This is a genomic window from Marinobacter sp. (genome assembly GCF_965229985.1).
In the GTDB taxonomy this organism is placed as follows: domain Bacteria; phylum Pseudomonadota; class Gammaproteobacteria; order Pseudomonadales; family Oleiphilaceae; genus Marinobacter.
Genome location: NZ_OZ245935.1, coordinates 3,328,396 through 3,386,066 on the forward strand (window position 1 = coordinate 3,328,396; position 57,671 = coordinate 3,386,066).

At 58.0% G+C, this 57,671-nt stretch carries 48 protein-coding genes, 1 pseudogene and 1 riboswitch (2 of these 50 only partly in view); of the genes and pseudogenes, 29 read left to right on the plus strand and 20 right to left on the minus strand.

The window, feature by feature from the left end; translation table 11 throughout:
• The 4 genes from ACO06L_RS15150 to dctP all read right to left on the minus strand — a co-directional run.
• Positions 1-108: the start of a methyl-accepting chemotaxis protein gene (locus tag ACO06L_RS15150; RefSeq protein WP_202346380.1), read on the minus strand. 1,467 nt of this gene lie to the left of the window's left edge; only the first 108 of its 1,575 coding nucleotides appear in the window; the start codon lies at positions 106-108; the stop codon falls past the left edge of the window.
• Positions 109-293: 185 nt separating this feature from the next.
• Entirely contained in the window at positions 294-1,604 is a 1,311-nt protein-coding gene (locus ACO06L_RS15155; RefSeq protein ID WP_202346381.1) for a TRAP transporter large permease, read from the minus strand.
• A complete protein-coding gene (locus ACO06L_RS15160; RefSeq protein ID WP_053113628.1) occupies positions 1,601-2,149 on the minus strand; it encodes a TRAP transporter small permease subunit in 549 nt (182 codons plus the stop codon). The genes ACO06L_RS15155 and ACO06L_RS15160 overlap by 4 nt, the downstream gene beginning before the upstream one ends.
• An 85-nt stretch (positions 2,150-2,234) precedes the next feature.
• Positions 2,235-3,281 (minus strand): TRAP transporter substrate-binding protein DctP, encoded by a 1,047-nt coding sequence (dctP, locus tag ACO06L_RS15165; protein ID WP_202346382.1) that lies wholly within the window; start codon positions 3,279-3,281, stop codon positions 2,235-2,237.
• A gap of 434 nt (positions 3,282-3,715) precedes the next feature.
• On the opposite strand from dctP, the gene ACO06L_RS15170 reads away from it, so the two are divergent.
• The 5 genes from ACO06L_RS15170 to ACO06L_RS15190 all read left to right on the plus strand — a co-directional run bounded on the left by ACO06L_RS15170 (position 3,716) and on the right by ACO06L_RS15190 (position 9,149).
• A complete protein-coding gene (locus ACO06L_RS15170; protein WP_202346383.1) occupies positions 3,716-4,156 on the plus strand; it encodes a PaaI family thioesterase in 441 nt (146 codons plus the stop codon).
• A 71-nt stretch (positions 4,157-4,227) separates the two neighbouring features.
• On the plus strand, positions 4,228-5,430 hold the full coding sequence (locus ACO06L_RS15175) for an acyl-CoA dehydrogenase family protein (RefSeq protein ID WP_202346384.1): 1,203 nt from the start codon (positions 4,228-4,230) through the stop codon (positions 5,428-5,430).
• Between the two features lie 37 nt (positions 5,431-5,467).
• Positions 5,468-6,235, plus strand: a complete 768-nt coding sequence (locus ACO06L_RS15180; RefSeq protein WP_202346385.1) for an SDR family NAD(P)-dependent oxidoreductase — start codon at positions 5,468-5,470, stop codon at positions 6,233-6,235.
• 154 nt (positions 6,236-6,389) lie between these two features.
• Positions 6,390-7,454, plus strand: coding sequence for a phosphotransferase (locus ACO06L_RS15185; RefSeq protein ID WP_202346386.1), 1,065 nt, complete (start codon positions 6,390-6,392; stop codon positions 7,452-7,454).
• A gap of 30 nt (positions 7,455-7,484) precedes the next feature.
• Positions 7,485-9,149, plus strand: a complete 1,665-nt coding sequence (locus tag ACO06L_RS15190) for a long-chain fatty acid--CoA ligase (protein WP_202346387.1) — start codon at positions 7,485-7,487, stop codon at positions 9,147-9,149.
• A gap of 20 nt (positions 9,150-9,169) precedes the next feature.
• Here the strand turns inward: ACO06L_RS15190 and ACO06L_RS15195 are convergent, their stop codons facing one another.
• The 3 genes from ACO06L_RS15195 to ACO06L_RS15205 form a co-directional block, all read right to left on the minus strand.
• On the minus strand, positions 9,170-9,580 hold the full coding sequence (locus ACO06L_RS15195; RefSeq protein ID WP_082905145.1) for a helix-turn-helix domain-containing protein: 411 nt from the start codon (positions 9,578-9,580) through the stop codon (positions 9,170-9,172).
• A 357-nt stretch (positions 9,581-9,937) separates the two neighbouring features.
• Positions 9,938-11,074 (minus strand): acyl-CoA dehydrogenase family protein, encoded by a 1,137-nt coding sequence (locus ACO06L_RS15200; RefSeq protein WP_202346389.1) that lies wholly within the window; start codon positions 11,072-11,074, stop codon positions 9,938-9,940.
• Positions 11,075-11,084: 10 nt separating this feature from the next.
• Complete coding sequence (locus ACO06L_RS15205; protein WP_064229259.1) at positions 11,085-12,281, minus strand: acyl-CoA dehydrogenase family protein; 1,197 nt, start codon at positions 12,279-12,281, stop codon at positions 11,085-11,087.
• A gap of 250 nt (positions 12,282-12,531) precedes the next feature.
• Between ACO06L_RS15205 and ACO06L_RS15210 the strand changes: the two genes are divergently transcribed.
• The 4 genes from ACO06L_RS15210 (at position 12,532) to oadA (ending at position 17,358) form a co-directional block, all read left to right on the plus strand.
• On the plus strand, positions 12,532-12,906 hold the full coding sequence (locus ACO06L_RS15210; protein ID WP_202346390.1) for a hypothetical protein: 375 nt from the start codon (positions 12,532-12,534) through the stop codon (positions 12,904-12,906).
• Between the two features lie 72 nt (positions 12,907-12,978).
• On the plus strand, positions 12,979-13,578 hold the full coding sequence (locus ACO06L_RS15215; RefSeq protein WP_202346391.1) for a hypothetical protein: 600 nt from the start codon (positions 12,979-12,981) through the stop codon (positions 13,576-13,578).
• Positions 13,579-14,115: 537 nt separating this feature from the next.
• Positions 14,116-15,537 (plus strand): acetyl-CoA carboxylase biotin carboxylase subunit, encoded by a 1,422-nt coding sequence (locus ACO06L_RS15220; protein ID WP_202346392.1) that lies wholly within the window; start codon positions 14,116-14,118, stop codon positions 15,535-15,537.
• A 21-nt stretch (positions 15,538-15,558) separates the two neighbouring features.
• Positions 15,559-17,358: a sodium-extruding oxaloacetate decarboxylase subunit alpha gene (oadA, locus tag ACO06L_RS15225; protein WP_202346393.1), complete on the plus strand. Its 1,800-nt coding sequence runs from the start codon at positions 15,559-15,561 to the stop codon at positions 17,356-17,358.
• Between the two features lie 74 nt (positions 17,359-17,432).
• Here the strand turns inward: oadA and ACO06L_RS15230 are convergent, their stop codons facing one another.
• Complete coding sequence (locus tag ACO06L_RS15230; RefSeq protein ID WP_202346394.1) at positions 17,433-18,602, minus strand: acyl-CoA dehydrogenase; 1,170 nt, start codon at positions 18,600-18,602, stop codon at positions 17,433-17,435.
• A 192-nt stretch (positions 18,603-18,794) separates the two neighbouring features.
• Between ACO06L_RS15230 and ACO06L_RS15235 the strand changes: the two genes are divergently transcribed.
• Positions 18,795-20,144 carry a hypothetical protein gene (locus ACO06L_RS15235; RefSeq protein WP_202346570.1) on the plus strand — a complete coding sequence of 450 codons (1,350 nt, stop codon included), beginning with the start codon at positions 18,795-18,797 and terminating at the stop codon, positions 20,142-20,144.
• Here the strand turns inward: ACO06L_RS15235 and ACO06L_RS15240 are convergent.
• Positions 20,138-21,067 carry a 2-hydroxyacid dehydrogenase gene (locus ACO06L_RS15240; RefSeq protein ID WP_202346395.1) on the minus strand — a complete coding sequence of 310 codons (930 nt, stop codon included), beginning with the start codon at positions 21,065-21,067 and terminating at the stop codon, positions 20,138-20,140. The two genes, ACO06L_RS15235 and ACO06L_RS15240, sit on opposite strands and share 7 nt — an antisense overlap.
• A gap of 276 nt (positions 21,068-21,343) precedes the next feature.
• Here ACO06L_RS15240 and ACO06L_RS15245 point away from each other — a divergent pair, with 276 nt between their 5' ends.
• The 5 genes from ACO06L_RS15245 to ACO06L_RS15265 all read left to right on the plus strand — a co-directional run bounded on the left by ACO06L_RS15245 (position 21,344) and on the right by ACO06L_RS15265 (position 28,405).
• Positions 21,344-22,168 (plus strand): IclR family transcriptional regulator, encoded by an 825-nt coding sequence (locus ACO06L_RS15245; RefSeq protein WP_014579059.1) that lies wholly within the window; start codon positions 21,344-21,346, stop codon positions 22,166-22,168.
• A gap of 167 nt (positions 22,169-22,335) precedes the next feature.
• Entirely contained in the window at positions 22,336-24,429 is a 2,094-nt protein-coding gene (locus tag ACO06L_RS15250; protein WP_202346396.1) for a 3-hydroxyacyl-CoA dehydrogenase NAD-binding domain-containing protein, read from the plus strand.
• 186 nt (positions 24,430-24,615) lie between these two features.
• Positions 24,616-25,800, plus strand: coding sequence for an acetyl-CoA C-acyltransferase (locus ACO06L_RS15255; RefSeq protein ID WP_104270451.1), 1,185 nt, complete (start codon positions 24,616-24,618; stop codon positions 25,798-25,800).
• A 72-nt stretch (positions 25,801-25,872) separates the two neighbouring features.
• Positions 25,873-26,979 (plus strand): zinc-binding dehydrogenase, encoded by a 1,107-nt coding sequence (locus ACO06L_RS15260; RefSeq protein WP_064229251.1) that lies wholly within the window; start codon positions 25,873-25,875, stop codon positions 26,977-26,979.
• A gap of 10 nt (positions 26,980-26,989) precedes the next feature.
• Entirely contained in the window at positions 26,990-28,405 is a 1,416-nt protein-coding gene (locus tag ACO06L_RS15265; protein ID WP_202346397.1) for an aldehyde dehydrogenase family protein, read from the plus strand.
• Positions 28,406-28,567: 162 nt separating this feature from the next.
• On the opposite strand, the gene ACO06L_RS15270 is transcribed toward ACO06L_RS15265, so the two are convergent.
• Positions 28,568-29,149: a QsdR family transcriptional regulator gene (locus ACO06L_RS15270; RefSeq protein ID WP_202346398.1), complete on the minus strand. Its 582-nt coding sequence runs from the start codon at positions 29,147-29,149 to the stop codon at positions 28,568-28,570.
• Positions 29,150-29,309: 160 nt separating this feature from the next.
• On the opposite strand from ACO06L_RS15270, the gene ACO06L_RS15275 reads away from it, so the two are divergent.
• From ACO06L_RS15275 to msrB, 3 genes are all read left to right on the plus strand, one after another.
• Positions 29,310-30,011: a response regulator transcription factor gene (locus ACO06L_RS15275; RefSeq protein WP_064230064.1), complete on the plus strand. Its 702-nt coding sequence runs from the start codon at positions 29,310-29,312 to the stop codon at positions 30,009-30,011.
• Positions 30,012-30,013: 2 nt separating this feature from the next.
• A complete protein-coding gene (locus ACO06L_RS15280; RefSeq protein ID WP_202346399.1) occupies positions 30,014-31,513 on the plus strand; it encodes a sensor histidine kinase in 1,500 nt (499 codons plus the stop codon).
• A gap of 79 nt (positions 31,514-31,592) precedes the next feature.
• The gene (gene msrB / locus ACO06L_RS15285; RefSeq protein WP_202346400.1) at positions 31,593-32,825 is read left to right on the plus strand and encodes a peptide-methionine (R)-S-oxide reductase MsrB; all 1,233 of its coding nucleotides are present in this window, start codon (positions 31,593-31,595) and stop codon (positions 32,823-32,825) included.
• Positions 32,826-32,892: 67 nt separating this feature from the next.
• Here the strand turns inward: msrB and ACO06L_RS15290 are convergent, their stop codons facing one another.
• Both ACO06L_RS15290 and ACO06L_RS15295 read right to left on the minus strand, forming a co-directional pair.
• The gene (locus tag ACO06L_RS15290) at positions 32,893-33,621 is read right to left on the minus strand and encodes a 3'-5' exonuclease (protein WP_202346401.1); all 729 of its coding nucleotides are present in this window, start codon (positions 33,619-33,621) and stop codon (positions 32,893-32,895) included.
• Complete coding sequence (locus ACO06L_RS15295; RefSeq protein WP_064229245.1) at positions 33,614-35,488, minus strand: putative nucleotidyltransferase substrate binding domain-containing protein; 1,875 nt, start codon at positions 35,486-35,488, stop codon at positions 33,614-33,616. The genes ACO06L_RS15290 and ACO06L_RS15295 overlap by 8 nt, the downstream gene beginning before the upstream one ends.
• Positions 35,489-35,610: 122 nt before the next feature.
• Positions 35,611-35,833, plus strand: a riboswitch (cobalamin riboswitch).
• 135 nt (positions 35,834-35,968) lie between these two features.
• Between ACO06L_RS15295 and ACO06L_RS15300 the strand changes: the two genes are divergently transcribed.
• The 5 genes and pseudogenes from ACO06L_RS15300 to ACO06L_RS15320 form a co-directional block, all read left to right on the plus strand.
• Complete coding sequence (locus tag ACO06L_RS15300; RefSeq protein WP_202346402.1) at positions 35,969-37,807, plus strand: TonB-dependent receptor plug domain-containing protein; 1,839 nt, start codon at positions 35,969-35,971, stop codon at positions 37,805-37,807.
• A 30-nt stretch (positions 37,808-37,837) separates the two neighbouring features.
• Entirely contained in the window at positions 37,838-38,722 is an 885-nt protein-coding gene (locus ACO06L_RS15305) for a cobalamin-binding protein (protein WP_202346403.1), read from the plus strand.
• On the plus strand, positions 38,709-39,683 hold the full coding sequence (locus ACO06L_RS15310; protein ID WP_202346404.1) for a FecCD family ABC transporter permease: 975 nt from the start codon (positions 38,709-38,711) through the stop codon (positions 39,681-39,683). Before ACO06L_RS15305 ends, ACO06L_RS15310 begins: the two co-directional genes overlap by 14 nt.
• Positions 39,683-40,447, plus strand: a complete 765-nt coding sequence (locus tag ACO06L_RS15315; protein ID WP_202346405.1) for an ABC transporter ATP-binding protein — start codon at positions 39,683-39,685, stop codon at positions 40,445-40,447. The genes ACO06L_RS15310 and ACO06L_RS15315 overlap by 1 nt, the downstream gene beginning before the upstream one ends.
• A gap of 85 nt (positions 40,448-40,532) precedes the next feature.
• Positions 40,533-40,682 (plus strand): annotated as a pseudogene (locus tag ACO06L_RS15320) (transposase); the annotation flags it as partial.
• A 136-nt stretch (positions 40,683-40,818) separates the two neighbouring features.
• Here the strand turns inward: ACO06L_RS15320 and ACO06L_RS15325 are convergent.
• The 3 genes from ACO06L_RS15325 to ACO06L_RS15335 form a co-directional block, all read right to left on the minus strand.
• On the minus strand, positions 40,819-46,020 hold the full coding sequence (locus ACO06L_RS15325; RefSeq protein WP_202346406.1) for a DNA repair ATPase: 5,202 nt from the start codon (positions 46,018-46,020) through the stop codon (positions 40,819-40,821).
• Positions 46,021-46,095: 75 nt separating this feature from the next.
• Positions 46,096-47,991, minus strand: a complete 1,896-nt coding sequence (locus ACO06L_RS15330; protein WP_202346407.1) for a flotillin family protein — start codon at positions 47,989-47,991, stop codon at positions 46,096-46,098.
• Positions 47,992-48,015: 24 nt separating this feature from the next.
• Positions 48,016-48,645: a hypothetical protein gene (locus tag ACO06L_RS15335; RefSeq protein WP_202346408.1), complete on the minus strand. Its 630-nt coding sequence runs from the start codon at positions 48,643-48,645 to the stop codon at positions 48,016-48,018.
• Between the two features lie 210 nt (positions 48,646-48,855).
• Between ACO06L_RS15335 and ACO06L_RS15340 the strand changes: the two genes are divergently transcribed.
• The 4 genes from ACO06L_RS15340 to ACO06L_RS15355 all read left to right on the plus strand — a co-directional run bounded on the left by ACO06L_RS15340 (position 48,856) and on the right by ACO06L_RS15355 (position 51,728).
• Positions 48,856-49,149, plus strand: coding sequence for a DUF6471 domain-containing protein (locus tag ACO06L_RS15340; RefSeq protein WP_202346409.1), 294 nt, complete (start codon positions 48,856-48,858; stop codon positions 49,147-49,149).
• A gap of 43 nt (positions 49,150-49,192) precedes the next feature.
• Positions 49,193-50,350, plus strand: coding sequence for a toxic anion resistance protein (locus tag ACO06L_RS15345; protein ID WP_202346410.1), 1,158 nt, complete (start codon positions 49,193-49,195; stop codon positions 50,348-50,350).
• A 102-nt stretch (positions 50,351-50,452) separates the two neighbouring features.
• Positions 50,453-50,803, plus strand: coding sequence for a RidA family protein (locus ACO06L_RS15350; RefSeq protein WP_202346411.1), 351 nt, complete (start codon positions 50,453-50,455; stop codon positions 50,801-50,803).
• Positions 50,804-50,879: 76 nt separating this feature from the next.
• Positions 50,880-51,728 (plus strand): sulfurtransferase, encoded by an 849-nt coding sequence (locus ACO06L_RS15355; protein WP_202346412.1) that lies wholly within the window; start codon positions 50,880-50,882, stop codon positions 51,726-51,728.
• A 28-nt stretch (positions 51,729-51,756) separates the two neighbouring features.
• Here ACO06L_RS15355 and ACO06L_RS15360 read toward each other — a convergent pair whose 3' ends face one another.
• Together ACO06L_RS15360 and ACO06L_RS15365 are read right to left on the minus strand one after the other, a co-directional pair.
• Positions 51,757-52,281 (minus strand): cytochrome b, encoded by a 525-nt coding sequence (locus ACO06L_RS15360; RefSeq protein ID WP_202346413.1) that lies wholly within the window; start codon positions 52,279-52,281, stop codon positions 51,757-51,759.
• A 64-nt stretch (positions 52,282-52,345) separates the two neighbouring features.
• Positions 52,346-52,702, minus strand: a complete 357-nt coding sequence (locus ACO06L_RS15365; RefSeq protein WP_202346414.1) for a hypothetical protein — start codon at positions 52,700-52,702, stop codon at positions 52,346-52,348.
• A gap of 228 nt (positions 52,703-52,930) precedes the next feature.
• Here ACO06L_RS15365 and ACO06L_RS15370 point away from each other — a divergent pair, with 228 nt between their 5' ends.
• Both ACO06L_RS15370 and ACO06L_RS15375 read left to right on the plus strand, forming a co-directional pair.
• Positions 52,931-53,656 carry a response regulator gene (locus ACO06L_RS15370; RefSeq protein WP_202346415.1) on the plus strand — a complete coding sequence of 242 codons (726 nt, stop codon included), beginning with the start codon at positions 52,931-52,933 and terminating at the stop codon, positions 53,654-53,656.
• A complete protein-coding gene (locus ACO06L_RS15375; RefSeq protein WP_202346416.1) occupies positions 53,653-55,065 on the plus strand; it encodes a sensor histidine kinase in 1,413 nt (470 codons plus the stop codon). Before ACO06L_RS15370 ends, ACO06L_RS15375 begins: the two co-directional genes overlap by 4 nt.
• Here ACO06L_RS15375 and ACO06L_RS15380 read toward each other — a convergent pair.
• The 3 genes in view from ACO06L_RS15380 to ACO06L_RS15390 are tightly spaced (at most 9 nt apart) and all read right to left on the minus strand, a layout consistent with a single transcriptional unit that may run on beyond the window.
• A complete protein-coding gene (locus ACO06L_RS15380) occupies positions 55,062-56,810 on the minus strand; it encodes an ArnT family glycosyltransferase (RefSeq protein ID WP_202346417.1) in 1,749 nt (582 codons plus the stop codon). The two genes, ACO06L_RS15375 and ACO06L_RS15380, sit on opposite strands and share 4 nt — an antisense overlap.
• Before the next feature lie 9 nt (positions 56,811-56,819).
• Positions 56,820-57,488: a TVP38/TMEM64 family protein gene (locus ACO06L_RS15385; protein ID WP_202346418.1), complete on the minus strand. Its 669-nt coding sequence runs from the start codon at positions 57,486-57,488 to the stop codon at positions 56,820-56,822.
• Between the two features lies 1 nt (position 57,489).
• Positions 57,490-57,671 carry the 3' end of a glycosyltransferase family 2 protein gene (locus ACO06L_RS15390; protein WP_202346419.1) on the minus strand. It continues 586 nt past the right edge of the window, so only the last 182 of its 768 coding nucleotides appear in the window; its start codon lies beyond the right edge, outside the window; the stop codon is at positions 57,490-57,492.

Below are 57,671 nucleotides of genomic sequence, written 5' to 3' on the forward strand. Positions count from 1 at the left end.
CTGGATACTGATTACCGCAATAATTACGGCCAGCAACACAAGAAATGCAAAACTCCCTGCAAGTTTTTTTCCCACAGGAAGGTTGTTCATAGTGCTGGTCAACGACATGGAAGGAATTCCTGTACCGATTAATAGAAGTATTCGCGATGTTTTTGTCTTTTGTAATTAGTGAGTTATGTAACGGCTTCAGGTTTTGCAACTTGAATCTTTAATTAAGACCACGCTTGCCGATGCCGCAAGTCAAAACGGTACAGGAGGGAAATTAAGGTGATGTTAAGTGCCTGGCTGCCGGTTCAGAAAAACAGATCCGGCAACCAGGTGGCAATCTCCGGGAAGATCATGATCAGGATGATGCCGATGATCTCCACAATCACGAAGGGAATGATCGACTTGTAGATATCTTTCATGGTGATCGACGGCGGCACGATGCCCTTCAGGTAGAACAGGTTGAAGCCGAAGGGTGGCGTCATGTAGCCGATTTCCATGTTGATCACGAACAGGATGCCGAACCAGATCGGATCGAAACCCAGGGATTCCACGATCGGCATGAACACCGGCAGGGTGATCAGCATGATACCCACCGGATCCAGCACCATGGCCAGCAGGAACACGATCACCATCATGGCGATGATGATGCCCCAGGGCCCACCGGGCACCATGTTCATCAGGCCCTCGATCAGTTCCTGTGCGCCCATGCTTTGGTACGCAGCGCTGAAGGCATGGGCCGCAAACAGGATCCACATGATCATGCCGGTGAGCTTGAAGGTGCGGATCGCAGCTTCCTTCAGAATGCTCCACTTGAACTGCCGATACACGGCGGCGGAAATCAGGGCGCCGAGAACACCCATGGCAGCGGCTTCAGTCGGGGTGGTAATACCGCCGATGATGGAGCCCAGTACCATGACCACCACGCCAATCGGCAGGAGCACGGCTCGCAGAGCCCGGAATTTCTCCGGCCAGGTGCCTCGTTCTTCTCTTGGCAGCGCCGGTGCCAGCTCCGGTTGCAGGTGGCAGCGCACCAGGATGTAGATGGCCGTCAGTACCATCAGCAGGATGCCGGGCATGATGCCCGCGGCGAACATCTGGCCGACAGACACGCCGGTGATCAGGGCGTAGAGGATCATCAGGATGCTGGGCGGAATCAGGATGCCCCAGCCACCGCCGGTATTGATTACGCCCAGGGCCATGCTCTTGTCGTAGCCACGCTCGAGCATGGATGGCAGGGCTATGGTTCCCATGGCAACCACTGCAGCGCCACTGATGCCGACCATGGCGGCAAACACCGCACAGATGCCAAGGGTGCCGAGGGCAAGGCCGCCTCTGAGGCCGCCGCACCACAGGTGCATCATCCGGTAAAGATCCCGGGCCACCCCGGTGCGCTCCAGAATCATGGCCATGAACACGAACAGAGGGATGGCGACCAGGGTAAAGCTTTCCATGGTGCCCCAGATCTGGGAGGCCACCATGTAGAAGGAATCAAAGCCCCAGGTGAAATACAGGAACACCACCGAGACGCCACCGAGAACAAACGCCAGCGGCAGCCCCAGCAGCAGGAAAAACAGCAGCGAACCGAAGAACAGGAGAGTCAGGGCTTCAATGCTCACAGCTGATCTCCTTCAGATTCGGACTCTTGAGGCGTGTAGTAATCGAGGTTGAAAGCCACGGCGATGTCTTCGAGCAGTTTGACCAACCCTTGCAGAACCAGCAGCGCGGTGCCGATGGGTATGGCCAGCTTCACCGGCCAGATAGGCGGATTCCAGGCCGAGTAGGAAGTCTCCCAACTGGACATGGATTCCTGGGCCATGTCGATCCCGAACCACAGCAGGGCGAGCGTGAAAATGAAAAAGACCACGGAGGTAACAATGTCCAGAGCCGCGCGTTTCCGTGGTTTCAGATGCGAATGCAGCAGGTCCACGTTGACGTGGCCGCGGTGGGCCATGATGTAGCCACCGGACATTATGGCGTAGATGCCGAAAAGCATCTGGGTCAGTTCGTTGGTCCAGACCGTGGGAGAATTGAGCAGATAGCGGAACCCGACTTCAAGAAGCAGGAACACGAACATTGCGAAAATCAGGAGGGCAACCCACCGGCCGATGAAATCGTTGAGACGGGTAACCCCTCTCATGAATGCGGCGATCATCACACTCATGGCATTCTCCCACGGGATGCTGGATTGGTTCGGGGAAAGAAAGGCCGGAGTCGAAGACCCCGGCCCCGGTCAGAGCACTGGCTGATCAGAGATAGCCGAGGTCGGCCAGGTAACCTTTCAGCATATCGAGTGCCTTCTTGGCATTCTCACTGCGCTTGCCTTCCTCATCCCACATGGCCTGGGCGGTGGCGACCAGTTTGTTCTGGACTTCATCCGGGAGGACATTCACTTGCACGCCCTGTTCCTCAATGGCCTTGGCCAGGGTGATGCGCTCCTTGTACTGGTATTCGTTGGTGCGGATCCAGAACTGCTCGTTGAGGGCATCCTTGACGATCTTCTGCATGTCTTCCGGCAGCTTGTTCAGAGCCTTCTGGCTGACGATGATGACGTCGGTGCCGGCGATGTTCAGGGCAGGCTGCACATGGTACTTGGCCACTTCATACAGGCCCATGCTGTAGGCACCCTGGGCCGCACCCCAGTGGGCGCCGTCCACGATGCCGGAATCCAGGGCTGAGTAGAGTTCACTGCCCGGAATATAAGAGGCAGCGGCTCCGGCTTCGGTCAAGAAGGTTTGCAGGGCGCCGGAGGAGCGGATCTTCAGGCTGTTGAAGTCCTCCACGCTTTCAATCGGCTCCTTGACCACCATTTCAGTGGGATAGACCTTGTCTGTGGCCCAGTAAACGTCATGCTCTGCCGCTTCGTCCCGGAGCATCTGTTCGAACCCCAGGTTCTGGTGGAAGTAGGCGGCCTCCCAAACGTTGCGGAAGGCAAACGGCAGGCCAGAAGCAATGCCGGCGAGGGAGATCTTGTCCTGGGCATAGGCCGGGGAAATGGTGCCCATTTCCAGGATGCCACGGCTTACCGCGTTGAAAGTGTCAGTGGCCTTGAACAGCGCGCCGGCCTCGTAAAGCTGCAGTTTCAGACGGCCATCAGTTCGCTCTTCCAGAACCCGTTTGATCCGGCCAAGGCTGTCTGTGTAGGAGCTGCTGGAACCGGGCCAGTGGGACTGCACCTTCCAGGTAAAAGTGTCCTGTGCAGCGGCGGGCGCCGCGGAAAGCGCAGCGGTAATACCGAGGGTAAGGGCTGACGCATACACCGTCAGAGTCTTGCGAGCAGTAGCAAAGAGTTTCATGAGCGTGCCTCGTTCATTGTTGTAGTGGCTTTGCTTTGTGTTTCACTGTGCAGAACTCGTAACTGCAGGGTGAATTTTATTCTCTGAATCTATCACAACATTGGGGCTTTGCAATAGGATGTTTGTCGTTCGGATTTGCAGTCGGGCTACCTGTAAGGGTAGTTCATCAGACTGGTTTCCACCCACCCCTGGAAGTGAGGTATCAGCGTCTGAAGCCTGCTCGTTGAAGGCGTCCAGCGGCGATGAAAAATAAAAGCTTAGGCCTGCTACTCGTTGTCTTTTTCATTTTTCGGCGTTCTTGATGAATCATGTTTTACTAGATGAAACGAGCTTTCAAATATATTGACTCAAAACCGTAAGGCGTGACAAATTACAAAAACAACAGGACCACAAAGACAACACGAGGCCCCCGGCCCACCTGGAAACAATGTCTGATGAGTGAGGAAAACCGCCACATTACCCATGGCCAGGACCTGCCTGGCTTCCACAGCCTGCTTGGCTACCGCCAGGCGTCCTGGGAAGAAAACGAAGCGGTCATCGAGCTTGAGCTTCGGCCCGGGCATCTGAATCTGGGCGGCGTTATCCATGGCGGTGTACTGACGTCCCTGCTGGACATTGCCATGGCGCAAGCGGGCACTTACTGCCCGTATCCGGGCCGGATGCGCAAGGCCATTACCCTGTCTCTCACCACCACGTTTACCGGCCAGTGTTCCGAAGGTGTGATCCGGGTAACCGGACGCAAACGCGCCGGGGGAAGCCGGATATTCAACAGCACGGGCGAAGTACATGACGATCAGGGCAATCTTCTGGCCATTGCTGAGGCCACGTTCCGTATTCGCTCCGGCAGCGAAAAGCCGGAGGGCGTGCCGATCTGAATGGAGTGATCTGAACAGGTGATTGCCGGTCTGATGGCGGTCACGAAACAAAACAACAAGAGGAAACGGCAATGTTCGAGCTGTCTGACCGGGCGAAACAGCTGCAGTCTGAGTTAAACGATTTCATGGCTGCCCATATTTATCCGAACGAAGAGACTCATCATCGACAGATCGAAGACGCCGAGGACCGTTGGGCGCCGGTGCCCATTATTGAAGAACTGAAGCAGAAGGCCAGAGCTGCCGGCCTGTGGAACCTGTTTCTGCCTGATAGCGAATTCGGCGCAGGCCTCAGCAACTTCGAGTACGCCCATCTCTGCGAAATAATGGGCCGCTCTGCCATGGCCCCCGAGGTGTTCAACTGCTCGGCACCGGATACCGGCAACATGGAAACCATTGCCCGCTATGGCAATGAGCAGCAGCAGGAACAATGGCTGAAGCCGCTCCTGGATGGTGAGATACGCTCCTGCTTCTCCATGACCGAGCCGGACGTGGCCTCTTCCGACGCCACCAACATCGCCTGCGAGATCCGCCGCGAGGGCGATGAGTATGTGGTTAACGGTCGCAAGTGGTGGTCCTCCGGCGCCATGACCCGGAATTCAAAAATCGCCATTGTCATGGGCAAGACCGATCCGGACGCCGAGAAACACAAGCAGCAGTCCATGATCCTGGTGCCCCTGGACGCTCCCGGCGTGAAGATGATCCGCCCGCTGCACGTGTTTGGCTATGACCACGCCCCCCACGGCCATGCCGAAATCCATTACGACAATGTACGGGTGCCTGCCAGCAATATGCTGCTGGGCGAGGGCCGTGGTTTCGAGATTGCCCAGGGCCGCCTCGGGCCAGGTCGAATCCATCACTGTATGCGCACCATTGGCGTGGCGGAACGGGCGCTGGAGCTCATGTGCAAGCGCGCCAACGCCCGGGAGGCCTTTGGCCGGAAGCTCTCGGACTTCGACTCCATCCGCAAGGACATCGCCCGCAGCCGCATGGAGATCGAACAGGCCCGCCTGATGACTCTCAAAGCCGCGCACATGATGGACACCGTTGGCAACAAGGTAGCCCGCCAGGAAATCGCCATGATCAAGGTGATTGCGCCGAGTATGGCCCTGAAGGTGATTGACCGGGCTATCCAGGTGCACGGCGGTGCAGGGGTTTCCCAGGACACTTTCCTGGCCGAGGCCTGGGCCAAGGTGCGGACACTTCGCCTGGCAGACGGGCCAGATGAAGTGCACATGGATTCCATTGCCAAAATGGAGCTTCGGCAGTATCGCTGAATCGAGAACCTCTGAAACAGTGCGCGAGGACCTAACGATGAACAATCCACTGTTTGATATGACTAGCAAGGTTGCAGTGATTACCGGCTCCACCAAAGGCATCGGCCGCTCTATTGCCGAAGAAATGGCCAGGTGTGGTGCGAAAGTCGTGATCTCCAGCCGCAAGGCCGAAGCCTGTGAGCAGGTGGCTGCGGAATTAAAAGCGCAGGGCTTCGAGGCCATGGCCGTTCCCTGTCACGTCGGCAGAAAAGAAGACCTGAAGAACCTGGTGAACAAAACCAACGAAGCCTGGGGCAGCATCGACGTACTCGTGTGCAACGCCGCCACCAACCCGGTCTACGGACCCACGGCCGAGATGACCGACGACGCCTGGGACAAGATCATGGACACCAACGTCAAGGGCACCTTCTGGCTCACAAACATGGTGCTGCCCCAGATGGCCGAGAAAGGCGAAGGCGCCGTGGTCCTGCTCTCCAGCATTGCGGGTCTGCGAGGCAATACCGTGATTGGCACCTACGGTGTATCCAAGGCCGCCGAAGCCGCCCTGGCTCGCAACCTGGCGGTGGAGTGGGGCCCAAAAGGTATCCGGATCAACAGCATTGCTCCTGGCCTGATCAAAACCGACTTTGCCAAAGCGCTCTGGGACGACCCGGTCCGTGCGAAGCAAGCGGAAGACAAAACTCCGCTACGTAGAATTGGTGATCCGGTGGATATCGCTGGTTTGGCCGTGTTTCTGTCTACCAAAGCCAGTGCCTACATCACCGGACAGGTTATCGTCGCTGACGGCGGGGAGACTATTTGCTGAGGTTTGACATATGCAATGGGGGGCACGACAGGTGGGGGTGCCTTTGTTCCGGGAAAAAGAACTCGCTGCGCTCAGACACCTTTGTTCCCTGCACAAAGGCACCCCCACCCGTCGGCCAGCGAATTTCAGAGATGACTGAAGGCTTAAAACAAAAATGAGTACGACCCTAGAATTGGTGGATGTTCTGCCAGCCCACAAATTTGATGAAGCCGGCCTCTTGAACTGGCTTCGGGAAGCTATACCGGGTTTCGGTACAACGCTGAACGTCAAACAGTTCCAGGGTGGACAGTCCAACCCGACCTTTTTATTGACTGCCGACAGCGGTCAATACGTGCTGCGCAAAAAGCCGCCGGGGAAAACCTTGCCGTCAGCTCACATGGTCGAGCGGGAATACAAAGTCATGCGAGCTCTGAAGGAACACACCCGGGTGCCGGTGCCGAACGTCCGGGCACTGTGTGAGGAAGACGACATGATTGGTACGGCGTTCTACGTGATGGATTTTATGGACGGGCGAATCATCACTCACTCGGCGCTTCGGGACCTGAGCCGTGACGACCGGCTGCCCGCGTATCATTCGGCCATCGATACCCTCGCAGCGCTGCATTCGGTCGATGTTAATGCTGTCGGCCTGGGAGATTACGGACGTCCGGAAGGCTACGTGGCCCGCCAGGTCTCCCGTTGGAGCAAACAGTACCTAGCCTCAAAAACCGATGACCTGCCAGCCATGGACAAACTGATGGCCTGGTTGCCGGAACATCTGCCAGGGAAGGATGAAACCGCCATTGCCCACGGCGACTACCGCTTCGGCAACCTGATGCTTGCGCCGGATCGTCCCGAGGTGATCGCCATTCTGGACTGGGAGCTTTCTACTCTGGGCCATCCGCTGGCGGACCTTGCCTATTTCTGCCTGCCCTTCTACCTGCCTGCCGATATGGAGGGCATGCGCGGATTACAGGGTGAAAACCTTGAGGCGCTGGGTCTTCCGGAAGAGCAGGCCATTATCCGTCGCTACTGCGAGAAGACAGGCCGGGAAGGCATTGAGGACTGGCATGTGTTCCTGGCGTTCTCGTTGTTCCGCCTGGCGGCCATTTTGCAGGGGGTCTACAAGCGGGCCCTGGATGGCAATGCCGCCAATGCCAACGCCCTTGAGGTTGGCAAGCGGGCGAGCCTGCTGGCCGACACCGGCTGGAAGATTGCCTGCGAAGGCGCGAAGTCCTGAGATATCAGATTTACCGTGGAGAATAACAAGATGTTTGATCGTCATTACAAGGTCTGGCCTAAAGAACTGCCGAAAACCATGACCCTCCCGAAAACCAGCGTTTACACCAACCTGGAGATTTCGGCGCGGCGCTACCCGGACCACACCGCCATTATCTTTTACGACGCACCCATTACCTATCGGCGCCTCAACGAAGAGGTGGAAACCATGGCGGGCTACCTGCAGGCGCAGGGCGTAAAGAAGGGCGATCGGGTGCTGCTGTATATGCAGAACTCACCCCAGTACGTGATCTCCTATTACGCCATTCTGCGGGCCGATGCGGTGGTGATTCCGGTCAACCCGATGAACCGGTCTGCAGAGCTCGAGCATTTCATTGCCGATACCGGTGCCTCGGTTTGCCTGGCCGGCCAGGAACTGGCGGGTTTTATTGCACCGATGATTGGCGACAGCAATCTTGAACAGGTGGTGGTGGCTTCCTACAGCACCTACATCGATCCCGAGACAGATCTGGACCTGCCTGCTGAAGTGGCGGCACCAGCGTGGTCACAGGAAATGCCGGGAGTGGTTAGCTGGGAGGCAGCCATGGCCGCCGGACATACGCCAGGACCTCACACGGCCACCCCGGACGATCTGGCGGTGATTCCCTACAGTTCCGGCACCACCGGTGCACCGAAGGGCTGCATGCACACCCATCGGTCGGTAATGGCCACGGCCATCCACCGGATATTCTGGAACCTGACCACGCCAGATAGCGTGCAGCTCTCGACACTGCCATTCTTCCATGTAACCGGAATGACCGGTTCCATGAATGGCCCCATCGCGGCAGGCGCGGCCTCGGTGATCATGACTCGCTGGGACCGGACCACCGCCTCAAGACTGATTGAGCGCTACAAAGTCACTGGTTGGACCAACATCGTCACCATGGCGGTGGATTTTCTGTCCAACCCGGATATCGGCAAGTACGACCTGAGCAGCCTCAATATGATTGGCGGCGGCGGTGCGACCATGCCCTCTGCCGTGGCTGAAAAGCTCAAGCGGATGACCGGGCTGGACTACATCGAGGGCTACGGCCTTTCGGAAACCATGGCGGCCACTCACATCAACCCCAACGCCCATCCCAAGTCCCAGTGTCTGGGCATTCCGGTATTCGATGTCGACAGCCGGATCATTGATGTCGATACGCTGGAGGAGAAAGGCCCGGGGGAGACCGGGGAGATTGTTTCCTGTGGGCCCCAGGTTACCCAGGGGTACTGGAATCGGCCGTCAGAAACCGAGGCGGCGTTTGTAGAAATCGACGGCAAACGATTCTTCCGGACCGGGGATCTGGGCTATTACGACGAGGACGGCTATTTCTTCATGGTCGACCGGGTCAAGCGCATGATCAACGCCTCCGGCTACAAGGTCTGGCCATCAGAAGTCGAAGGACTGATGTACCGACACCCTGCGATCCACGAAGTCTGTATTATTTCCGCGCCGGATCCCAAACGGGGAGAGACGGTCAAGGCCTGCATTGTTTTGACACCGGAGGCCGAGGGCCAGACCACGGCCGAAGACATCGTCGCCTGGTGCAAGGAACAGATGGCTACCTATAAGGTGCCGACCATTGTTGAGTTCGTGGATCAATTGCCGAAGTCGCCCACGGGCAAACTGATGTGGCGGGCATTGCAGGAGGAAGAGTGGAAGGGCAAGAGCTGACCGTTCTGGTCGTATCCCAGTCAGCTTGAGGGTTGTTTCTCATCACTTTCAGTTGCATCGGAGCCGTTGTTATCGGCCGGCAAAGGGTCCCGGTTAACATACACCGACCCCATGGGATGAGAAGCCCGGCGTTGAAGTAGTTGCGCAAACTCCAGCAGCAGCTGCCTATCCTGCTCCAGCAGCGAAATGAAGGTTGCGTTCAAAGCGACCTGCTCAGAATCCAGTTGTTTCTTCTCGGCGACTGAGAAAATGTCGGTGAGTGAGAGGCTTAACGCTTGTGCAAGGCGATAGAGCAACTCGAGGCTTGGTCTTGCCTGGTCTCGTTCGATGCGGGAAAGGTTGCCGACATGAGAGTCGCAACGCTCTGCCAGATCAGCAAGCGTCATTCCCCGCTCTTTTCTTAAACGCCTGATTGCCTGACCTAAACTCATCGTGTGCCTCGGTTTCCAAGACGATGATATTACAGACAAAATTCCCAACAGACAAAGTTTCTAAATGCACATTAAATAGCTCCAAAATAAGCTTTCAAGGCATTAATTCTAGCCTGCTCGGACTCAATGAGTGGTCATTTATTATCCTATTCCTATCGCCCCAGGTTGTAACCTGTTTTCCTCGTCGCTATCGGTTTCAGGTATGGGGCGGGCGAAATAGAAGCCCTGCCCGACGATGGGTCAGGCAGGGATTTCGGTGAGAAGATTCCATTCTGCTTTCTATTCAGGGGCCCATTCGAGCATCCGATTGTTGTTATTTTGGGCCTCTGGATTCTTGTATAGCGGCCGGACCCGCTTTCACTGCAACAACTCTGCATATTGCTCCAGATGGAAGTCATCATCGCCGAGCTGATGATTGATCATCACCAGGCGCTTGGCGTAGTGGGCAAAGTTGTATTCCCAGGTCATGCCGATGCCGCCGTGGGACTGGATACCCTGCTCGGAAATGAACTGGCCACTGCGGCCGATGACATTCTTGGCGGCAGCCAGGATTCGCCGGCGATCGTCGCTCTGGGGTTCGTCGGCAACGCTCGCCGCCAGGATCGCCATGGAGCGGGCCTGTTCCAGCTCTGACATCATGTCCACCATCCGGTGCTGGAGCACCTGGAATTTGCCGATGGGCACGCCGAACTGCTTGCGCTGCTTCAGGTATTCCAGAGTCAGGTCACAGGCCACTTCCATGGCGCCTACCGCCTCACCGCACAGTGCGGAGATAGCGCGCCCGGTCTGGTATTCAATGATTTCTGCAGCCTTGCCTTCCTCGCCGAGCAGGGCGTCTGCGCCCAGTTGGAGGTTGTTCAGGAACAGGTCACAGCCCTTGGAGCCATCAATCGTCGGGTAGGTACGGCGTTCCACGCCCTTCGCGTCTGCGGGTACCAGGAACAGGCTGATGCCTTCGGCATCGCGGCTGTCGCCAGAGGTGCGGGCAGACACCACCAGGACATCGGCGCAATGGCCACCGATCACCACAGCCTTTCGTCCGTTCAGGGTATAGCCTTCACCGGATTTCTCCGCGCGGGTTTCTACGTCGTTCAGGTTGTAGAAACTCTGGGGTTCTTGCAGACCCACGGCTGCCCGTACCTCGCCGCTGGCGATACCGCCAAGCCACTGCTCCTGCTGCTCGCTGCTGCCGGCCTGACTGATCAGCCCGCCGCCCAGAACAACGGATTGCAGGTAGGGCTCAATACACAGGCCTCGACCCAGTTCGGTCATCACGCTTTGCACTTCAACGCCGCTGCCGCCAAAGCCCCCCAGTTCTTCCGGGAAGGGCACGGCGGTGAGGCCCAGCTCACTCAGCTGTTTCCAGAAGTCGGCACTGAAACCCAGCTCCGATTCGCTGTATTCCAGGCGTTTTTCGAAACTGTATTCACCGCGAACCAGGCGGGCCACGGTGTCCTGCAGCATCTGCTGCTCTTCGTTCAGTCGGAAATCCATGGTCGCCTCCTTAAAGCCCGAGAATCATTTTCGACACGATGTTTTTCTGGATCTCGTTGGATCCGCCGAAAATCGACAACTTGCGGTTATTGAAGTACTGGGGAGTCACCGGTGCAGCGTTCTCGTCAGAAAGGAAGTCGCCGTCGTAATCCAGATCCATCTCCTCTTCCACAAACGGAATGGCATAGGGGCCAAGGGCACGGCGAGCCAGGTCGTTGATGGTCTGGCGAATTTCGGTGCCGCGGACTTTCAGCATGGAGCTTTCCGCCCCCGGCATGCCGCCACCTTCCACGGACGCGATAATGCGCAGGTTACTGATTCCAGCCGCCATCAGATCGATTTCAACCCGGGCGATGCGCTGGCTGAAGGAGGCATCCTCGATCAGCGGGCGACCATTCTTGATCCGGCGGGTCGCCAGTTCTTTCAGGTGCTGCAGGGCGGCCTTGGAGATGCCAATGCCGGCCAGGCCGGTGCGTTCGTAGGTCAGCAGGTACTTGGCGTAGGTCCAGCCCTTGTCTTCCTCGCCCACCAGGTTCTCAACCGGGACTTTCACGTCTTCGAAGAACACCTCATTCACTTCATGCTCGCCATCCAGGGTGATGATGGGGCGCACGGTAATGCCCGGTGTGTCCATGTCGATCAGCAGGAAGGAAATGCCCTCCTGGGCTTTCACTTCGGTATTGGTGCGCACCAGGCAGAAGATCATGTTGGCGTGCTGGCCCAGGGTGGTCCAGGTTTTCTGGCCATTAACGATGTAATGGTCGCCGTCGCGAACGGCGCGGGTCTTGAGTGACGCCAGGTCGGAACCGGCGCCGGGCTCGGAATAACCCTGGCACCACCAATCTTCGCCACTGAGGATTCTTGGCAGGTATCTCTGTTTCTGCTCTTCGGTGCCAAACTTGATAATCACCGGCGCCACCATGTTGACGCCGAAAGGTACGGAGCGGGGCGCCCCATAGCGGGAGGACTCTTCATCCCAGATATGTTTCTGAACCGGGGTCCAGTTCACACCGCCATATTCTTCCGGCCAGTGGGTGGCGTACCAGCCCTGTTCACTAAGGATTTTCTGCCAGCGCTGGTGGTCTTCCTTGGACAGCCGGCGGAACCCCTTAACCTTGGCGGCGATATCCGCCGGCAATTTCTCATCCAAGAACGCGCGGACTTCATCACGGAAGGCGAGCTCCTCAGTGGTGTAATTCAAGTTCATGAACAACCTCTCTTGCTGGAAAGCGAAAACATATACCGCATAGCAGAATATTCCCATAATCGAAGATAAGAGCGGTATATGTCAATAAAAATGCAAAAGCGTGTACCGCTAGGCGAAACAAAATGTTTGGAGAGGGAGTGCGCACAAGCTTTGCCGACAAGTGGCTTTCCCGGAGCATGCTCCGGGAACCGTGCATTACATTGCACAGTTTTAACCCGGGTTTGAGCTTGCATTGGATCCAAAAGGCTATATGTTTGTAGAAGACGAGCCGTTCAGCCAACAACCGCAGACACCGTATATGCCGAGTTGTTCCATCAACAGAAGCACCCTGCAATTCAGCCTCATGGCAGTGCTGATTACAGGTCTGTTCGTGGTTTTTCTCAACGGCTCGTCACACCCGGCACTGGATCCCCAGTTAGACGATCACCTGACCCCCACGCTCATTTCAGTTGATGGGACAGGCGAACCCTCGTCGCCGGATGCGACCGTTTCGATCACATCGCCCCTTCTGTTTCCCGCAGGGGATTTCCGGGCCTTCTTCTCGGCCAGCCTCGATTTTATTCAGCCACCGCTCCGGCTACTGAGCTATCCGGTATTGCCTCAGGGCCCGCCCAGCCTCGTTTAACTCTGACTATTACGGATTTGTCCCTGTACGCAGAGGGCACTCCAACCTGAATTCAGATTCACGAGGTCTACCATGAATAGTGTATTCAACGCATTGCCAGTACAGGATCTGGCGCGGACCGGCGCGTTACCAACCGCAAAGCCCCTGTCCCATATAGGAAGCGAGGATTCCGCCGTACACCTTCTGACGGATTTCTCCGAGCAGAGACTGTCCGTCTTGAGTTCCGATATGTCCGTCTCTGAGGCGAGGCTGTGGATGAAACTTGCCGATACTTCTTTCAAAGTGGTGGAAAACCAGGCGGGGGATTGTCTGGGAATTCTGGCCATCGAAGATGTGAATGGCGAGAAGGCCATGAGTGTCGCCAATCGACAGGGTGTGCCCCTCAAAGACGTTCGAGTGCGGGAAATCATGCGCCCGATAAGCGAGCTGCCGGCGATCCATTATCGCGATTTGAGAGCGGCAACTGTGGGAGACCTGGTCAGTACGTTCCGTGAAGTCCACGAAGGGTATCTGCTTGTACTGGATGACGATCGGCACCAGCCTTCCCGTTCCTATCTGAGGGGGCTGGTTTGTGCTGAAGAGTTGTTGCAGCGGCTGGACCTGACTATCGACTTGGAGCACCGGGCAACCAAGTTCTACGAGATTGTCCATGTGGTAAAAGGCGGCTTCTAGCCGAGTCGATGTCTTCGGCGCTGTTGAGGCGCCGAAGACTTTATTGATCGAAAAAGACGATGTTTCCTGCCCAAAAAACCGTATTGAACCGATGCGGTATTCACGTGACACTCTCTACGACTTTCGTCACATCAAAGGACGCCCATGCAGGACGCCCGAAAAGATTGCCGGAACCAAGTGCTGAGCCTTTTTATTTTTATGGCATTGGCCCTTGGTTCACTGCCTACCTATGCCGCAGACACTGCGTCATCCCCACTGTTGTGTGATTCGGCTTCTTGTCTGCTATTGCCGGATGCTACGAGCGACGGTGGTCAGGAGGGAGGGCTTTCCCACGGTGACCACTCACGGCATTTCAAGCTGCCTCCGAAGGCTACCCTTTCTGAGATTCAGGGCTTCCGGGGCTCGGTGCATTGCGCGAGCTTCCCGGTGTTGCCGCAGGCGCCACCTTCCGCCTGAAATCGCCAAAGCCGAAGGGCGCGCCAACCCTTCGTACTAACCTTTTGAATCAAACGACTTCCATCACCTGGAGGATTTTCCATGGCTATACGGAAGCTGCTGATCGCCAATCGCGGAGAGATTGCGGTCAGGATTGCCCGGGCCTGCAGTGAACTGGGTGTTCGCTCAGTCGCCATTTATTCGGAGGCTGACGAGTATTCCCTGCACGTCAACAAAGCCGATGAAGCCTATCAGATCAGCAAGGACCCCCTGTCGGGATACCTGAACCCCCATCACATTGTGAACATGGCGGTAGAAACCGGCTGCGATGCGCTGCATCCGGGCTATGGTTTTCTGTCGGAGAACGCCGAACTGGCTGCCATTTGTGAGCAGCGCGGCATTACCTTTGTGGGACCATCAGCGGATGCTATTGCATCTATGGGCGACAAGACCCAGGCCCGCCAAACCGCCGTTGCGGCCGGCGTTCCGGTAACCCCCGGCTCGGAAGGCAACCTGGAAGATGTTGAGGATGCCGTCGCTCAGGCCGCTGATATAGGCTACCCGGTGATGCTGAAGGCCACTTCTGGTGGTGGCGGGCGTGGTATACGCCGGTGCGATAACGAAAAGGAGCTGAGACAGAACTATGAACGGGTGATTTCCGAGGCCACCAAAGCCTTTGGCAGTGCCGAGGTGTTCCTGGAGAAATGCATCATCGAGCCCCGTCACATCGAGGTCCAGATTCTTGCCGATACCCACGGCAACGTTGTCCATCTGTATGAGCGGGATTGCTCTATCCAGCGCCGAAACCAGAAGCTGATTGAGCTGGCGCCATCGCCGCAGCTGGAGGAAAGGCAGCGCGAATATATCGGCGATCTGGCCAAGCGGGTGGCCAGGCAGTGTGGTTATGTAAATGCCGGTACCGTCGAGTTCCTGCTGGACCACGATGGCAGCTTTTACTTCATGGAAATGAACACCCGGGTTCAGGTGGAACACACCATCACCGAGGAGATCACCGGGGTGGATATCATCAAGGCGCAGATACGGATCGCTGCCGGCGAACCGCTGGGCCTCAAGCAGGAAGTTATTTCCTACCGGGGCTTTGCTGCCCAGTTCCGTATCAACGCCGAAGATCCGAAGAACGGCTTTCTGCCAAGTTTCGGCCGCATCAGCCGCTACTATTCTGCCGGCGGTCCGGGCGTGCGCACCGATGCTAATATGTATACCGGTTACGAAATTCCCCCGTACTACGACTCCATGTGCGCCAAGCTGATTGTCTGGGCCATGGACTGGGAGGAGCTGATTGCCCGCTCCCGGCGTGCTCTCGGGGATATGGGCATTTACGGCGTTCAGACCACCATCCCCTATTACAAGCAGATTCTCGAGCACCCGGATTTTCAGGCCGCTGACTTCAATACCGGCTTCGTGGAACGCAATCCCCAATTGCTTGAGTACAGCAGCAAAACCCGCCCGGAATCCATCGCCACAGCCATTGCCGCTGCCATTGCGGCGCAGGCGGGCCTGTAAAAGAACATCGGAGAGATCCCAATGACCAAGCGCAAGATTCATATAACCGACGTTATCCTCAGGGACGCCCATCAGTCTTTGATCGCCACCCGGATGCGCACAGAAGACATGCTTCCAGCCTGCGAGTGGCTGGACCAGGCCGGCTACTGGTCCCTGGAGTGCTGGGGGGGTGCTACGTTTGACGCCTGTGTGCGTTTCCTGAAGGAAGATCCCTGGGAACGTCTGCGGACCCTGAGAAAGGCCCTGCCGAACACCCGCCTGCAGATGTTGCTGCGTGGCCAGAACCTGCTGGGCTATCGTCATTATGGTGATGACGTGGTTGAGGCATTCGTGGCCAAGGCTGCCGAGAATGGCATGGATGTGTTCCGCATTTTTGATGCCCTGAACGATGTCCGCAATCTCGAGACCAGCATCAAGGCGGTCAAGAAGGCCGGGAAGCATGCACAGGGCACCATCTGCTACACCGTGAGCCCGGTGCATGGCACCGATGCCTATCTGGAGCAGGCCAAGGCCATGGCCGACATGGGCGCGGACAGTATCGCGATCAAGGATATGGCAGGGTTGCTGACGCCGGCGGTAACCGCTGAGCTGGTCGGTAAACTGAAGCAGACACTTAATCTGCCCGTTTTCCTGCATTCCCACGCCACCTCGGGCATGGCGCCGATGTGCCAGTGGGCGGCCATGGAAGCAGGCGTTGACCATATTGATACCGCGCTGTCGGCCTTTGCCGGCGGTACCAGCCATCCGCCCACGGAGTCACTGGTGGCGGCGCTACACGATGCCGGTCTGGAGACAGGGCTGAACCTGGAGCTGCTCGACAAGGCCACACGCCATTTCCGGGAAGTGCGCAAGAAGTATCACCAGTTCGAGAGCGCCTATAACGGCGTTGATACCTCTGTGCTGTTGTCCCAGGTGCCGGGTGGCATGATGTCCAACCTGGCCAACCAGCTGAAGGAACAGGGTGCCCTTGATCGCATCCAGGACGTCTTCGAGGAAATTCCGCGGGTTCGCAAGGATCTCGGTTACCCGCCGCTGGTAACACCCACCTCCCAGATCGTTGGTACCCAGGCGGTGATCAACGTACTGGCAGGCAAGCGTTACGAGTCCATCACCAACGAAGTGAAGAAATACCTCCAGGGCTGGTACGGCAAGGCGCCGGCTTCGGTTGATAAATCGCTTCAGCAGCGCGCCGTCGGCAAGGAGGACCTGATTGAAGAGCGTCCGGCTAACCTGATCCCCCGTGAACTCGACGAGCTGCGCAAACAGGTGGGCGATCTGGCCACCAGCGAAGAGGATGTGCTTACCTACGCCATGTTCCCGGATCAGGCCAAAGCGTATCTTGAGCAGCGGCGTGACGGCACGCTGCAGCCGGAGCCCCTGGAGCCGATTCCCACCGGTTCATCCGGCGGCGCTGTCTCCAGCAAGTTCAAGATCACTGTTCACGGTGAGAGCTACGATATTCACGTTACCGGCGCGAATCCCTCCGGTGAAAACGAGCGTCGTTTCTACATGACCGTCGATGGCGTGCCTGAAGAAATTCATCTGGCTTCGCTGGGTGAAGATGGCGAGGGTGCCCGTTCCAGCGGTGGCCGTGCAACCGCCACCAAGGAGGGTCATGTGACCACCAGCATGCCAGGCAACATCGTTGATGTGCTGGTTAAGGAAGGCGACGAGGTTCAGGCCGGCGATCCGGTGCTGATTATTGAAGCCATGAAAATGGAGACTGAAGTCAAGGCGACTACCGCCGGGAAGGTTGCCGGCGTCTTTATCGCCAAGGGTGATCGAGTAGTGCCCGGAGCGGTACTGGTCGAGATTGAGTAAGTTCGCCAGACCTTGAAGCAAAGGGCCCCTCATTGTGAGGGGCCCTTTGCGTTTGGGGGATTAACCAGGCGAGATTAGCTGAAAGCCGGAATACCGGTCTGGCCCCGCCCCAGAATCAGGGCGTGGACATCGTGCGTACCTTCATAGGTATTCACAGCTTCGAGGTTCATCACGTGGCGGATCACGTGATACTCGTCGGAAATGCCGTTGCCGCCGTGCATGTCCCGGGCAACCCGGGCGATGTCCAGGGCTTTGCCGCAGTTGTTGCGCTTGAGCAGCGAAATGGCATCCGGCGTTGCCGTGCCGGCATCCATCATGCGGCCCAGTTGCAGAACCGACTGAAGGCCGATGGTGATCTCGGTCTGCATATCTACCAGCTTTTTCTGGATCAGCTGGTTGGCGGCCAGGGGCTTGCCAAACTGCTTGCGCTCCAGGGTGTAGTTGCGGGCCGCGTGCCAGCAGAATTCAGCGGCGCCCAGAGACCCCCAACTGATGCCGAAGCGGGCCTTGTTGAGGCAGCTGAACGGACCTTTCAGCCCTTCCACCTCAAGATGGTTTTCGTCCGGAACGAACACCTCGTCCATAAAGATTGAGCCGGTTTCCGATGCGCGCAGGGAGAATTTGCCCTGGATCTTTGGCGTGTCCAGACCTTTGGCGCCCTCGCGCTCAATCACAAAGCCGTTCACCTTTCCGTCCAGTTTGGCCCAGACCACGAAGACGTCGGCAATCGGAGAGTTGGTGATCCAGGTTTTTGAACCGCTCAGCAGGTAGCCGCCGTCCACTTTCTTGGCCCGGGTTTCCATGCCGCCCGGATCGGACCCGTGGTTGGGTTCGGTCAGGCCGAAGCAGCCGACGTATTCGCCCGAGGCCAGCTTGGGCAGGATGCGCTTTTTCACCGCTTCCTTGCCGTAGGAATAGATCGGGTACATCACCAGGGACGATTGAACGCTGAGGGCCGAGCGGTAGGCCGAGTCCACCCGCTCTACTTCCCGGGCAATCAGGCCATAACAGACATGGTTCAGACCCGGGCCGCCGTATTCTTCAGGCAGGGTAGCGCCCAGCATGCCGAGTTCACCCATCTGGTTAAAGATGTTGCGATCGAACGTTTCATGGCGGTTGGCCTCGGTGATGCCAGGCATCAATTGCTCATCACAGAAGCTGCGGATGCTGTCTCGAACCTGACGCTCGGTTTCGTCCAGTTGGGAATCGAAACCGAGCAGATCATTCCAGGGTGCGGAAGCCATTTTGTACTCTCCTGAAAGCGAATATCGAAAGTCCGGTTCTAGGGCCACCGGACCAATCTGTGCTATCTTTGTGTTAACGGTGTTTCATTAAGCGAAACAGAGTTTTGTAATTTGCTCCTGAAAGACTAATCCGGGTGTTGTGGAAATGCAAGCAGTGTTCAAACCTGACCAGGTGACCCTGTTGTGAGCGGCATGCTGCAGTGGCTGGTCTCCCTGGCCGTAGTTACAGAGCTGGTGGCCATCTGTCTGGAACATCGGCAACTGAGTGCCCTGGCGGGCCTGATGTTCGTTGCCGCCTTTCTGGTGGGTGCCGGGCGCCTGCAGGGGTATGCCCGGATGCTCCTGGTTGTCGCCCTTGTGGTGCTGGGAGGCCTCGCTTGGCGTGGTTCTCTGGACACCGCGCAGTTGCTGAAGGCTGCATCCGACGCGGCGTTCTATTCCGCGTTCTTGGGCAGCCTGGGCATGATGCAGTGCCTGGTGCGACGGTTCGAAGTCTTGCGGCGGATTCACGATGTGCTGCTGGGCGGCAAGCCCATTCTGCTTTATCCCAAGTACGCCCTGGTCAGTTGTGGCGTTGCCACGGTTCTGAGCTTTGGCATGATGAACCTTCTGTGTGGAAGCCTCTCCGAAACCCTGCGTGAGCGCGGAATTACCGGCGAGTCCCGTCTCCAGTGGTTGCGCAGTGTTCTGATCAGTGCACTGAGAGGCTTTGCCCTGGTGCCTCTGGTGGCGCCTACCAGCGTGGCTGTTGCCATTCTTACTCGGGAACTCCCCCAGTTGAGCTGGTCTCAGCTGCTGCCATTTGGAGTGGTTGCAGCGATTCTGATGGTGCTGATTGGCTGGGTGCTGGAACAGCGTCGGTTCCGCAAGGTCAGCAGTGAACGCATCGCCGTAGAGGGCTGGCTCCCGGGCACCGGGCGTCTACTGTTCCTCATCCTGCTGGTATTCACGGTGATGGCGGGCCTGGTGGCGACGACCGGCTTCAAGGTGTCGGTGGCAGCCATGCTATCGGTGCCGACCGTGACACTGGTTTACATGCTGTGGCAGGAACGGGGGCTGATGCCGGTTCTCAAGGAAGGCGCTGGCCAGGTATGGGGTATGCAGAATGAAATGGCCATTTTCGCCGCTTCTGCCATCCTCGGTGTTGCCCTGTCTGCGGTCATTCCGGCAGATGCGCTTGCGGGCCTGGTCGCCACTGGTGGCGGCGTTTTCCTGGTCGCAGTTGTTGGCATGCTGATGCTGCCCATGTTCTCCATGATCGGCATCATTCCCATCACGGTTCTGAGTGTCCAGGCCGGTTTGTTGCCCCAGCTGGTGGCCGAGGGAATGGAACTGCTGCCCGTTGCCGTGGCCCTGGTGATAGGCTTTTCCCTGGCCATGATGCTGTCGCCCTTTGGCCCCTCGGTCATGCTGTTGTCCCGGTTCGGTCAGATCTCCCGATGGGTTGTGGCGTTTCGATGGAATGGTCTGTTTGCGCTGATAGCGCTGCCAGTGCTTCTGGTACTGACAGCGCTGGTGGCCTGGCTGGCACCGGGTCAATAGCCCCGGTCAGTATCCACGATCCCTGAGATAGCGCGTCCGGCGGCATGGTCCCGGATCTTGCCGGTGATCTGCTCAATGGTGGCATCCCGAAGGGTCCGTGCCGAGATGTGCGGAGTGATGGTGATCTCCTTCCGTTGCCAGAATGGGTGCCCCTCCGGCAGGGGTTCCTTGCGGAACACGTCGAGCGAGGCACGCAGCAGTTTGCCCTCGTCCAGCGCCCGAAGCAGGTCGTCCTCAACCAGATGTTCACCCCGGCCAACGTTGATCAGCACGGCACCCGGTTGGAGCTGGCTCAGCAGATCATAGTTGATGATGTCCCGGGTTTCGTCGGTCAGGGGCAGTGTGTTCACCAGGACACGGGTGGATTGCAGAAAGTCGCCCAGCTGGTCCGGGCCGGCGTAGGTGCTGACGCCCTCCACGCTGTGCTTTCCGCGGGCCCAGCCACTGACCTGATAATCCAGATCGGCCAGGGTGCGGGCGACCCGTTTGCCGATATGACCCAATCCCATGACACCCACCGGCCATTCGCTGCGCTTTATCGGGCGATGAATCTTCCAGACGCCCTGGCGCTGCTGCTCCCGGTAGGTTTCCATCCCGCGGCTGGCTTCCAACAGCTGGTGCAGCACGTACTCAGCCATCTGTACCGACATGCCTGCGTCTTCCAGGCGCACAATCGTAAGGTCTTGCGGCAGGTTGGCAACCTTGAGCAGGCCGTCGATACCCGCCCCCAGATTGAACACCGCTTTCAGATGCGTTTCCCGCTCGAACAGCGCCTCCGGTGGCTGCCATACGATGGCGTAATCGGCGTCAACCGCGGGCCCCTCCGGATCCCAGACGAAAATCTCTGCATCCGGTAACTGCTCCTGGATAGGTGCCGTCCAGCGTTCCGGTTTCGGGTCGCCTGCCACAAAAAGAACCTTCATTTTGCCTCCGGGGGTCGCCACAGGGGGCGTTGACTGTTAATTTGTTTTGCAATGCAGAATAGGATATCGGTGAAACAGATTAAAGTTGGTACCGGATACCGCCATGCGATTTGAGATTTGAAACATTACTGATAAGTGTTTCATATTTGGTACGGATTTTGAAAAGACTTTCTGGTACTTGATTTCTGCAGCGATTAAAATGGTGCATCTTTAGTTATTCATCAAATTAATACACCGGTTACCGGAGCGGGCGACGCGGTTGGAGGACGTCCCATTATGGCAGGAAAAAAGCAGATCTCACCCGAACTGAAAGTGGCATCCACTGACGGTGAGCCCGTGAAGCCGGAAAAAGACCGCAAGTTTGTCGAGGCCCTGTCCCGCGGCCTGGACGTGCTCCGCGCCTTCAGCCAGGGTCCTGTCATCCTGGGGAACCAGGACATCGCCCGCATCACCGGTCTGCCCAAGCCGACCGTATCGCGGATGACCTACACCCTCACCAAGCTGGGTTACCTCAGCTACAACACCCAGCTGGAGAAATACCAGCTCAGTTCCGGGGTGCTGGCACTCGGTTATGCCTACGTGTCCAACCTCAAGGTGCGCCAGCTGGCAAAGCCCTACATGGACGAGTTCGCCCGCCAGACCAACATGTCGGTTGGCCTGACCTGCCGGGACCGGCTGCACATGATCTACGTGGAAAACCGCCTGCCACCGGAAGCCTCCCTGCTGCGCATGGATATCGGCCTGAAGCTGCCCATGGCCACCACCTCTGCCGGCCGCGCCTACTACTGTGCCATCAGCGACAAGGCCCGCCTGGTAATCGACGACGCCATGGCCGCCAAATTTGGAGACGACTGGCCAGAGAAAAAGGCAGGCCTTGATCAGGCCATGAAAGATTACAAGGAACACGGCTTCTGCCTGTCCATCGGCGAGTGGGACCGCAACATCAATTCCGCCGGCGTGCCCATTCACCTGCAGGACGGCACCATCATGGCCCTGACCTGTGCCGCGCCGTCCTACCTGGTGCCGGCTGAAAAGCTTCGGGGTTCCATTGCCCACCAGCTGGCGATGCTGGCAGGCGATATAGAATCCTTGGGAGTTTAAAAGCCACCTCCCGACAAACTCCAAACCAAGAAACCGCAGAGGAACCCCTGCGGTTTTTTTGTGCCTGTAGTTTAATGGGTGGTTGAAACCACCAACGAACTTGTATTAAATCGTACGCATGTTTCGCTAGTTAAAACCACATTTCAGAAAGAATGCGAGGAGAAATCATGTCTGAGGTCGTTAGCTATAACCGGGAAGGCAACATCGGCGTTATTACCGTGAACTACCCGCCGGTAAACGCCCTCGGCCAGGCTGTTCGCTCCGGTCTGCTCGCAGCCCTGGAGCAGGGCCAGAAAGATGCAGAGGCCAAGGCGCTCCTGCTGGTTTGCGAAGGGCGCACCTTTATCGCCGGCGCCGACATCCGTGAATTCGGCAAGCCCATGCAGGAGCCTACACTGCCGACACTGGTCAACACTTTTGAAAACAGCGACAAGCCGCTGGTTGCCGCGATCCATGGCACCGCCCTGGGTGGTGGTCTGGAAACCGCACTGAGCTGCCACTACCGGGTTGCGGTCAGCAGCGCCAAGGTGGGCCTGCCAGAAGTGAAGCTGGGCCTTCTGCCCGGTGCTGGCGGCACACAGCGGCTTCCGCGCCTGACCGGTGCCCAGAAAGCACTGGAAATGATCACCACCGGTGAGTTTGTCGGCGCCAACGATGCCCTGGCCCTTGGCATTCTCGATGCCGTGGAACAAGGCGACGATATCCGTGCAGTGGGCATGGCCTATGCGCAGAAAGTGGTTGATGAAGGCAAGCCGGTGCGTCGTGTTCGCGATATCACCGACAAAATCGATGCGGACAAGGGCAGCGATGTCTTTGACCAGTTCCGTGACGAGCTGACGAAGCGGGCCCGGGGTCTGTTCTCCCCGTTCAAGTGTGTCGATGCCGTGGAAGCGGCCTTCAACCTGCCTTTTGACGAGGGCATGAAGCGCGAGCGGGAACTGTTCATGGAATGCATGGAATCACCCCAGCGCGCTGGCCTGATCCATTCGTTCTTTGGCGAGCGTGAGGTCTCCAAGGTCAAGGGACTGCCGAAGGATACGCCGGTTCGTGACGTGAAGAGCGTTGGCATTATCGGCGCCGGCACCATGGGTGGCGGTATCGCCATGAACTTCGTCAATGTGGGCATCCCGGTCACCATTGTTGAGGTTAAGCAGGACGCCCTGGACAAGGGCCTGGCTATTATCCGCCGCAACTACGAGAACTCCGCGAAGAAAGGCAAGCTGACCCAGGAGCAGGTGGAACAGCGGATGGCGCTGATCACCCCGAGCCTGACCTACGACGATTTCCGGGACGTTGATCTGGTGATCGAGGCGGTGTTCGAAAACATGGCCATCAAAAAAGAAATCTTTGCCAGGCTTGATGAGGTCTGCAAGCCGGGTGCGATTCTGGCGTCCAACACCTCAACCCTCGATATCGACGAGATTGCGTCTGCCACCAAGCGCCCGGAAGACGTGGTGGGTATGCACTTCTTCAGCCCGGCCAACGTGATGAAGCTGCTGGAGAACGTGCGGGGCAGCAAGACCTCCGACGAAGTGAAAGCCACCGTGATGGCGGTCGCCAAGAAGATCAAGAAAGTCGGTGTCATGGTGGGCAACTGCTATGGCTTTGTCGGTAACCGGATGCTCCACAAGCGCGGCACTGAAGCCATGTCGCTTGTAGACGAAGGCGCCACCCCGCAGCAGGTCGACAAGGTGCTGACCGATCTCGGCTTCCCCATGGGCCAGTTTGCGATGTCCGATCTGGCCGGGATTGATGTGGGTTACCGCATCCGGGAAGAGCGGCGCAAGGCGGGCGAGGATATCCCGGCCAGCTGGATGGACAAGCTCGCGGAGCAGGGCCGCCTTGGCCAGAAGACCCAGGCGGGTGTATACAAGTATGAGGAAGGCAGCCGCAAGCCGATTCCGGATCCGGAAGTGGAGCAGCTGATCGAGCAGTTCCGCAAGGAGCAGGGGATCACGCCACGGGAGATCACAGACCAGGAAATCCTTGAGCGCTGCGTGTATGTGATGATCAACGAGGGTGCCAAGATCCTGGAAGAAGGCATTGCCGATCGTCCGCTGGATATCGACATTGTCTGGATCTACGGTTATGGCTTCCCGGCCTATCATGGTGGCCCGATGTTCTGGGCCGATCAGGAAGGTCTGGATACGATTCTTTCAGCGGTGAAGAAGTATCAGAGCACCGTTGGTGGTGAGCAGTGGGAGCCGTCGGCTTTGCTTGAGAAGCTGGTTGCGGATGGCCGTAAATTCGCTGACCTGTAACCTTTTGGGCGGGTCGTGGGGCGGGGTGTCTTTTCCGCCCCACGACCGGTTCAGTTAGTACTTTGGACCTGTAGGTCGGATTAGGCGAAGCCGTAATCCGACAACCAGAGGTAAACGGTCAACTCGATGTCGGATTACGGCCTCGCCTAATCCGAACTACATGTTTCGAAAATTGAGGACATTGTTATGTCTGATGCAGTCATCGTTTCCACCGCTCGTACCGGTCTTGCGAAATCCTACCGGGGCTCTTTGAACAACACACACAGCGTGGATATGGCAGGTCACGTCATCAAGCATGCTGTTGAGCGCGCGGGCATTGATCCGTCTATTGTTGAAGATGTCATCATGGGTGCGGCCTACCAGGAAGGTGCCCAGGGCCGGAATATTGCCCGTCTGGCGGCCATTCGGGCCGGTCTGCCGGTGACTACTGCCGGGTTCTCCATCAACCGGTTCTGCAGCTCGGGTTTGCAGTCCATCGCCCTGGCGGCACAGCGGGTGGTGTCCGAGAAAGTACCGGCCATGGTGGCGGGGGGCGTCGAGTCCATTTCCCTGGTGCAGAACGAGAAGATCAACAGCTTCCACGCCACCAACGAGTGGCTGATGAAGAACAAGCCCGAGCTGTACCTTTCTATGATTGAGACGGCGGATATTGTCGCCAAGCGCTACAACGTCAGCCGTGAAGCCCAGGATGAATACTCGCTGATTTCCCAGCAGCGCACGGCAGCGGCCCAGCAGGCAGGCAAGTTTGACGATGAGATCGTGCCTTTCGATGCCACCATGCTGGTCAAGGACAAGGAAACCGGTGAGGTCAGTGAAAAGCAGGTGACCCTGAAAGGTGACGAGTGTAATCGCCCAAACACCACCCTTGAGGGCCTGGCGGGTCTGGAGCCGGTACGTGGTCCTGAGCAGTTCATCACGGCCGGCAACGCCAGCCAGCTGTCGGACGGAGCCTCAGTATGCACGGTGATGAACAGCACCTATGCTGAGAAGCACAACATTGAACCCATGGGGATTTTCCGTGGCTTCGCTGTGGCGGGTTGTGAGCCGGATGAGATGGGCATCGGCCCGGTGTATGCGATTCCGCGCCTGCTTGAGCGCAATGGTCTGACCATGGACGACATTGATCTGTGGGAGCTGAACGAAGCCTTCGCCTCCCAGGTGATTTACTGCCGTGACCGCCTGGGCATTCCCATGGAGAAGCTGAACGTAAACGGTGGCTCTATTTCCATCGGCCACCCATTTGGTGTTACCGGCGCCCGTCAGACAGGCCACGCCCTGATCGAAGGCAAGCGGCGTGGGGCGAAATACGTGGTGATCACCATGTGCATCGGCGGCGGCCAGGGTGCTGCCGGCCTGTTTGAGGTGGTGTGAAGCCGGCCTGAATGAAATCGGGGTCGGAAGAAAGCGTTCTTCTGACCCCTTGTTCACCAAAAGGGGATCAGCATGGACAGACAAGCCAAAGCAGTCGTCTGCCGGGAATGGGGGCAGCCCGTTCAGGTGGAAACCATCACGGTGGAAGGCCCCAAGCGGGATGAAATCACCATCAAGATCGCGGCCTGCGGCGTTTGCCACAGCGATCTGTCCGCCACCACGGGCAAGATTCCCTATCCGCCTCCCCTTGTATTGGGCCATGAAGCCGCCGGCGTGGTTGTCGAAGTCGGTGAGGGCGTCACTGCCTTCAAGGAAGGCGACCATGTGGTGAGCACGTTTATCTCCATGTGCGGCAAATGCAGCCAGTGTGTTCGTGGCCGCCCGGTGCTGTGCGAAAACGCCCGCAAGGCCATGTTCAACCTGCCTGATGGCACGGTCAGAACCAAGGGTGCGGACGGCGAGCCCCTGAACGTTTTCGGCGCCTGTGGCGTGATGGCCGAGTTCGCCACCATGCACGTGGACAATTGCGTCAAGGTGGATGAAACCGTGCCCATGCAGAACGCCGCCCTGGTGGGCTGTGCCGTGATGACTGGTGTGGGCGCCGTGTTCAACACGGCAAAGCTTGAACCCGGCTCACGCGCCGCCGTGTTTGGCATCGGTGGCGTTGGTCTCAATGCCATCCAGGGCTGTGTCACCGCTGGCGCCGAGATGATCGTGGCGGTGGACAGCAACCCCAAAAAGCTGGAGATGGCGAAAGAATTTGGCGCTACCCACACCGTGAATATCAATGAGGTGGAAGACGCAGCTAAAGCCGTAAAGAAACTGACCGGCGGCGTTGACTACGCCTTCGAATGCGTAGGGGCCGGGCCGGTGGTCGAACAGGCCTACAAGAGTCTCGGCCGTGGTGGTACCGCCGTCGTGGTGGGTGTGGCGGATCCGAAAGACAAGACCACGCTGACCACACTGACGTTGCCAGCGGATGAGCGCACCCTGAAAGGCAGCTGGCTGGGCTCGGCAAGGCCGCAGCACGATTTCCCCAGAATCCTGGGTCTTTACAAGGCTGGTAAACTCAAGCTGGACGAACTGGTTACCCGAACCTACCCCATTGAGGAAGCCGCACAGGCTTTCGACGATATGGTGGCAGGCAAGAACGCCCGTGGCGTTATCGTATTTGAATGAAGGGGGAAGCATGAACGAGCTGAACAGGAACTACATCAACGGCCAATGGGTTAGCTGGGCCGGTGACATGATCGACGTTCACGAAGCAGGCACCGGTGACGTGATTGCCCGGGTGCCCGCCGCCGGCGCGGACGAAATGGAGCAGGCCATTGCCGCAGCCGACGCAGCGTTTGAAAGCTGGTCGGAAAGCACCCTGGAAGAGCGAATCAAGGTGCTGGAACAGCTACACGCGGGCCTGAAAGAACGCGCTCCGGAAATTGCCGAAACCGTCTGCCGGGAAGTGGGCATGCCCATCAAACTTGCCACGCCGATCCAGGCCGGTATGCCGGCCGCGGTAACCAAGAGCTACCTGAAACTGCTGCCGGACTTCCCGTTTACCGAACAGTCCGGCAATTCCGAGGTGCAATATGCCCCAGTTGGTGTGGTTGGCTGCATTACCCCCTGGAACTACCCCCTGCATCAGGTGATCCTGAAAATCGTCCCGGCGATTGCAGCCGGTTGCACCGTGGTGCTCAAGCCCTCCGAGATCGCTCCCCAGACGGCGTTTATCCTTGCCGAGATCCTGGATGGCACAGACCTGCCCAAGGGCGTGTTCAACATGGTGTGTGGCTATGGCCACACCGTCGGTGACACCCTGATCAAGCACCCGGATGTGCGCATGGTGTCCTTCACCGGCTCCACCCGCACCGGCAACCTGATCGCCCACGCCGCAGCCGATGACTTCAAACGCTTCGCCCTGGAGATGGGTGGCAAGTCCGCCTCCGTCATCCTTCCGGATGCCGACCTGACGGCAGCCGTCAAAGGCACGATCAACAACTGCCTGCTGAACTCCGGTCAGACCTGCACCGCACTCACCCGCATGCTGGTTCCGGCCGACAAGCACGATGAAGCCTGCGAACTGGCCGCCGCTGCCGTGGCAAAAATGACCCCGGGCAATCCGCTGGAAGAAACCACACGGTTGGGCCCGCTGTCGTCTGCCCAGCAGCGTGACAAGGTGATCGACTACATCAAACTGGGTATCCAGGAAGGTGCCAAGCTCATCGCCGGTGGGCCGGAAGCGCCTGAGGGATGCGAGAAAGGTTACTTCGTCAAGGCGACTGTCTTCGGCAACGTGAAGCCGGACAGCCGCATCGCCCAGGAAGAGATTTTCGGTCCGGTACTGTGCGTGATTCCCTACAACGACGAAGCGGAAGCGGTGAAAATCGCCAACGGCACCCAGTACGGCCTTTCCGGCGCGGTCTGGTCCGGTGATGATGCCAAGGCCAAGAAGATTGCCAGCAAGCTGCGCACTGGTCAGGTATTCGTCAACGGTGGCGCGTTCAACCCCATGGCGCCGTTCGGCGGCTTTGGTCACTCTGGTATTGGCCGCGAATTCGGTAAGTGGGGACTGGAGGAGTTTCTGGAAATCCGGTCTTTGCAGCTGTAAATGCTGATAGGCTGGGCTGCCGATCGGTGGCCCTGAGAGCTAGATCGGCCACGGGGTGGAGGTGTCTTTTCTGCCGGGAAAAAATGTCTGAGCGAAGCGAGTTGTTTTTCCCAGAAGAAAAGACACCCCCGCCTCGGGGCCAGCCCCCAAAGCCTGTAAGCCCTAGGCCTTCCCCCCAAGCAAAATCCGCACGGCCGTACAGGCATCCTCCAGCTCCGCCTCCCTGGGTTCGCGTCCGGCGATGATGTCGCTGTAAAGGCAGGACTCTGCCAGTCTAATCATGAAGTAAGACAGGCTGAAGATGTTCATTGGTGGCTTGATATGCCCGGCCGCTACTTGGTCTTTCAGCATCCGCGTGTTGGTTTCGACCGTGCGAGTGTGCAGGATCGATTGGGACGAGGTGAGGATCTTCAGGGCGTATTCAGGGTCCTGGTTGATAAAACGGCGCAGCGGCTCGAAACGCAGGATGGTGGAGTTAGTGCGTCGGTATACGCCGACGATATAGTCCACACCGACGCCTGGTGTCTCCGCCATGGCCTGTCGCCAAAGGGGCTCGTACAGGGACCAGAGAATCTCGCCGACCAGCAGATCCTTGTTGCCGACCCAGCGAAACAGGGTCGCGCGGCCAATTCCGAGCTCATCAGCCAGCGGCGCCAGGTGAATGCGTTCACCTTTGAGCCACATGCGACGTGCCCGCTTGAACGCGTCGGCCGGTGTTGCCCTGGTTACGGTTTTGTCTGCCACTGAAACCTCATGCCCGAATTTGGATTCATTTTAACGGCTAAACCCGGAGCCGGCTATGCGCGCGGTTCTGACGGCTTGTGATGGTTTTGTGAACTTTTCCGCCTACACTCTGCTCTGAAAGCAACGAAAGCCAGCGGCGAAGGCAATGAGCCACGAGACCATGACGCGAACGGTACTGATTATCGAAGACAACCCCGGCATCGGTGAGCTGGTGCGCATGCAGGTGTCGGATCTGGGCATGAAGGCCGTTCTGGTGGATCGGGGCGATACCGGTCTGGAGCGGTTCCGTGAGGGTGGCATTGATCTGGTGATCCTGGATCTGATGCTGCCTGGCCTGGATGGTCTGGCGGTGTGCCGCGAGATACGTGCCTGCCCGGGCTATGTGCCCGTTTTGATGCTTACCGCAAAGAGCACGGAGCTGGACCGGGTTCTGGGCCTGGAGATGGGGGCGGATGACTACCTGACAAAACCGTTCAGCGTGGCGGAACTTGCGGCCCGCATCAAAGCCCTTTTTCGTCGGGTCGACGCCCTCTCTCAGGGTTCGTCTGCAAGCAAGGACGTTGAAGAGATTCAAGTGGACGGTCTGAAAATTGATCCGGTTCGCCGGCGGGTTTATGTGGACGATCGGGAAGTGGATCTGACCGCCCGTGAGTTTGACCTGCTCTGGCACTTTGCGTCCCATCGGGGCCGGGTATTCAGCCGGGCACAGTTACTTGATGCTGTCTGGGGCTACAACCATGAGGGTTATGAGCACACCGTGAACACCCACATCAACCGCCTGCGTAACAAGATTGAAGCCGACCCCGCTGAGCCCCGATACGTCCAGACAGTCTGGGGTGTTGGCTATCGGTTCATGGATTGATCATGGCCCTGTCTTTATTCCGAACTCTCTATGCCCGGCTGGCCATTGGTCTGTTCCTGTTGCTGCTCGTGGTGGGAGGGCTCTTCACTTTTCTGAGTCTGTCTTCGGTGCGGGAATACTCGGCCGCGGTTAACCAGCAACTGAACCGGGATCTTGCCCGCAATCTGGTGTCGGACCGAAACCTGGTAACCGATGGCGAACTCAACCGCGACGCTTTGAAGCAGCTTTTCGAGCTGTACATGACGATCAATCCCAGCATCGAGATCTATCTTCTGGATACCGACGGCAACATCCTTTCCTACTCGGCGGACCCGAACAAGATCAAGCGCAACCGGGTGTCCCTGGAGCCCATTCGGACCCTGCTTGAAACCCCCGAAGCCTATCCGCTGCCCGGCGATGACCCGCGCAGCCACGACCGGCGAAAAGTCTTCTCGGTAACGCCGGTGCCATCGGCAGAGGATCCAACGGGTTACCTTTACGTGGTTCTGCGCGGCGAGGAATACGATCTGGCCGAGAGCATGGTGCACAGTAACCGCCTCCTGCAGATGGGCGCCGGAGCGCTCGCCGTGAGCCTGTTTGTCGGTTTGCTGGCCGGCCTGGTGTTTTTCCGGCTGTTGACGCGTCGGCTGTCGCGGCTGACCGAGCGGGTGGAATCCTTCGAGCGCGGCATGACGCCGGAGAGCACGGCGGAGGTGGCCGGCAAGGGTGATGACATTGATTACCTGGCCGCCCGGTTCGATCAGATGGCACAGCGGATTGTCGCCCAGCTGGATCTTCTGAAACACAAGGATGCCCAGCGCCGGCAACTGGTTGCCCAGGTCTCCCATGACCTGAGAACGCCACTGGCATCCATCCAGGGTTACATTGAAGCCTTGCGCCTGAAACAGGACACGCTTGGTCCCGAGGAGCGGGCACGCTTCCTGGATGTGGCCCTGGCCGAAAGTCACCGGCTTGGCCGCCTGGTGGAAGAACTGTTTGAGCTTGCGGCACTGGATGCCCGTGAGAAGCAGCCCAAGACGGAACCGTTTGTGGTTGCCGAACTCCTGCATGATGTGGTGCAGAAACACCATCCGGAGGCGGAGCGTGCAGGCGTTGCCCTGTCGATTGTCTCCGTGGCGCCGGTCCAGGTGCTGGCGGACATCGCCATGACCGAGCGGGTATTGGATAACCTGATCAGCAATGCCATCAGCCATTCGCCACAGGACACGGAGATCACACTGAGTGTTTCCGAACGGGACGGCGGTGCGGAGATTACCGTGGCTGACGCTGGCCCTGGCATCGATGAGGCGGACCTGGAACACGTCTTTGAACCCTTTTACCAGGGCGCAGGCGCTTCGAGGACAGGCCATGCCGGGCTTGGGCTAGCCATTGCCCAGAGAATGGTGTCACTGCAGCAGGGGAAGCTCTCGGTCCGCAATGCCGATGGCGCCGTTTTCAGCGTCTGGCTGCCCCTGGCCGGTGACAGTTCCGCGCCGGGCGGCGAAAAATCCACAGCGTTATGAATTCGTAACACCTGGTGAACGTTTTCGTGAATCCACGACCCTACGCTGTAGGAATGGAATCACGTGAAGGAGAAGTCTGATGAAACGCAAGATTTTGGGTTTGTTTTCTGCAGTGGCACTTGTCTCTGCAGCTGGTCTGTTCACCACCTACGCGGTTGCCGAAAAGTCGGAGTCGCAAATGAGCAAATACGCACCGGACCAACCGGGTCTGGCCGTGGCAACCTTTGCTGGCGGTTGTTTCTGGTGTGTCGAGGCCGGGTACGAGAAGCGGGTGCCGGGCGTGGTGGAAGTCGTCTCGGGCTATTCTGGTGGGAAAGAGGCAAGCCCCTCCTACAAGCAGGTTGCCTCGGGGCAGACTGGCCATACCGAAGCGGTACAGGTCTATTACGACCCCAACGAAATGACATACGAGGGCTTGTTGCAGGCGCTCTGGCGGATGATGGACCCGACCGATAATCAGGGGCAGTTTGTGGACCGTGGCCAGCAGTATCGACCGGCTATTTTCTACCATAACCCTGAGCAGAAGCGCCTGGCCGAAGCGGCCGTTGCAGAGTTGGAGGCTTCCGGCGTTTACGAGAAACCTGTGGTGATCGAAATCGTGCCATTCAAGAAATTCTACCCGGCCGAGGAATATCACCAGGATTATTACGACAAGAACCCGGTGCGCTACAACTTCTACACCTTCAACTCTGGCCGCTATCAGTTTATCGAGAAGGTGTATGGCGAAGATTACGAGCTTGATTACACCCGGTTTCAGGAGAATGCCACGGTGGATGCCAGTGACGACCTGGTGGGCGATGAAAGCACCAAAACAGAACCCGGTCAGATGGGCAGTGGCTTCGACCCGGAAAGCTTTGAAAAGCCCGCTCAGGATGTGCTCAAGCAGCGCCTGACCGATATGCAGTACGAGGTCACCCAGGAAGACGGCACCGAGCCGGCGTTCAATAACAAGTACTGGGACAACAAGAAGCCGGGGCTTTACGTGGATATTGTCTCGGGCGAGCCGCTGTTCTCATCCCGCGACAAGTACAAATCCGGTACCGGCTGGCCGAGCTTTACCCGGCCGATCACACCAGACGCGGTGGTGGAACGTGAGGACAACTCGTTCTTCATGACCCGCACGGAAATCCGTAGTACCCACGCGGATTCCCACCTGGGCCATGTCTTTAACGATGGCCCTGCGCCAACCGGGTTGCGCTACTGCATGAACTCCGCGGCGATGGACTTTATCCCCCTGGAGGACATGGAACAGGCCGGCTATGGCAAGTGGATTGACGACGTCAAACCGGAAACCGACATGGCAAGCCAGTAACTGCAGTACCTGCGCACGTCGGATTAACAAGTAGGTCGGATTAGCGAAGCGTAATCCGACGATCACACTACAACCACAGATCCGCCACCCGGGTTTCCCGGCTGAAATGATGTAACACCTGCGCCTGCAACAACTCCGCCGTGGCAATGGCATCAATCAGGGCGTTGTGGGCTGCGTAATGGGGCAACCCATAACGCAGCCGGCTGTCGGCCAACCGGATTGATACGGGCTTCTTGCCCATCAGCCGTTGCCACCGGGAAGGGTTGCGATCCGGATGCAGGTGAGCTTCGATGGCCATGGTATCAAGAACCGGAAAACGTATGCCCTCCCCGAGTCGCCAGCGCAGGGCCACATCCAGAAACGAGCGCTCAATGTTCCGGTAATGAACCACCGGGATGCGGCCGTTCAGATAGCTGAACAACTCCCCCAGAATCTCTTCCAGATCCGGTGCCTCGTCGATGTCGCTGTGGGTGATGCCGTGGATGGTTACTGACGTCTGGTGCAAGGGCAGTTTCGGGCGAACGACCCAGTGTTTTGCCTGGGACAGCTGAATACCGTCCAGAGTAAAGGGCACCAGACCGATGCTGACAATGGAGTGCTGGCTGGCATCGAGCCCGGTGGTCTCGAAATCGATGGCCAGCATCCGGACCTCTGAAATGGGCGTGTCGGGTGAGGGACAGCCGCTCTCATAAAACGCTTTCAGAATCGGTGATTTGCTCTGTTGGGCCAGGGCCTGGTATTGCTCTGGCCAAGGCAGGCTGTGAACGGACGGCTCGCCAGAAGAGGCATCAGACATTACGGGCCACCTGGGCGTTGTAACGGAATCTCAGGAATTTCTGGGCATTGTTGACCACCTGGAACGCATCCTTGAGATGGCTGCGCTCGAAGGGTGAAAGGTCTTCCGGCCGAACATTGTTGTCTGGCTCCCGCCCGGCTTCTATCGCCAGGGCCTGATGCCGGATCCGGACAATGGAAATGAACTCGAGGGCGTCCCTCAGGTTGCCAAGATCGTCTTCCATCAGGAGCTTGGTGTTGCCAATGGCCTTGAGGCGTTCAAAGGAGTTCTGTGCGCGGGATTTGCAGGCCAAGGCGTGGATCCGGATCAGATCAGACAGGGGCGCCGTTCCCCGGCGTTTCAGGTTGAATGTCTTCTGCTGCTTGCCATCTTCTTCCAGCACGAAGGTCCGGAAGAAGCCAATTGGCGGCGTTCGGTTCAGGGCGTTGCGGGCCATCATGGCAAGGAACCGCTGGCTGTTGCTGGCTTTTTCGGCCACCAGGGCCTTCAGTTGCTCGGCGAATTCGGTCTCGCCGTAGATGCCATCCAGGTCAAAGAAAATGTTGCTGTTAAGCAGGGCTTCGGCTTTTGGATTCTCGATCCAGTCGGTGAAATAGCCCTTCCAGACGCTCAGAGGCTGCCGCCATTTCTGGTTTGTGGCCATGATGTCGCCGGTGCAATAGGAGTAGCCACACTCGGCCAGTCCATCGCTGACGAACTTGGCCAGCGCCCGGAAGTACTCGTCGTGGGCTTCCGGCACAAAGCTGTCGTCCAGGATCATGGCGTTGTCCTGGTCGGTGACCACCAGCTGCTCGTCCCGGGCCATGGAGCCAAGGGCCATGAAACAGTAAGGCACCGGCGGCGGTCCAAATTTCTCTTCGCCCAGTTCCAGCAGGCGCTGGGTAAAGCTGCGCCCGATGCCGGCCATGGCGCTGCCGATCATGTGGGAGTTGGCATCCTCGTTCACCATACGCACGAAGCTGTCGCGCACATCCAGGCTGATTTTCTTGAGGCCTTTTACATCCTGCTGGTGATAGATATTGCTGACCAGGTACAGGCTGCTCTGGCTCTCGTATTTCACGATGTCAGACAGCGCAATCACGCCACGAACCTCGTCTCCGTCCATCACCGGAAGATGGTGCACGTTGTTGTGCAACATGGTGAGCATGGCTTCAAATATGAACATGTTCGAGCGGATGGTGATCAGGTCTTCAGACATGATCTCGCTGATGGGGGTTTCCGAGGCCAGTGCTTCGCTGAGGGCCCGGGTACGCAGGTCGCGGTCGGTGATGATGCCCTGGAGTCGAGGTTTTTCACCTTCCTCATCCATCAATAGCAGCGCGGACACACCGTTCTCAGTCATGATCCGGGCGGCTTCCTGCAGCCGGACAGTGCAGGGTGCCATAACCGGTTCCCGGGATATCAGCCGCGTGACCTTGGACGTCATCAGCTCGTTGGATTTTTCCCGGCGGGAAACCGCAGAGCGCAGGCGGCTGCGGTCTTCAATCTCGACGAAATCGGCGAAGTTGTCGTCGTTTTCCCAGAGGTATTGGAAGGTGTCGTAGGGGATCTTGTATAGCAGGGTGTCTTCCAGGGCTTTGGCGGGGAAACGCACTTTCCTGTTCATCAGAAGACCAAACTGGCCAAAGACCTCACCTTCACTGATCCGGTTATAGAGTTCTCCGGTTCGCCGATAGATTTCAACGGCGCCACTGCGCACGTAAAACAGCCAGCTGCTCGGGTCACCCAGTTCCAGGATCTGGCTCCCGGCCTTGAAGTAGACAACCTCTATGTCGCCAACCACCCTGTCGAGCAGCTCCTCGGTCATCTCGTCAAACGGCGGGTATTGAGCCATGTGATTGCGGATGTCGACCAGCTCGGCCTGCATAAAACTCCCTGTTCTGGCGAAGAAAAAGTGTTTGTCAGTCATGGAATATAGCAGTGGCAGAGGCCTGCGACCATGTCGACCTTTGATGGATTTCATTGACCGCTTACCCCGGTGTTGCTAGCCTTGCCACACTTTTTTCAGGTGCCCGTCGCAAAGCGCGACGGGTGAAACGGGAAATCGGTGAGCCTGGCATAGCCAGTGCGAGTCCGATGCTGCCCCCGCAACGGTAAGCAGGACAACGGCAATCTGTGCGCCACTGTGTCGCCAAGACATGGGAAGGTGATTGCCCGGGAACCCAGGGTTCCGCCTGCCAGCCCGGAGACCGGCCTGGAAAAACACCCGATGTTGCGGTGGGCAACCTGGGTGGGTGATATGCCGGTTCCGCTTTCCTGACACCAGTCTACCGCCTGCCCCCATTCCCTGTTCCGCAACAAAACCCAGATTCCCGTGCGGGTGCGCGCGGAGTGCGGAGCAAGCTTCATGTTCAGAATTCAATGCCCTGTTGTATTGGCCGGCGTTTCCCTGGCCGCCCTGCCTATGGCCGTCTCGGCCCAGTCTGCCCCGGAATCCGATGCCCTGGATCCAATCGTGGTTACCGCGACACTGGGGCCAAAGACCGTTGGTGAGAGTTTGTCTTCGGTTACGGTCATCGAGAAGGGGGATATTGATCGGCAACAGCCCGCGGAATTCCGCGATTTGCTGCGCGCCCAGCCGGGGATCAATGTGGTGTCGGACGGCAGCTACGGCAAGACCACCAGCGTATTCCTGCGGGGCGCGGGGAGCTCAGGTACAGTGCTGCTTCTTGATGGTATCCGATTGCGCTCTGCCTCTGCGGGCATCCCGCCCTGGCAGTTTTTGCCTCCGGAATTGATGGAACGGGTTGAACTGGTGCGGGGCGCGAAGAGCTCGCTCTACGGTGCCGATGCGGTGGGTGGTGTCATCCAGGCGTTCACCCTGGAACCTGAAGCCGGGCGCCAGGGTTGGGGCGAACTAAAAGGGGGCTCCCATAAAACCCGTGAGGTTACCGCTGGATTGGCTGGCCGGGAAGGCCGTTCCTCGTTCTTGGCCAGTGGCGTCTATTCGGACACCGATGGCACCAATCTGAGAGATGGCGGTGAAGACAAGGGCTTTCGGAACACCGGCGGCCTGGCCAAGCTGAGCCACAGTTTTGACCAGGGTGGCGGCGCAGGGCTGACCGTGTTCCAGTCCGAAGGTAACACCGAGTTTGAAGGCGGTGATACCGATTTCCTGATCCGTGCCATGGGCTTACATCTGGAAGCGGTTGCAAGTGACTACTGGCGCACACGGATCCAGTTCTCGGAAGCCCGCGACGAACAGGATACCTTCGGAGCCAATCCCAGTACTTTCGACACACTGTCTCGCTCAGCGCGCTGGGAAAACACCCTGACGGCCGGTGTTCATGAGCTGGTTCTGGGCACGGAAGTCATGATTGATGAAGTGGATGGCACCAGCAATTTCACAGAAGACAGCCGGACCAACAGCGCGGTTTTTGGCCAGGGTCGTCTGAACTTTGATGCCACCGATCTGATGCTCAGTCTGCGTCTTGATGACAACGAGGCATACGGCAAAGAGGAGACTGGCGGTGTGGCCTTTGGTCACCAGCTGGACCGCGCCCATCGTTTTCGCCTCAGCTATGCAACGTCGTTCCGGGCACCAACCTTTAATGATCTTTACCTGACGGTGCCGTTCTACACCGGTAATCCCGACCTCAATGCGGAAGAGGGGCAGATGGTCGAAGCCGGTTTCTCCGGGCGTTACGATCGCTGGTTCTGGGACATTGCGATTTACCAGAACGATGTGAAAGACCTGATTACCTATGTCTCTGACCCGGTGACGTTTGAGGGCACCATGGAAAACGTCGAAACGGCCAGAATCCGTGGCGTTGAGGTTTCTTCCGGTATCGAGACTGCTAACTGGAATCTGGCGGCAGCGGTAACCTACGCGGATACCGAGAACCGCGATACCGGCGCCCGTTTACCGCGTCGCGCGGAAAAGAATGTGCGTTTGGATATTGATCGCCTGTTTTCTCAGTGGTCTGTGGGAGCCAGCTTTATCGCCGAGAGTGATCGCTATAACGATGCAGCCAATACCAGCCTGCTGCCAGGCTATGGCACTGTGGACTTGAGGGCAGCCTGGAACTTCCAGCCTGGCTGGTCGGCCTCGTTCAAGGTCGATAACGTATTGGACCGTCGCTATGCCACCAGCATCGGCTATGACAGCGCAACCTTCGCGCCTTTCGACTATCTGGCCGCCGGCCGAACCTTCATGGCCTCGGTGCGCTATGATTTCCAGCAGTAAATTCACCGATCTGAGAGGCTTCCACCCTCTATGAGGCACCCCGGGCTCGCTGCATTGTGTGTGCTGTCTCTGCTTGCGCCCTTGTTGGCACAGGCGGTGGGGCCCTGTGTAAGCGACGCGCTGAACCAGCGTGTATGCCTGGCGGAACCCGCGCAACGCGTTGTCTCCCTGTCACCGGGCGCCACCGAGCTGTTGTTCTCTGCTGGCGCCGGTGCCAGGGTGGTGGCGGTGAGTGCCTGGAGTGACTATCCCGCAGAAGCTGCGGATTTGCCGCAGGTGGGCGACAGCAATCGCCTGGACCTGGAAGCCATTGTTTCGCTGGCACCGGACCTGGTGGTGGCCTGGGTGGATGGCAATTCCCGCAGCCAGTTGGAAAGGCTTTCGGACCTTGGTATTTCCGTATTCTGGCTAGCCCCGCGAACGTTTGACGACATTGCTGCGGCGGTATCGGATCTGGCGTTGCTGACGGGTTCGCCCGACCTCGGTAATGAACGGGCCGAGGCGTTTCGCGCAGAAATGGCCACGCTGCAAGCGCAGTATGCCGATGCCAGACCGGTTAAGGTGTTCTACCAGATATGGGACCAGCCACTGATGACCGTGAACCGGGACGAGCTGATCAGCAAGGCCATAACCCTGTGCGGCGGCGTTAATGTGTTCGGTGAGCTGCCAAGGCTGGTGCCCCGGATCAGTCGGGAGGCGGTTCTCGAAGCCAACCCCGAAGCCATTATCACCGCCGGGTCGGCGGGTGACACGGCATGGCTGGAAGCCTGGCGTGAGTTTCCGGGCCTGGCAGCGGTAGCCGCCGGCAACCTCTTCCTCGAACCGCCCGATCTGCTGGCGCGCCCGACGCTTCGTATGGCAGACGGCGCCAGACACCTGTGCCAGACCCTGGAGCAGGCCCGTGCCAACCTCTAACCCGTACAAACCACTCCTTATCCTGTTGCTGGCGGGATTTCTGGCGGCCCTGCTCTCCGTCAGTATCGGTAGCACGGCCATCAGCTTTGAAGACACTCTGCGTGTTATTACCGGCAGTGGCACAGAGTTACAGCAAACGCTGATTCTGGAATTGCGTCTGCCTCGAACCCTGAGCGCGTTTGCAACCGGCGGTTTGCTGGCAGTGGCCGGGGCTTTGATGCAGGTACTGTTGCGAAACCCCCTGGCCGATCCCTACGTGTTGGGGCTCTCCGGTGGCGCGGCAGTGGGTGCGTTATTGGCCATGCTGGCCGGTGCTGCCGGTTTTCTGGTATCCGGCTCCGCGTTTGCCGGTGCCATGCTGGCCACCCTGCTGGTATTTGGCCTGGCCCACGGCAGTGGCAGCTGGACGCCCTCTCGGCTGTTGCTTACCGGTGTGGTGGTCGCCGCCGGCTGGGGAGCGATCATTACCCTGATCCTCTCGATGACTCCGGCCAGCCGATTGCCGGGCATGCTGTACTGGCTGATGGGCGATCTTTCCCATGCAGCCACGCCGTGGCCGGGGTTGATCATTCTGGTTCTCATATGCCTGATGGTGTTTCCGCTGGGCCGAGCCCTGAACGTGTTGGCCCGGGGTTCCCTACAGGCGGCGGCCCTGGGCGTTTCGGTGCGACCACTGGAATGGTCGATCTACCTGATGGCCAGCCTGCTGACCGCAACCGCCGTCACCATGGCCGGTTCGGTTGGCTTCGTTGGCCTGGTGGTGCCGCACATGTTGCGGCTGGTGCTAGGTAACGACCAGCGCCTGATTCTGCCGGCCTGCGCACTGGCCGGCGGCACGCTGCTGGTGCTTGCAGACACCCTGGCGAGGGTGATCATCGCACCGGAACAGTTGCCGGTTGGTGTGATCACCGCGCTGATCGGCGTGCCGACCTTCCTGTACCTGCTGTATCGGAGCCGATGATGACACGCCTGACCACCGAAGCGCTGATCATCGACATTCCGGGCCGCAGCTCAGGCGTTCCTCTGAATCTGGCCATCGAACCGGGACAGGTCTGGGGCGTGCTGGGCCCCAACGGCGTGGGCAAAACCACCTTGCTCCATACCCTCGCAGGATTGCGGGAGCCCCGAAGCGGACAACTGCTGCTCGATGGTACGCCGTTGGGCAACATCCGCCGCAAGAGCGTCTCGCAACAGATGGGCCTGGTATTCCAGGACCGGCAGGATGGATTCCCGGCAACTGTATTGGAAACCGCCCTGATCGGTCGCCACCCCTGGCTGTCACCCTGGCAGATGGAGAGTGGTGAGGATCTGGCGATTGCAGAACGAGCCCTTGAAGCCCTGGACGTGATCCACCTGAAAGATCGCCTGGTGAACACCCTATCCGGCGGCGAACGCCAGCGGGTAGCCATTGCCACCCTGATGACCCAAAGCCCGGAAATCTGGCTCTTGGACGAACCCACCAATCACCTGGATTTACAGCACCAGACCGCCGTTATGAAGCTGCTGCGCCAGCAGGCAGCGTGCGACCGGGCAGTCTTTATGTGCCTCCACGACCTGAATCTGGCCGCCCGATGGTGCGACCAGATCCTCCTGCTGTACCCCGACGGCCAGGCCTGCTGGGGACCGGCCCGCGACATGCTCGTTACCTCGGCGCTTGAGAGCCTTTTTGGCCAGCGCTTGCTTTCGGCTGAACTGGATGGCTTTCCGGTGTTTGTGCCGGGCTAACCACGCAGCAGACTCGGCGGCACCCATGGCAACGCCTTTTAGTTTTGTATGCCTCTGTTGTCTCGGTGGATTTTAGGACTTTGACAACTGGAAATCTGAGTCCGGAGGCATGGAAGTCTCTGGTGTGAAGCACCTCAAGGAGCTTTAGGAGGAAAACCGGCGCCTGAAGCAGATGTATGCTGGGCTGAGCCTGTATCACAAACTAGTAACGGATGGGATCGAAAAAAAAGCTGTAAAGCCAGCCGAATTGCTGGCATCAGTGACTCTGTGTAGCGGTATCAGCCGGATTCCCCTGGGATGAACCGGCTGTACTGTGCGCTCAATCTGACCATCAAGGGATGGCGGCTCTTAGGACACCTTGCCTTGATGGTTTATTCGGAGCTCTCAGCTCTGATTCGTAAATCTTGCTCCAGAGCTGCAAGCTGCTCGTTGAGCTTTTCCAGCATCCGGTAGGATTTCAGCTCGAGAGAGGTTTTACTTCTGAGGACCTTCACCAGTGGTGTGATGGATTGGCCGTAAACTTCAGCCAACGACAACAAAGCCTCACGCATTCCGTCAGGCCCCTGGAACGTAATTTCCGGGGCAACATTGATCGAGCCAAGAGCAGTCTGAAGCCTTTCGACAATGGGCTCCCAGTTAGTTTGAGGGATTTCACGGGTCGCCGCTGTCGAGACAGAATCGCTTAATGATTTGATGTGATCACTAATGCCCACCAGTTGCCTGACCATCTTTTCGCCAGAGTCACCATCACCTCCAGCCTGCACCCTGGCGCGATAGCTGGCTTTGATGGTTTCCCACCGGGCTTGCTCTGCTTTGGACATCGCGCTTCGAAGTTCTTTGAGCTTGAGCAGGTTTTCTTCGGCGCCTTGGGTGAGCAGCTGCGCTTCGCCTTGATAGTGGTCATCAATCAGTTGCTCGAGCTCCACTTCCGACATCACCGGCGTGACCTTCTCGGCAAGCTTGTTCATATTCCGATAACTGCCCTGCAGCTTGAAAGGCGGCTCGGTTCGGTAGGCGTCGTGCTGACCGCTGGAGGAAATGTAGGTCTCGTTAACGGCGAGAATGACATCGCGAACACGCAGCAGACGCTTGAGAACAGCCACGATCTCTTCGCGCTCTGCCGCGCTGTAATCGTGGTCAAAGTCAGCACTGTTAACTTCTTTTCCAGCCGCAAGGTCAGCAAAACGATAAAAGTCGTCCATGCTTCTGGAAGCCAGTGGAGCCGTCACCGCATTTGAACTCATGCTGTTCTCCAGATAGGAGAGCGCAAAGACATCTTCCATGCCGCTTAGCTGATCACCGAGATTTCGAACATCGGCACGGTTAGCCAGCATGTCTGGAATCTGAAATACCTCGCCAGATTCGGTGTAGGGGTTACCGCCCATACAGATGGCGAACCGTTTACCGCGCATGTCATAGGTCTTGGTCTTGCCATTCCAGATACCCTCGACGCGACGAGTACCGTCACACAGCGAGATAAACTTCTGTAAGAATTCGGGATGCGTGTGCTGAATATCATCCAGATACAGCATGACGTTGTTGCCCATCTCGAACGCGAGGTTGAGCTTGATCAGCTCGGTTTTGGCGGTTGAGTTGGGTGCACGCTCCGGGTCCAGCGAGGTCACGTCATGCCCCAGTGATGGACAGTTGATCTTCATGAAGATCAATCCGAGCCGGCTGGCCACATACTCCATCAGTGTGGTCTTACCGTAACCGGGCGGAGAAATCATGATCAGCAGGCCCATCAGGTCTGTGCGGCGGTCGTCGCCGACGGTACCCATCTGCTTTGCGAGGTTATCCCCCACCAGCGGCAGGTAAACCTGTGATATGAGCTTATTACGGACGAACGAGGTAAGCGGCTTCGCAGTAAATTCCTCAACGCGCAAGCGGTCCTGCTGTTCTTCAAGCATCTGATGCCGAATCTTCTGAAGCGATTCCCAGCGCGGCAAGCGATCATTTATATGCCTGCGTAAGCGTGTTTCGAATTCATCCAAAGCCAGCGCGAGGCTCTGCTCGCTGAGGCGCTCGTGACGACCAAGCAGCCCGTCAATCTGGAACGTCAGGTTGGCATTGCGCGGCGAGAACTCGCCCACGGAAAAGCCATTCTCGGCGATGAGCATCATTGCCGCTTCTGGACAGAAGTGTTCGCTAAGTGCTTCACCGTCCTGTCGTGCAAAAGCTCGCAACCAGGCCAGCAATGTTTGCCAGAGTCGATTGGCATCGCTTTTCGCTTCGGCAATGACCTGATCCAGCACCTGTTGCTGCTTTTGCTTCGTCACATAACTCTTGAAGCGCTTCTCGAGGTCCTTGCCGACGGTGGACACTTCAAAGACTTTCGGATCGTGTGCCAGCGCAAGACACAGGTAATCCGCAGCCTGCTCGGTGACCCAGCCCTCAAAATCGAGATCTTGCTGTTCGATAAATGTTGCCATTTCAGCGCAAACAGACTGCTGCAGGCGAGACATGAGATCACTGGAGCGCATCAGATTTTGCAGCACGCCCGCGCTGGCACTTTCTGCCTGTACCCGTTGGCGGTAACCAAGGCTCTGAAAGCACCAGAACACCAGAGCGGCGCCCCGAACCAGCGGCGCAAATCTCAATAGACCTGCTTCGGCCTTGGCGGGGCCGAGCTTTTCCAGAATCCTGACCGCGTCATGGTCATGAATACCTTTTTCGTATCCATCACGGTAACGGGGGCTGGCGAACTGTTTGACGGCTTTTTCCAGCCCTTCCGAATCATTCCAGTCCACGCTTTCGATTTGACCCGCGTCCACGGCCTCCATAAATCGGTATGCCAGATACTCGGCTTTATAGACATCGGGCGCTTCAGCCGGAGTGTGCAGACCCCAGCAGTCATCGAGATTCTTTAAGCGTTCATCTTTCACAGTTTCGTAGAACTGGGTACCAGAGATGTGCAGACGAAGGCCGTCCTCTGCAGGCACCAGGGTAAGTGCAGGCTCCTGTCGGTTGACAGAAAACCGGTGTCTGGGCCCCAGTTTGATAATGGCACCGCCATCCTCGTAAATATCCGCTCGATCGCGCACCGCGCGCTGGGCGTTGTCCTGTGCGGCTTTGAGCTGCGACTCCAGATCATCAGCTTCCAGGGGCGAGTCAAGCTCTCGTAAGCGCCCCGTAAGTTCCCTGACCTTGGCAACCATGGCATCGCTGGCGAAAAAAGTATGAACCTCGGCGACTTCGTTGAACTGATCCGACCGCTTGGTCAGATTGTTCAGAATTCGCTGGCCGGCCTCTTTCAAAGACGCGGCCTTGCGCTGACGCTCCTGCGACAGTTGCTGCCGGCGGGCTTCAATCGTTTCCTGGGTGGTTTCCCGCTGCTCGATCAGGGCGTTGAGAAATTCATCATATTCACCAAACTGGCTCTCGATTTCCTGCAGTTGGTTGAGCATGCGAGCTAGCAGCCCGTCACAGTCATCCGGCGTGGCTACGGTGTGCACGCCGTTGGCCAGGCTCTGTTCATACAACCGTAACTTGGAGGCAAACTGAACTTTCGCCTCGGCGCGGCCACAATCATTGAGCTTGATTTCCGCACGCGACCTGTCCTGATTGATCCGTGAGTACAGCGAAGACAAATTATCCGCAATAACGGCCTGTTGCTCGGTATCGTCGGATGCCAGGGAAGACAGAAGCTCCTGAACGAAATCGAGGCCATCAGTAATCTCATGGTATTCCTCCACGAGCTTCTGCAATTCCTTGCGATCTTCAGATGCTTCTACCTGTTCGCGCAGGCCGTCCACCTGCTCTGTGTACTTTGCCAGGGCTTCGGGCTTGGCAAGAAACGTCAGCGTGCGGTCGGCCAGCTTGTCGACAGCTTCGGCAGCTTTGTTGTCCAGGGTTTCAAGGAGGGCCCGATCAATATACCGACGCTCTGACAACGAGCGCACCAGGCCTCGTTGGTCCTGCAATTTCTTGAGGTGAGTAACAAATTGATGGGGCTCGCGCCAGGACTCCGGTCGAGTCTCCTGAATCAATATTGTCAGGGTTTTGTCCGCCTCGTTGAGCGCTCGATTCGACTGGGCACGAACGGCTTCAACTTTTTCATATTCGTCCACCACCAGCTCGGCGGTGGAGCGTACTTCGTGCAGTGCCGTATTGATGGGCGCGAAGTGTAGCTCATGTAACCAGAAACGCTGATCGAGTAATTTGTCCACTCGTTTGATCAGCGTATCGAAATGCCGCAAACCCGCATCTTCAAGATCGGCGAGTTTGACCACCTCATACAGGTCAGCAATTCCGCTCACCAGCTCTGGGTTGCCAATACGTCCCAGCTCTGAATCGTCCGACGTGGTTTTATCCGCATAAAATGCCTGGGATTCGAAAGGCGTTTTCCACAGTTGGACCGGGTGGACCTGCGAGGGCTTTCCGTCTGCTGTAAAGACAGCCAGCTCCCCGCCATCAAACAAAGCATAGCCGTGCCCGGTTATCGGCGGAGCCGTGTTGCGGGTGATCAGATTATAGCGAACCAAGGCAACCGCCCCGGATTCAGGCGCGTAGAAGATGATAAGCACATCTTCCCCGTTGGGGGCTTCAACCATGCGTTTGAAGCGCAGTCCGGCAGGTACATCGACGGTTTTCAGGTCATCGCTGTAAAGGTAAATGCCGCCAGGAAAAACCAGACCATGGTTTTCGGGGAGTGTGCGTACTGATCCGGCGAGGGCATCCAGCCGGTGCAGGACTTTCTCGGCGGGGTTAAACACATAGTAGCGTGTCAGATTCTCGCCGTAGGGTTTTATCCGGATCAGGAAAATACTGCCCCGGCGGGCGTATTCAAACACGCCATCGCTTAGCGACTGACTCGCCACCTCCACGGGATCTTCAAAGATACCCTCACCAGTGCTGGTGTTGTTCTCGATTTTGAAGGTGATCGCACCGCCGGTATTGTCCACGAACAGCTGGTCTTCAATCGAATAGTGTGGGGAAACGCCCTGCACCATGTGCTCACGGTTCAACTGCGTCCACTCAAAGTCGAAGCGGGCCGGAAGCCGGAAATCGTCCGCGCCTCGATCATCGATGTAGCTCCGTACGGAGCCATCGTTGTTGAGCGACCAGCGGAAAACCTTGAGGTGGTCGCCGCGATCGCCCACCTGGAAGACCATGAGCAGCCGACCATCCATGGTGACCAGCTGAATCAGGCGGGCTTCTTTATGAAATCGGAACAGGGACGAGAAATCCGTCTGGAATTTATCGTTTTCCAGAAACGACCCGGTCACCGCTGAGAGAGTGATCTCCCAGCTGCCGGCATTCTCTTCCAGCCGGTACAGGCTGAAAACTTCGGATAATTCGACGGTCTGCTTCAGACCATGCTCAACGTTGAACCCAAAAAGCAGAAACTCACCGAGCCGGACCACATCCCTTGCAATGCAATTGTGAGGGGTTCGAGCACGCACCCTGCCCAGCACATCCATGTTGGACGCACCAAACTTGGCTTCACGTTCCTCATTAAGCGACCTGACGGTGGAACGCAGAGCGCTCGAGTGATCGGTTAGCCGTTTTTTGAGCGTGGCGAATGTGCCACCTTCACGGATGATGGCTTCGGTGGAGAGAGTTTCTGCCATGGGCTGACGTTCCTTGATCCTTGCATCTGGTATAGGGGCAGGGACCGGCAGACATCCGTCTGCCGGCCATCGAGCTTACTCCGTTGTGTCGTTGTCGGTCTTGAGACGACCGGCTGACCCGCCATTCATGATTTTCTCCATGATGGAGCTGACGAATGGCGTCATGCTCGAAGCGTTCTTCAAAAAGTGATCAGCGGCTCGACCGTAGCCGATACCCTGAGCCACCTTGTTGAAGACATCGCCGTCACCACCAATGAATTCCATCTTGGCGTTGGCCAACGCTTCGCCCATAGCTTTGGCCTGCGCTTCGCTGATTCGAACGTTGGCCTCAATCCGAGACATAGTCTCGTCGCGGTGGATGTCAAGGTTACGGCTCATCACCTCAAACTCGCGGCTCGACTCGTCCATGCGCTCGTAGGCTTCTGCCTTCTTGGTGATACCTTGCGCTTCGGCTTCTGCCATCTTCAGAGCGGCTGCAGCCTTAGCGTTGCCCAGTTCTTCCTCGCCCTTGGCCCTGGCGAGCAGCATGTCTTCTTCGTTTTTCGCGCGGGTTTCGCCTTCCAGACGCTCTGCTTTTGCGGCCTCGCTGCGCCCAAACGCTTCAGCTTCGGCCACGGCACGTGATGCCACTGCATCCGCTTCACGGATTTGCGCCTGCGCCAGGCCTGGTGCCGCCGCCTTCGCTTTTTCGCCTTCAGCAATTTCAATCATTGCAGCCTTGCGCAACTCAGCAGACTGACGCTCTGCCTTGGCGCTTTCCACCTGCTCGATACGCACCTGATCAGCCTTGGCTTCTGCCGTGATAACCAGGGTTTCCTTGTTACGCTTGGCATCTTCGCGGTTGCGCATGCTGAGGATGTTTTCTTCTTCCTCGGCCACACGGGCTTCGACCTGAATGCGCTCGGCCTGGATGTCTGCAATTTCTTTCTGTTTAACCTCAAGAACCTTGTCTTTCTCGATCCGCTGCTCTTCCACGCGGCGTTCGCGGTTAATGTGCTCTAGCTCAGTGGCTGACTGGATAGCCACTTCTTCCACGGCAATCGCTTTTTCACGGGCCTTGGCCGCGAGCTCTTGCTCACGTTGACGTTCCTCTTCGGCAATATCGATCGCCTTCTGCGCTTCGGTTCTTGCAAGTTCTGAGGCACGGCGCTGCTCTTCATGAGCTGCATTGCGGCGAGCTTCTTCTTTCGACGTCAGCTCGGCAATTTCACGATCCGTCCGGGCTTTGGTTTCGGCTTGGGTTTTACGGAGCGCTTCCTGCTGCTCGAAAGCGGCGGTGTTACGCTCACCAATGGCAACCTCTGCGTCGCGTTCCAGAACGTTGGTCGCAACACGGTTCTTTTCGGTGATTTCCTTGATACGGCGGATGCCGTCTGAATCCATGATGTTGTTTGGATCCAGCTCGCTGACAGGCGTTTGCTCGAGGTAGTCGATGGCCACATCTTCCAGGACGTAGCCATTCAGATCTGCGCCGATCAGATCGACGATGGCCTGACGGAACTCCTGCCGCTGCTCGAACAGCTCGACAAAGTTGAACTTCTTGCCGACAGTTTTCAGAGCCTCGGAAAACTTTGCGTTGAACAGTTCGTCTACTGCCGCCTTGTCACTGGCGCGTGCAACGCCCACTGACTTGGCGACGCGCAAAACATCGTCTGCTGTCTCATTCACCCTCAGATACAGGCCAATGGAGATGTCCGCCCGGTAGTTATCCTTACAGATCAGGCCGTTCTTTCCACGGCGATCAATTTGCAGAGGGATAACGCTGATGCGCATTTTCTCGGCGCGATGGATAACCGGTAGCACCATGGCACCGGTGAAGTGGACGCTCGGGATTTTGCTCATGTTGTTAACAATGAGCGCCTCGCCCTGATCCACCTTTTTGTAGAACGCATTGAAGAGTCCCAGGATGCCCATGATCGCGACGAAGCTGACACCGACGATCATGAATACCGGCATAATCCAATCAAGCATGTTAATTACCTCAGTTCCTTGGTGTTAACGGGTCAATCCCGTCAGAAAATCGGCTTCAGGAACGACCTGATACACCGCGTCGTTTTTGTGGTACTTGATGACCACAGCTTTCTCTCCCGGCGCCATTTCTGTGGAGCTACGGGCTTCGAGTCGGAGGTGGGCACCATTGACCGCACAGTCAATAACACCCGCAGTAGGGGAAACGGCATAAACCACAATGCCCGTAGCACCCAATAGATCGTTATTGGAGGCCCGGGTGTTCTTAAAAAGTGGCTTGAGTGGTTTGATAATCCATGCCGCCGGTTTGAGGCACAGCAAGGCAGAACCAAACAGGATTAGTATCGAACCAATCATTGCAACGAGCCCTGAGGCCTCGGGCCCAAATATCAATAAATCGGCGAAATAGCTGATGGTCCAACCAGACAGGCTGATCGCGGTGAGCGCCACCGAAAGGGGAACTCCATCAAGGCCCAGGGATGCTGCAACGCCCGCAATGCCCCCAAGCCCGCCATCGGGGAGCTCGGGATCAATTTCTGGCGTGTCAAAGTCCGCCAGGCCGATCAGCGCCACGCCCCAGTACATCAGGCAGAAGAGCAGAAGGCCGGTCCAAAGGACCGTGGGGAAGGAGGAAATCAGGGTGAAAAACGTTTCCATACGTTTTCAAATCCTTTTGGAAGTCCGTTTTATGCGCGCTTCAGATAATACACACAAGCTGTCGTCTCGAGTCATTGTGACACTTGGCACAGACAGAGCATGTGTTCCTTTTGTGTATTGAGAAGTCCGTTAAAGTTTCAGATGGAACTATAACGAAACAACTGTTATATCATATAGATCAGATCACAAATACAACAGGAATTGACTCGCATGGAAGGAGCGAAAGCCAACGGGCTGGAATATGAGGAGGTGAGCAGACGCCTTCTGAAAGCCGAAATGGCCAAGCGAAGTCTGCACTGGGACGACCTTTCCCGCGACCTCGCCAGTGTCGGAATCGACCTTTCCTCAGCGAACCTCCGGCGTATGGTTTCCATGGGCACCCTGCGAGCCTCTGTTTTTCTGGCGCTGGTCGAACTGTATGAAATCGACACCGCCAATTCGGAAGAAATCCGCCACTATATTCAAACCATCCGACGCTATCCCGTGGGGCCTGCGTCAGCTTAATTTGGAAAAGAGGGCTTAACGGTCCTGGCAGAAGGAAACAAGCATGAGCGAAAAGGAACTAAAAGCCGCAGTTGCCCAGGATGATCGCCTGTCAGAATTGAAAATCAAGGCAGCCGAAGTGGTACAACAACTTGTCGTTATCGGTCCACGGGAGTTGGATCAGCGCCGAGAAATGGTGACTGAAGTCGAGATCTTGGGCCGGGAAGTCGAACACAAACTATCCGAGACCAGCGCGCTTCTAAAAAAACCGATTCATGAACTGGCACAGGCGGCAGAGGACGGCAGCGAAGTCGATCAGAGGCTGCTGGCGCTGCAGGGCAAGGTCCGTGAGGTTAACCCTAATGACATCGATTTCTCCATGGGTTTTCTGCGCCGCATGCTGTCCAAGCTCCCTTTCGTAGGCACGCCGATCTCTCGCTGGGCAGCCAAGTATCAGGAAGTCAGTTCGGTAATCGAAGATATCGCCAATGCGCTTCGGCTGGGCATGCAGCAGCTTTCCGAAGATAACAAGTCGCTCGCGGTTGATCGCGACCGTATGCGTGCACTGACCTATGAGCTTGAAGACTATGTAGCCTTCGGTGAGTTACTGGATGCCGAAGTGGTGAGCAAGATTGAACAGGAAGCCGATGCTGAGAAGAAAAAGTTCCTTGAGGAGGAAATTCTGTTTGCCCTTCGCCAGCGCATCATGGACCTTCAGCAGCGGCTGGCCGTCAACCAGCAGGGCGTCCAGTCGGCCGATTTGTTGATTGGCAACAACAAAGAACTGATTCGCGGCATCAAGCGCGCGCTGGATGTCACCGTCGAAGCGCTATCCGTTGCTTCCACCATCGCGATGGGCCTCGCCCGTCAGAAGAAACAGCTGGACGCCCTTCAGGCCACCAATGAAACCGCTTCCGACCTTCTTCTGCAAACATCCGAGCGACTCAAAACACAAGGCGTGGCAATTCACAAACAGGCCGCAAGTGCATCATTGGACATGGACAAGCTCAAGCAGACGTTTGCGAACTCGCTGGCTGCCTGGGAAGACATCAACAGCTTCCGCCGTGAAGCGCTGCCATCAATGCGTCAGACCATTAACGAGTTACAGACGCTGTCTGACAGCCAGCGTGAACTGACCGAACAGATGGAACAGGGGCAGGCGGCTCGCAACCGGTTTTCCAAGACCTTCTCACTGGACAGTATCGAGCATAAATCCAGCTAAGACAGGGGGCTCCATGGCCCCCGGTATAATGATCAAAAACCGTGGGGTCGCAGGCCAGTCGGAAAACACCGCGCTGCTGACATCCCCAACAAGGCCATCACAATGACCATTGAACGTATTTCCACCAACCACCGAATGAGCAAGATCGTAAAACACAACGGCACCGCTTACCTTTGCGGTCAGGTTGCCAAGGACCGGAATGGCGACATTCGTACCCAGGTAACCGGGATGCTGGAGAAAGTGGACGAGCTGCTCGAGACCGCCGGTTCCAGCCGCGACAGAATCCTGTCGGCAACGATCTACCTGGCGGATATGGCCGATTTCCAGGCCTTGAACGAGGTGTGGGACAACTGGGTGCCCGAAGGTACGGCGCCGGCCAGGGCCTGCGTGCAGGCTCAGATGGCGTCGCCGGAGTTGCTGGTGGAAATCTCGGTGATCGCCGCTACCTCCTGAGGACAGTCGGGTAGATCTGGCGATTCGGCGGGCTGTGCAGTCGGCCGTTTATTTCTGGTATGGACAGGAGCACACCATGGCGTCCCCACTCGTAACCACCGACTGGCTGCAGGAAAACCTCGATAACGAACGGTTGGTTCTGATCGACGCCAGTATGGCCACGGTTATTGGGAAGGAGCCGATCATTTACGACCGGCCGGTGTGGATACCGGGGAGTTACCAGATCGATCTGGAGGGAACGCTCTGCAATACCGAATCGTCCCAGATCCATGCGTTTCCCACCGAGGAACAGTTCACGCAGGAAATTCGCAGGCTGGGCATAACGCCTGAAAGCCTGGTGGTGCTCTACGACAACCAGGGAATCTATTCCGCTCCCCGGGCTTGGTGGATTCTGCGGTCGATGGGCCTTGAACAGGTATTCGTGCTGGATGGTGGACTGCCGCTGTGGTTAGACGAGGGGCGTGAAACGGTGTCGGCTCCTGTTCAGGGTGCGGCTTCCGCCGGCAGCATGGCGGGCCGTCTGGACCGTGAACGGGTTCGGGATTCCGCCTTCGTTCTACAGCATCTGGACGACGAGCAAGTAGCGGTGATTGATGCGCGATCCCGGGCGCGGTTCCTGGCCCAGGCCCCGGAGCCTCGTCCGGGTGTGCGTGGTGGCCATATCCCTAACTCGCTCAACCTTCCGTTTACCGAGGTGCTGGACGGTTATCGGTTCAAACCGGACAGTGAGCTGGCGGCAACGTTCAAACAGCTTGCTCTGAACCTTCAGCCCGGAAACGGGCAGCAACTGGTGTTTTCCTGCGGTTCTGGCATCACCGCCTGCATCATTCTGCTGGCGGCGGAGCTGGCCGGGTATAACCAGCTCTCGTTGTACGACGGTTCCTGGGCGGACTGGGGCAGCGACGAGTCGCTGCCGGTGGCTTGAACCCGAGAGTATTCGTGTATTTGAGCTGTCAGGCCATGCGCTTCATGATCCGGTCTCCAAGCAGGTACTGATGCGCCAGGGCGGCGGCTACGTGCACGCCGATCATCACCCATAACACGTTGGCCAGTATTTCGTGCACGTCTTCGCCGCTCTCTTCCAGCCATTCCACTTCCGGGCCGTAGCCAAAGACTGTCCAGCCGAAGAATGTAACGGGGTCGCCCTCGCCGAGAGACGTTGCCAGCCCTGAAAGCGGCATCAGAATCATCAGGGCGTAAAGCGCAATGTGCCCGAGCTTCGCCATGGTGGCCCAGTGCGCCGGTGGTGACAATCGTTCGCGGTTAAGCCAGCGCCAGAGACCGCGAAAGATCACCAGCCCGAAAATGGTCAGGCCCAGGGTCTGGTGCCAGGCCATAAGAGAGGCTTCCGAGATGGTATGCTCCAGACCTTCAAACCAGACCTCACTGGCGAGCATCACCAGCAACAGAACGGCCATTATCCAGTGCACAGCTCGCGAAACGGCACCATAACGGTTGTCAGCGTCCATCAATGTCATCGTGATTCTCCTTGATCAAATGGTGGCGGGGCGCCTGAGCAGGCCCCGCGCTGGCTGCTGGTAGTCAGTCCCGGCGTCCGCCGCGAACCGGATCTCCATAATGGTTGAACTCCTGTTCCCGGATCAGGTTCTGCTCGGCATCCCGAAGCTGTACCCGGTAAGTGCCATCGGGAGTCTCGTCAACAGACACCTTCACGCCCGGGCCGAAGCGTCTGAGGGCGTGGCCATAGGCCATGATGCGCATTTCTTCGGTGCTGTACTGTTTGAGGTCGGCGCCCATGGGTTTGCCGTTACGGCGATTCTCATAGCGATCCTCGTAGCGGTCGTCATCCCAGTAGTCGTTATCTGCCGATACAAGCAGGGGCGTGGCGCTGAGCAGTGCGGCGACGGAGAGCGCAGCAATGGTGGTGGTTTTTTTCATGGTCGAACTCCTTGGTTGGTGAAACCCATGACGGAATGTCATCGTTGGTCGGGAGTTATTGCACCAAGGAAACGTCGCAGAATTGTCTCGGTGACCCACCGACTTTGTCGCAACTTGTCGCAACTTGTCGCAAGGTCGGGAATTGCGACGGTTTTTGACAAGATCGCGCCCAAGCCGGAAGTCGACTCCCCTATAATCAGGGCAGACGGTAATCCAACGGAGTAACGAGTGAGCGACTCTCCCACAATCCTGGTGGTCGATGACCACCGAGACATCCGCGATCTGGTCGGTCGCTATCTTCAGGAGCATGGCCTGCGCGTGCTGCTGGCAGATGGCGGCGACGCCATGAAGCGACAGTTGCGACAGCACTCCGTTGACCTGGTTGTTCTGGACATCATGATGCCCGGCGATGATGGCCTCACCCTCTGCCGGCATCTTCGTGAGCACACAGAGTTGCCAGTGATTCTGTTGACCGCCATGAGCGAGGAAACCGATCGCATCGTCGGCCTGGAGATGGGCGCCGACGATTACCTCACCAAACCCTTCAACCCCCGGGAGTTGTTGGCCCGCATAAAAGCGGTTCTGCGTCGTACCACAGCACTGCCACCGCAACGCAGCCCCATGGCCGGGCAGTGCCTGACGTTTGAAGGCTGGACGCTGGATGTGGACCGTCATCAACTGGTTGATCCGGAAGGAGTCGAGGTGTCTCTGAGTACCGCCGAGTACAAGCTGCTGCTCGCCTTCCTGGAACACGCCGGCCGCGTGTTGTCCCGTGATCAGCTGATGGACCTGACCCTCGGCAGAGAGGCGGATGCCTTTGATCGAAGCATTGATAACCATGTCAGCCGCCTGCGCCGCAAGATCGATCCGGATGCCCGCAGCCCCAGGCTGATCAAGACCATCTGGGGCGGTGGCTACCAGTGGATTGCTGCGGTCGAAGGGGCTGAGCAATGAGACTGTGGCCCCGGCGCGCCGCTGGGCAGCTGGCGCTGTTGCTGGTTCTGGTGCTGCTGGCGGCGCAGATCATTACGATCGTCATCCTGGCAGGCGAGCGTCAGGGGGCTCTGCGCAGCGCCAGCCTGGAGAATGTCCTCCAGCGGGTGGCCGATGGCTACACCCTGGCCGACACCACGGACCCGGAACGGCAGGAGCGAATTCTGCGGGCACTCTCCAGCCCGACTCTGCGGCTTTCTATCGATCCTGCGCCCTATCTGACCGAGGATCGGGCCTCCGGCATGACGCGCCGGCTGGCCGAGGAATTGGAGCTGCCGGTGGAGCAGGTTCGAACAGCCATGGAGGCTGACGAAGACGACTGCCTACCGGATCGCGATGACCATCGGGACCGTGAACGGCATGACGATGAAGATGATGAGCACCACGAGTATGAAGAACACCGTGACGAGGACGACCATCGGGATGTCCGGCACGAATGCCCCCCGGTCCTGGGGGTTTCCCTGGCCTTGTCCTCCGGCCAATGGTTCAACGCCCGTGCCCGGCCACCGGCGCCCTCCTGGTTGTGGTTAAAGGCCACGCTGACCAGCGTTGGGATTACCGCTGTGCTGCTCACGCTGACCCTGTTGCTGGCGGTACGTCGAATCCTGCGGCCAATGAACGAGTTGAGCCGGGCAGCCCACGCGTTCGGGCGGGGAGAGAAAGTCCGGATTCCTGAAAAGGGGCCCGAGGATGTTCGTGAGGTTACCCGCGCCTTTAACCAGATGCAGGACCAGGTTGGCCGGGCCCAGGAAGACCGGGCAAGACTGCTGGCGGCCCTGGCCCATGACCTCAGGACACCCATCACCTCCATGCGGCTGCGGGTGGAAATGCTGCCAGATGGGGAGGACAGGGACCGTCTTCTGGATTCCCTCAGGGAAATGCAGCACCTGGCCGAGGCTACCCTCGATTTCATCCGGGGCAGCACCACCGAACAGCATCGCCGTTATGACCTGGCCACCCTGCTGGACAGCCTTTGTGGTGATCTCCAGGAAATGGGTCTGGCGGTTCACTGCCAGGACAGTCCGAGATGCGTGCTCCAGGGTCAGCCCGAAGCCGTCAAACGTGCCCTGCGTAATCTGATCGAGAATGCGGTGAATTATGGCGAGCAGGCAGAAGTAACACTGGCAACAACAGACACAGAAGCGGTTGTCACAATCGTTGATCAGGGGCCGGGGATTCCTGAACCGGAACGGGAGCGTGTTTTCGAACCGTTTTACCGGCTGGAGCACTCGCGCAACCGTGAAACCGGTGGCGCGGGCCTTGGCCTGGCCATCGCCCGGACCCTGATTCGGGGGATGGGTGGCGATATCCGGCTGGGCCCAGGGCCGGACGGGCAAGGCCTCAAGGTGTCAGTCACTTTGCCACTTTAATCGAGCCAGCCCCCGGGGCTGGGCGTGGTAAACCGCCTGATCCTGTCCGGCGGCGTGCAGTTGGGTGTCATTTGTTCATCTGAAAGCAGGAGATAGTTGTCACGGTGGGCTGTGCCCACAGAAATGGCGCCTTCTTTGGTGAAGCAGGGCAGCTCGATCTGATCGGCGACAAGGAGATAGCTGTTGGCAGTTTCGCTCATCCACAACCAGGCATTGCGATTTTCCTGTTCCCGACCGGTAAAGAAGCTGAAATGGGTGAAGTCGCGCTTTGAAAACAGCAGGAACTGTTCCCGGAAGTCGATCATGCCGAGCTGTCCGCCGGGCGGGATATGCTGTTCTGCGGCGGCCAGAACGTTGCGAGGGGTTCGAAGCGGCTCGAGAATTCGATAGCCCCAGGCGCCCAACAGCAGCCAGGTGATCATCATGGCCAGAAACAGACGCCCCAGCGCACGGGAGCGCCAGAGTCCAAGCAGGCTGACCAGCCAGACCAGTCCTATGACGAAGACAAACGTCCCCGCCTCATGCAGTTTGGCCGGGTCGGTGCTGTAGTCGGCCACTTTTTCAACCAGTTTGGGGTGGTCGTTCCAGGCTAGGGTGCCAACCGCCATCAACGCAATACCAAGCAGGAACTGTAAGCCTGTCAGAAGCGGTGGAAACCAGCCCGCCGGTTTCTGGCTGCTGAGCAGCGGGGCGAGAATCAGCGCCAGCATGGGCAACGCCGGCAACAGGTAAACACCGCGCTTGCCGGGGCTGAGGCTGAAGAACACGATGACCAGGGCAATCCAGCCCAGAAGCACCGGAACAATCGGGCGGTACCGGGCGGTTTCAGACAGGGGCCGGATCAAGGCCAGTAGCAACAATGGCAGAGGAAACCAGAGCGAGGGGATTACGCTGGTGAGGTAGTAGTACCAGGGCTGGATATGGCCCCATGAGTCGGCATAGCGCTCTCCGGTCTGCTTGAACAGGATGTTGTTCCGGTAGGCCAAGGCCTCTTCGGTGCCGAGATTGTTAACGTAAAGCACCATGGGAATCAGCCAGGCGGCAACCACTGCCAGCATGGCCAGCGGACCCAGTGCGCAGCGCCAGGTGAGCGTGCCACGGAACAGTGCGCGATCGCGAAGCTTCATGACCACGATCGGAATGAGCATCAGCGCCGGCAGGAAGCCAACCCCTTTGGTGATGATGCCGAGCCCCATAAACGCCCATCCAACGAAGTACCAGCCCCAGGCGGGTCCGCTGAAAAAGTGTCGTATCAGGCCGTAGCAGGCAACCGCAATCCAGCAGGCGACCATGGCGTCGATCTGGGCTTTCTGGGCCTGGATCACGAACTGGGGCGCAAGCATCAGCAACATGACCGCGATAGCACCGGTCCGCTGGTTCCACAGGCGGGTGCCCAGATCGAAGACCAGCCCCAGTGTTAGCAGGCTGCACAGTGCATTGGGCAGCAGGAATGCAATTTTCAGGTTGCCGGTCAGCCAGTAGAACAGGGCGATACTCCACATGAACACCGGTGGTTTGTCCGGGTAGAACTCGCCGCCGCGCATGGGAATCAGCCACTGGCCGGAGGACACCATTTCGCGGGCCACTTCCGCGAATCGCGGTTCGTCGGCAGGCCAGGGCGAGCGTAGTCCGATCCCGGTAAAAATCACGACCGCGGCAAAGGCCAGCAATAACAGCAGGAGTTGATTGCGGGACAGGTTGAACACGGTGTCCGGCAGGTGACGGACGAAGGTAGATGCAGGCATGGTTCGGTCTCAGAGAGAGTCGGAAACGGAATCGGCCAGCGTTCTGGCCCTCTGGTTGTGATAGAGAAAAGCACCAATCAGCGAGGCGAGAATGAAAAAGCCGATACTCACGGCAAGCTGATAGGCGTTGGCATTGCCGATACCGGCACCGGCCAGGGCAAACACCAGCATCTGTGGCAGGTAACCCAGGGTGCTGCCGAAAAGGAACGGTGAGAAGCGGATCCCGGAGCAGCCTGCCACAAGGTTGGTCACCAGGTTACTGCCCACCGGCAACAAGCGGACCATAAGGACTTTCAACAGCGTCTGCTCCCGGAACAGGCGATCAAACTGCTGCATCCGGTGGCTGAACCGCCGGCTCAACGGCGTTCGCAGCAGCCAGCGGGCGGTCAGGAAACAGCCGGTTGCCCCAATGGCGGCGGCCAGGGTCGACAGCAGTGTCCCGTTGAGCCCGCCCAGGGCAAAACCCAGCACGAAGGCGAGCAACTGGCGTGGAGCACCAAGGCCGGTAAACAGCGCGCCGGCCAGAGTAATCACCAGTAATCCGCCAAAACCATGGCTGTGGAGATAGTTCGCCACTTCGTTCTGGTTGGCAATGAAGTCGAGCCAGCCGTTATGGATGGTTAAATAGCCGACCAGAACCAACGCGGCGAAGGCCAGCCAGCGGGCCCCCTTGAACATATCAGGAGCGCTCCGCTGTCGCCGCCTGGGGATCAGCCTGCGCCGCAGTGCTGATGACAGGAACCCGGGTGCGGTGCAGCAACCAGAGTACACCGAGTAGATCCAGGATACCGGCCCAGGTCCTGTTCCAGGCGTTGTACTTGGATGTGCCAGCAATGCGAGGCCGGTGGTTCACTTCCACGA

Excerpts from the sequence above, each read along its gene's own strand:
- ACO06L_RS15190 (WP_202346387.1), top strand. The coding sequence starts at position 7,485 with ATGTTTGATCGTCATTACAAGGTCTGGCCTAAAGAACTGCCGAAAACC.
- ACO06L_RS15220 (WP_202346392.1), top strand. The coding sequence starts at position 14,116 with ATGGCTATACGGAAGCTGCTGATCGCCAATCGCGGAGAGATTGCGGTC.
- ACO06L_RS15380 (WP_202346417.1), bottom strand. The coding sequence starts at position 56,810 with ATGCCTGCATCTACCTTCGTCCGTCACCTGCCGGACACCGTGTTCAAC.
- ACO06L_RS15210 (WP_202346390.1), top strand. The coding sequence starts at position 12,532 with ATGTTTGTAGAAGACGAGCCGTTCAGCCAACAACCGCAGACACCGTAT.
- ACO06L_RS15385 (WP_202346418.1), bottom strand. The coding sequence starts at position 57,488 with ATGTTCAAGGGGGCCCGCTGGCTGGCCTTCGCCGCGTTGGTTCTGGTC.
- ACO06L_RS15175 (WP_202346384.1), top strand. The coding sequence starts at position 4,228 with ATGTTCGAGCTGTCTGACCGGGCGAAACAGCTGCAGTCTGAGTTAAAC.
- ACO06L_RS15325 (WP_202346406.1), bottom strand. The coding sequence starts at position 46,020 with ATGGCAGAAACTCTCTCCACCGAAGCCATCATCCGTGAAGGTGGCACA.
- ACO06L_RS15295 (WP_064229245.1), bottom strand. The coding sequence starts at position 35,488 with ATGCAGGCCGAGCTGGTCGACATCCGCAATCACATGGCTCAATACCCG.
- ACO06L_RS15205 (WP_064229259.1), bottom strand. The coding sequence starts at position 12,281 with ATGAACTTGAATTACACCACTGAGGAGCTCGCCTTCCGTGATGAAGTC.
- ACO06L_RS15315 (WP_202346405.1), top strand. The coding sequence starts at position 39,683 with ATGACACGCCTGACCACCGAAGCGCTGATCATCGACATTCCGGGCCGC.
- ACO06L_RS15355 (WP_202346412.1), top strand. The coding sequence starts at position 50,880 with ATGGCGTCCCCACTCGTAACCACCGACTGGCTGCAGGAAAACCTCGAT.
- ACO06L_RS15235 (WP_202346570.1), top strand. The coding sequence starts at position 18,795 with ATGCTGCAGTGGCTGGTCTCCCTGGCCGTAGTTACAGAGCTGGTGGCC.
- msrB (WP_202346400.1), top strand. The coding sequence starts at position 31,593 with ATGAAACGCAAGATTTTGGGTTTGTTTTCTGCAGTGGCACTTGTCTCT.
- dctP (WP_202346382.1), bottom strand. The coding sequence starts at position 3,281 with ATGAAACTCTTTGCTACTGCTCGCAAGACTCTGACGGTGTATGCGTCA.
- ACO06L_RS15200 (WP_202346389.1), bottom strand. The coding sequence starts at position 11,074 with ATGGATTTCCGACTGAACGAAGAGCAGCAGATGCTGCAGGACACCGTG.
- ACO06L_RS15290 (WP_202346401.1), bottom strand. The coding sequence starts at position 33,621 with ATGTCTGATGCCTCTTCTGGCGAGCCGTCCGTTCACAGCCTGCCTTGG.
- ACO06L_RS15170 (WP_202346383.1), top strand. The coding sequence starts at position 3,716 with ATGAGTGAGGAAAACCGCCACATTACCCATGGCCAGGACCTGCCTGGC.
- ACO06L_RS15280 (WP_202346399.1), top strand. The coding sequence starts at position 30,014 with ATGGCCCTGTCTTTATTCCGAACTCTCTATGCCCGGCTGGCCATTGGT.
- ACO06L_RS15230 (WP_202346394.1), bottom strand. The coding sequence starts at position 18,602 with ATGGCTTCCGCACCCTGGAATGATCTGCTCGGTTTCGATTCCCAACTG.
- ACO06L_RS15215 (WP_202346391.1), top strand. The coding sequence starts at position 12,979 with ATGAATAGTGTATTCAACGCATTGCCAGTACAGGATCTGGCGCGGACC.
- ACO06L_RS15335 (WP_202346408.1), bottom strand. The coding sequence starts at position 48,645 with ATGGAAACGTTTTTCACCCTGATTTCCTCCTTCCCCACGGTCCTTTGG.
- oadA (WP_202346393.1), top strand. The coding sequence starts at position 15,559 with ATGACCAAGCGCAAGATTCATATAACCGACGTTATCCTCAGGGACGCC.
- ACO06L_RS15350 (WP_202346411.1), top strand. The coding sequence starts at position 50,453 with ATGACCATTGAACGTATTTCCACCAACCACCGAATGAGCAAGATCGTA.
- ACO06L_RS15240 (WP_202346395.1), bottom strand. The coding sequence starts at position 21,067 with ATGAAGGTTCTTTTTGTGGCAGGCGACCCGAAACCGGAACGCTGGACG.
- ACO06L_RS15330 (WP_202346407.1), bottom strand. The coding sequence starts at position 47,991 with ATGCTTGATTGGATTATGCCGGTATTCATGATCGTCGGTGTCAGCTTC.
- ACO06L_RS15250 (WP_202346396.1), top strand. The coding sequence starts at position 22,336 with ATGTCTGAGGTCGTTAGCTATAACCGGGAAGGCAACATCGGCGTTATT.
- ACO06L_RS15275 (WP_064230064.1), top strand. The coding sequence starts at position 29,310 with ATGACGCGAACGGTACTGATTATCGAAGACAACCCCGGCATCGGTGAG.
- ACO06L_RS15180 (WP_202346385.1), top strand. The coding sequence starts at position 5,468 with ATGAACAATCCACTGTTTGATATGACTAGCAAGGTTGCAGTGATTACC.
- ACO06L_RS15160 (WP_053113628.1), bottom strand. The coding sequence starts at position 2,149 with ATGAGTGTGATGATCGCCGCATTCATGAGAGGGGTTACCCGTCTCAAC.
- ACO06L_RS15300 (WP_202346402.1), top strand. The coding sequence starts at position 35,969 with ATGTTCAGAATTCAATGCCCTGTTGTATTGGCCGGCGTTTCCCTGGCC.
- ACO06L_RS15245 (WP_014579059.1), top strand. The coding sequence starts at position 21,344 with ATGGCAGGAAAAAAGCAGATCTCACCCGAACTGAAAGTGGCATCCACT.
- ACO06L_RS15265 (WP_202346397.1), top strand. The coding sequence starts at position 26,990 with ATGAACGAGCTGAACAGGAACTACATCAACGGCCAATGGGTTAGCTGG.
- ACO06L_RS15375 (WP_202346416.1), top strand. The coding sequence starts at position 53,653 with ATGAGACTGTGGCCCCGGCGCGCCGCTGGGCAGCTGGCGCTGTTGCTG.
- ACO06L_RS15340 (WP_202346409.1), top strand. The coding sequence starts at position 48,856 with ATGGAAGGAGCGAAAGCCAACGGGCTGGAATATGAGGAGGTGAGCAGA.
- ACO06L_RS15345 (WP_202346410.1), top strand. The coding sequence starts at position 49,193 with ATGAGCGAAAAGGAACTAAAAGCCGCAGTTGCCCAGGATGATCGCCTG.
- ACO06L_RS15305 (WP_202346403.1), top strand. The coding sequence starts at position 37,838 with ATGAGGCACCCCGGGCTCGCTGCATTGTGTGTGCTGTCTCTGCTTGCG.
- ACO06L_RS15360 (WP_202346413.1), bottom strand. The coding sequence starts at position 52,281 with ATGACATTGATGGACGCTGACAACCGTTATGGTGCCGTTTCGCGAGCT.
- ACO06L_RS15195 (WP_082905145.1), bottom strand. The coding sequence starts at position 9,580 with ATGAGTTTAGGTCAGGCAATCAGGCGTTTAAGAAAAGAGCGGGGAATG.
- ACO06L_RS15365 (WP_202346414.1), bottom strand. The coding sequence starts at position 52,702 with ATGAAAAAAACCACCACCATTGCTGCGCTCTCCGTCGCCGCACTGCTC.
- ACO06L_RS15260 (WP_064229251.1), top strand. The coding sequence starts at position 25,873 with ATGGACAGACAAGCCAAAGCAGTCGTCTGCCGGGAATGGGGGCAGCCC.
- ACO06L_RS15255 (WP_104270451.1), top strand. The coding sequence starts at position 24,616 with ATGTCTGATGCAGTCATCGTTTCCACCGCTCGTACCGGTCTTGCGAAA.
- ACO06L_RS15185 (WP_202346386.1), top strand. The coding sequence starts at position 6,390 with ATGAGTACGACCCTAGAATTGGTGGATGTTCTGCCAGCCCACAAATTT.